Annotated in this window: 54 protein-coding genes and 1 tRNA gene (1 of these 55 running past the window's edge); 11 read left to right on the top strand and 44 right to left on the bottom strand. The window is 33.6% G+C overall.

The genetic code is table 11. From position 1 onward, the window contains the following. The 3 genes from Q1A01_RS17980 to Q1A01_RS17970 all read left to right on the top strand — a co-directional run. Positions 1–920 carry the 3' portion of an MFS transporter gene (locus Q1A01_RS17980; RefSeq protein ID WP_299683682.1) on the top strand. Its footprint begins 376 nt before the window's first position, so only the last 920 of its 1,296 coding nucleotides appear in the window; the start codon falls outside the window, past its left edge; the stop codon is at positions 918–920. 142 nt (positions 921–1,062) lie between these two features. Beyond that, the gene (locus Q1A01_RS17975) at positions 1,063–2,130 is read left to right on the top strand and encodes a hypothetical protein (protein WP_299683681.1); all 1,068 of its coding nucleotides are present in this window, start codon (positions 1,063–1,065) and stop codon (positions 2,128–2,130) included. A 65-nt stretch (positions 2,131–2,195) separates the two neighbouring features. Then, on the top strand, positions 2,196–2,948 hold the full coding sequence (locus Q1A01_RS17970; RefSeq protein WP_299683680.1) for a metallophosphoesterase: 753 nt from the start codon (positions 2,196–2,198) through the stop codon (positions 2,946–2,948). A gap of 55 nt (positions 2,949–3,003) precedes the next feature. On the opposite strand, the gene Q1A01_RS17965 is transcribed toward Q1A01_RS17970, so the two are convergent. The 4 genes from Q1A01_RS17965 to Q1A01_RS17950 are packed head-to-tail and all read right to left on the bottom strand — an operon-like array spanning position 3,004 to position 5,949. Beyond that, positions 3,004–3,723 carry a head GIN domain-containing protein gene (locus Q1A01_RS17965; protein WP_299683679.1) on the bottom strand — a complete coding sequence of 240 codons (720 nt, stop codon included), beginning with the start codon at positions 3,721–3,723 and terminating at the stop codon, positions 3,004–3,006. A gap of 21 nt (positions 3,724–3,744) precedes the next feature. Further along, positions 3,745–4,830 carry a hypothetical protein gene (locus Q1A01_RS17960; RefSeq protein ID WP_299683678.1) on the bottom strand — a complete coding sequence of 362 codons (1,086 nt, stop codon included), beginning with the start codon at positions 4,828–4,830 and terminating at the stop codon, positions 3,745–3,747. Positions 4,831–4,853: 23 nt separating this feature from the next. Next, positions 4,854–5,405, bottom strand: coding sequence for a hypothetical protein (locus Q1A01_RS17955; RefSeq protein WP_299683677.1), 552 nt, complete (start codon positions 5,403–5,405; stop codon positions 4,854–4,856). Then, positions 5,371–5,949, bottom strand: coding sequence for an RNA polymerase sigma factor (locus Q1A01_RS17950; RefSeq protein ID WP_299683676.1), 579 nt, complete (start codon positions 5,947–5,949; stop codon positions 5,371–5,373). Before Q1A01_RS17950 ends, Q1A01_RS17955 begins: the two co-directional genes overlap by 35 nt. A gap of 423 nt (positions 5,950–6,372) precedes the next feature. Here Q1A01_RS17950 and lon point away from each other — a divergent pair, with 423 nt between their 5' ends. From lon to cmk, 3 genes are all read left to right on the top strand, one after another. Continuing rightward, positions 6,373–8,823 carry an endopeptidase La gene (gene lon, locus Q1A01_RS17945; RefSeq protein ID WP_299683675.1) on the top strand — a complete coding sequence of 817 codons (2,451 nt, stop codon included), beginning with the start codon at positions 6,373–6,375 and terminating at the stop codon, positions 8,821–8,823. A 312-nt stretch (positions 8,824–9,135) separates the two neighbouring features. Next, complete coding sequence (gene porQ / locus Q1A01_RS17940) at positions 9,136–10,152, top strand: type IX secretion system protein PorQ (protein WP_299683674.1); 1,017 nt, start codon at positions 9,136–9,138, stop codon at positions 10,150–10,152. A gap of 105 nt (positions 10,153–10,257) precedes the next feature. Next, entirely contained in the window at positions 10,258–10,950 is a 693-nt protein-coding gene (gene cmk, locus Q1A01_RS17935; RefSeq protein WP_299683673.1) for a (d)CMP kinase, read from the top strand. Between the two features lie 248 nt (positions 10,951–11,198). Here cmk and Q1A01_RS17930 read toward each other — a convergent pair whose 3' ends face one another. Genes Q1A01_RS17930 through Q1A01_RS17915 form a run of 4 tightly spaced genes read right to left on the bottom strand, consistent with a single transcriptional unit; the run spans position 11,199 to position 16,339 of the window. Beyond that, positions 11,199–12,659, bottom strand: a complete 1,461-nt coding sequence (locus Q1A01_RS17930) for a TolC family protein (protein ID WP_299683672.1) — start codon at positions 12,657–12,659, stop codon at positions 11,199–11,201. Next, positions 12,656–14,008, bottom strand: a complete 1,353-nt coding sequence (locus Q1A01_RS17925; RefSeq protein ID WP_299683671.1) for an HlyD family efflux transporter periplasmic adaptor subunit — start codon at positions 14,006–14,008, stop codon at positions 12,656–12,658. The genes Q1A01_RS17930 and Q1A01_RS17925 overlap by 4 nt, the downstream gene beginning before the upstream one ends. 5 nt (positions 14,009–14,013) lie before the next feature. Further along, positions 14,014–15,660 carry an ATP-binding cassette domain-containing protein gene (locus Q1A01_RS17920; protein WP_299683670.1) on the bottom strand — a complete coding sequence of 549 codons (1,647 nt, stop codon included), beginning with the start codon at positions 15,658–15,660 and terminating at the stop codon, positions 14,014–14,016. A 1-nt stretch (position 15,661) separates the two neighbouring features. Then, positions 15,662–16,339 carry a TetR/AcrR family transcriptional regulator gene (locus Q1A01_RS17915; RefSeq protein WP_299683669.1) on the bottom strand — a complete coding sequence of 226 codons (678 nt, stop codon included), beginning with the start codon at positions 16,337–16,339 and terminating at the stop codon, positions 15,662–15,664. A gap of 127 nt (positions 16,340–16,466) precedes the next feature. Between Q1A01_RS17915 and Q1A01_RS17910 the strand changes: the two genes are divergently transcribed. Then, positions 16,467–16,781, top strand: coding sequence for a hypothetical protein (locus tag Q1A01_RS17910; RefSeq protein ID WP_299683668.1), 315 nt, complete (start codon positions 16,467–16,469; stop codon positions 16,779–16,781). A 7-nt stretch (positions 16,782–16,788) separates the two neighbouring features. Here the strand turns inward: Q1A01_RS17910 and Q1A01_RS17905 are convergent, their stop codons facing one another. The 9 genes from Q1A01_RS17905 to Q1A01_RS17865 form a co-directional block, all read right to left on the bottom strand. After that, positions 16,789–17,682 carry an alpha/beta fold hydrolase gene (locus tag Q1A01_RS17905; RefSeq protein WP_299683667.1) on the bottom strand — a complete coding sequence of 298 codons (894 nt, stop codon included), beginning with the start codon at positions 17,680–17,682 and terminating at the stop codon, positions 16,789–16,791. A gap of 118 nt (positions 17,683–17,800) precedes the next feature. Next, the gene (locus tag Q1A01_RS17900; protein ID WP_299683666.1) at positions 17,801–19,399 is read right to left on the bottom strand and encodes a choice-of-anchor L domain-containing protein; all 1,599 of its coding nucleotides are present in this window, start codon (positions 19,397–19,399) and stop codon (positions 17,801–17,803) included. Between the two features lie 112 nt (positions 19,400–19,511). After that, the gene (locus tag Q1A01_RS17895; RefSeq protein WP_299683665.1) at positions 19,512–20,111 is read right to left on the bottom strand and encodes a hypothetical protein; all 600 of its coding nucleotides are present in this window, start codon (positions 20,109–20,111) and stop codon (positions 19,512–19,514) included. A 302-nt stretch (positions 20,112–20,413) separates the two neighbouring features. Continuing rightward, the gene (locus Q1A01_RS17890) at positions 20,414–20,581 is read right to left on the bottom strand and encodes a hypothetical protein (protein ID WP_299683664.1); all 168 of its coding nucleotides are present in this window, start codon (positions 20,579–20,581) and stop codon (positions 20,414–20,416) included. A 206-nt stretch (positions 20,582–20,787) separates the two neighbouring features. Further along, on the bottom strand, positions 20,788–21,510 hold the full coding sequence (locus tag Q1A01_RS17885) for a YebC/PmpR family DNA-binding transcriptional regulator (protein ID WP_299683663.1): 723 nt from the start codon (positions 21,508–21,510) through the stop codon (positions 20,788–20,790). Positions 21,511–21,566: 56 nt separating this feature from the next. Next, positions 21,567–21,848 carry a 4a-hydroxytetrahydrobiopterin dehydratase gene (locus Q1A01_RS17880; RefSeq protein ID WP_089371487.1) on the bottom strand — a complete coding sequence of 94 codons (282 nt, stop codon included), beginning with the start codon at positions 21,846–21,848 and terminating at the stop codon, positions 21,567–21,569. A gap of 146 nt (positions 21,849–21,994) precedes the next feature. Next, a complete protein-coding gene (locus tag Q1A01_RS17875) occupies positions 21,995–22,705 on the bottom strand; it encodes a membrane or secreted protein (protein ID WP_299683662.1) in 711 nt (236 codons plus the stop codon). Between the two features lie 224 nt (positions 22,706–22,929). After that, positions 22,930–24,771, bottom strand: a complete 1,842-nt coding sequence (locus Q1A01_RS17870) for a PLP-dependent transferase (protein ID WP_299683661.1) — start codon at positions 24,769–24,771, stop codon at positions 22,930–22,932. A gap of 313 nt (positions 24,772–25,084) precedes the next feature. Continuing rightward, positions 25,085–25,435, bottom strand: a complete 351-nt coding sequence (locus tag Q1A01_RS17865) for an EthD family reductase (protein WP_299683660.1) — start codon at positions 25,433–25,435, stop codon at positions 25,085–25,087. 385 nt (positions 25,436–25,820) lie between these two features. Between Q1A01_RS17865 and Q1A01_RS17860 the strand changes: the two genes are divergently transcribed. After that, positions 25,821–27,794, top strand: a complete 1,974-nt coding sequence (locus Q1A01_RS17860; protein ID WP_299683659.1) for a hypothetical protein — start codon at positions 25,821–25,823, stop codon at positions 27,792–27,794. A 623-nt stretch (positions 27,795–28,417) separates the two neighbouring features. On the opposite strand, the gene Q1A01_RS17855 is transcribed toward Q1A01_RS17860, so the two are convergent. The 5 genes from Q1A01_RS17855 to Q1A01_RS17835 all read right to left on the bottom strand — a co-directional run bounded on the left by Q1A01_RS17855 (position 28,418) and on the right by Q1A01_RS17835 (position 33,808). After that, entirely contained in the window at positions 28,418–30,262 is a 1,845-nt protein-coding gene (locus Q1A01_RS17855) for a M1 family metallopeptidase (RefSeq protein ID WP_299683658.1), read from the bottom strand. A 270-nt stretch (positions 30,263–30,532) separates the two neighbouring features. Then, on the bottom strand, positions 30,533–31,387 hold the full coding sequence (locus tag Q1A01_RS17850; RefSeq protein WP_299683657.1) for a sugar nucleotide-binding protein: 855 nt from the start codon (positions 31,385–31,387) through the stop codon (positions 30,533–30,535). Positions 31,388–31,456: 69 nt separating this feature from the next. Next, entirely contained in the window at positions 31,457–32,542 is a 1,086-nt protein-coding gene (gene gcvT, locus Q1A01_RS17845; protein WP_299683656.1) for a glycine cleavage system aminomethyltransferase GcvT, read from the bottom strand. A gap of 76 nt (positions 32,543–32,618) precedes the next feature. Next, on the bottom strand, positions 32,619–33,029 hold the full coding sequence (locus Q1A01_RS17840; RefSeq protein ID WP_299683655.1) for a hypothetical protein: 411 nt from the start codon (positions 33,027–33,029) through the stop codon (positions 32,619–32,621). After that, positions 33,029–33,808, bottom strand: coding sequence for a prolyl oligopeptidase family serine peptidase (locus Q1A01_RS17835; protein ID WP_299683654.1), 780 nt, complete (start codon positions 33,806–33,808; stop codon positions 33,029–33,031). Before Q1A01_RS17835 ends, Q1A01_RS17840 begins: the two co-directional genes overlap by 1 nt. 294 nt (positions 33,809–34,102) lie before the next feature. Between Q1A01_RS17835 and Q1A01_RS17830 the strand changes: the two genes are divergently transcribed. Together Q1A01_RS17830 and Q1A01_RS17825 are read left to right on the top strand one after the other, a co-directional pair. Next, positions 34,103–34,342, top strand: coding sequence for a GIY-YIG nuclease family protein (locus Q1A01_RS17830; RefSeq protein ID WP_299683653.1), 240 nt, complete (start codon positions 34,103–34,105; stop codon positions 34,340–34,342). Continuing rightward, positions 34,333–34,407: transfer RNA gene (locus Q1A01_RS17825), tRNA-Pro, on the top strand. The genes Q1A01_RS17830 and Q1A01_RS17825 overlap by 10 nt, the downstream gene beginning before the upstream one ends. A 60-nt stretch (positions 34,408–34,467) precedes the next feature. Here Q1A01_RS17825 and Q1A01_RS17820 read toward each other — a convergent pair. The 4 genes from Q1A01_RS17820 to Q1A01_RS17805 form a co-directional block, all read right to left on the bottom strand. Beyond that, entirely contained in the window at positions 34,468–34,914 is a 447-nt protein-coding gene (locus Q1A01_RS17820) for a hypothetical protein (RefSeq protein WP_299683652.1), read from the bottom strand. Between the two features lie 394 nt (positions 34,915–35,308). Continuing rightward, positions 35,309–35,734 carry a hypothetical protein gene (locus tag Q1A01_RS17815; RefSeq protein WP_299683651.1) on the bottom strand — a complete coding sequence of 142 codons (426 nt, stop codon included), beginning with the start codon at positions 35,732–35,734 and terminating at the stop codon, positions 35,309–35,311. Between the two features lie 37 nt (positions 35,735–35,771). Further along, on the bottom strand, positions 35,772–36,893 hold the full coding sequence (locus tag Q1A01_RS17810; protein WP_299683650.1) for a tryptophan 7-halogenase: 1,122 nt from the start codon (positions 36,891–36,893) through the stop codon (positions 35,772–35,774). A gap of 3 nt (positions 36,894–36,896) precedes the next feature. Further along, complete coding sequence (locus Q1A01_RS17805) at positions 36,897–40,118, bottom strand: LodA/GoxA family CTQ-dependent oxidase (protein ID WP_299683649.1); 3,222 nt, start codon at positions 40,116–40,118, stop codon at positions 36,897–36,899. Between the two features lie 262 nt (positions 40,119–40,380). On the opposite strand from Q1A01_RS17805, the gene argS reads away from it, so the two are divergent. After that, positions 40,381–42,159, top strand: coding sequence for an arginine--tRNA ligase (argS, locus tag Q1A01_RS17800; RefSeq protein ID WP_299683648.1), 1,779 nt, complete (start codon positions 40,381–40,383; stop codon positions 42,157–42,159). Positions 42,160–42,318: 159 nt separating this feature from the next. Here argS and Q1A01_RS17795 read toward each other — a convergent pair whose 3' ends face one another. The 18 genes from Q1A01_RS17795 to Q1A01_RS17710 all read right to left on the bottom strand — a co-directional run bounded on the left by Q1A01_RS17795 (position 42,319) and on the right by Q1A01_RS17710 (position 57,568). Continuing rightward, positions 42,319–42,750, bottom strand: a complete 432-nt coding sequence (locus Q1A01_RS17795) for a nuclear transport factor 2 family protein (RefSeq protein WP_299683647.1) — start codon at positions 42,748–42,750, stop codon at positions 42,319–42,321. Between the two features lie 57 nt (positions 42,751–42,807). Beyond that, complete coding sequence (locus tag Q1A01_RS17790; RefSeq protein ID WP_299683646.1) at positions 42,808–43,233, bottom strand: MarR family transcriptional regulator; 426 nt, start codon at positions 43,231–43,233, stop codon at positions 42,808–42,810. A 219-nt stretch (positions 43,234–43,452) separates the two neighbouring features. Continuing rightward, positions 43,453–44,070 carry a hypothetical protein gene (locus Q1A01_RS17785; RefSeq protein WP_299683645.1) on the bottom strand — a complete coding sequence of 206 codons (618 nt, stop codon included), beginning with the start codon at positions 44,068–44,070 and terminating at the stop codon, positions 43,453–43,455. Between the two features lie 97 nt (positions 44,071–44,167). Further along, positions 44,168–44,428, bottom strand: coding sequence for a hypothetical protein (locus tag Q1A01_RS17780; protein WP_299683644.1), 261 nt, complete (start codon positions 44,426–44,428; stop codon positions 44,168–44,170). Positions 44,429–44,721: 293 nt separating this feature from the next. Beyond that, complete coding sequence (locus Q1A01_RS17775; RefSeq protein WP_299683643.1) at positions 44,722–46,104, bottom strand: S41 family peptidase; 1,383 nt, start codon at positions 46,102–46,104, stop codon at positions 44,722–44,724. A gap of 52 nt (positions 46,105–46,156) precedes the next feature. Continuing rightward, a complete protein-coding gene (locus tag Q1A01_RS17770) occupies positions 46,157–46,699 on the bottom strand; it encodes a porin family protein (protein WP_299683642.1) in 543 nt (180 codons plus the stop codon). 102 nt (positions 46,700–46,801) lie between these two features. Beyond that, positions 46,802–47,893, bottom strand: coding sequence for a helix-turn-helix domain-containing protein (locus tag Q1A01_RS17765; RefSeq protein WP_299683641.1), 1,092 nt, complete (start codon positions 47,891–47,893; stop codon positions 46,802–46,804). A gap of 308 nt (positions 47,894–48,201) precedes the next feature. Then, positions 48,202–49,071 carry a hypothetical protein gene (locus Q1A01_RS17760; protein WP_299683640.1) on the bottom strand — a complete coding sequence of 290 codons (870 nt, stop codon included), beginning with the start codon at positions 49,069–49,071 and terminating at the stop codon, positions 48,202–48,204. Positions 49,072–49,198: 127 nt separating this feature from the next. After that, entirely contained in the window at positions 49,199–50,245 is a 1,047-nt protein-coding gene (locus Q1A01_RS17755) for a M14 family metallopeptidase (protein ID WP_299683639.1), read from the bottom strand. A gap of 277 nt (positions 50,246–50,522) precedes the next feature. Then, complete coding sequence (locus Q1A01_RS17750) at positions 50,523–50,816, bottom strand: hypothetical protein (protein WP_299683638.1); 294 nt, start codon at positions 50,814–50,816, stop codon at positions 50,523–50,525. A 175-nt stretch (positions 50,817–50,991) separates the two neighbouring features. Continuing rightward, positions 50,992–52,515 (bottom strand): hypothetical protein, encoded by a 1,524-nt coding sequence (locus Q1A01_RS17745; protein WP_299683637.1) that lies wholly within the window; start codon positions 52,513–52,515, stop codon positions 50,992–50,994. A gap of 6 nt (positions 52,516–52,521) precedes the next feature. Then, positions 52,522–53,094: a hypothetical protein gene (locus Q1A01_RS17740; protein ID WP_299683636.1), complete on the bottom strand. Its 573-nt coding sequence runs from the start codon at positions 53,092–53,094 to the stop codon at positions 52,522–52,524. Between the two features lie 657 nt (positions 53,095–53,751). Continuing rightward, positions 53,752–54,063, bottom strand: coding sequence for a hypothetical protein (locus Q1A01_RS17735; protein ID WP_299683635.1), 312 nt, complete (start codon positions 54,061–54,063; stop codon positions 53,752–53,754). Positions 54,064–54,154: 91 nt separating this feature from the next. Continuing rightward, complete coding sequence (locus tag Q1A01_RS17730; RefSeq protein WP_299683634.1) at positions 54,155–54,682, bottom strand: hypothetical protein; 528 nt, start codon at positions 54,680–54,682, stop codon at positions 54,155–54,157. Between the two features lie 221 nt (positions 54,683–54,903). Beyond that, entirely contained in the window at positions 54,904–55,512 is a 609-nt protein-coding gene (locus Q1A01_RS17725; protein ID WP_299683633.1) for a hypothetical protein, read from the bottom strand. 575 nt (positions 55,513–56,087) lie between these two features. Next, positions 56,088–56,528: a hypothetical protein gene (locus Q1A01_RS17720; RefSeq protein WP_299683632.1), complete on the bottom strand. Its 441-nt coding sequence runs from the start codon at positions 56,526–56,528 to the stop codon at positions 56,088–56,090. A gap of 11 nt (positions 56,529–56,539) precedes the next feature. Continuing rightward, positions 56,540–56,836, bottom strand: a complete 297-nt coding sequence (locus tag Q1A01_RS17715) for a hypothetical protein (protein ID WP_299683631.1) — start codon at positions 56,834–56,836, stop codon at positions 56,540–56,542. Positions 56,837–57,328: 492 nt separating this feature from the next. Continuing rightward, positions 57,329–57,568 (bottom strand): hypothetical protein, encoded by a 240-nt coding sequence (locus Q1A01_RS17710; protein WP_299683630.1) that lies wholly within the window; start codon positions 57,566–57,568, stop codon positions 57,329–57,331. Positions 57,569–57,671: the final 103 nt, after the last annotated feature.

The raw sequence follows: 57,671 nt of genomic DNA, 5'->3' as shown, positions 1-57,671 counted from the left end.
TATTGGCTCTTATAGGTTTCTGGGGAAGTTTGGTGTTCTATAATTCATACTTGCCAGATATCGCCCATGTAGATCAGCACGATAGTATCAGTGCAAAAGGCTTTTCTATGGGATATATCGGTAGCGTGATACTTCTAGGAATTTGTTTGTTTATGGTAATGAGTCAATCAGAAACTAAAGATCAAATCCATATGATGCGTGTTTCATTTGGACTTACGGGTGTTTGGTGGATCGCCTTTAGTCAGTATACCTATCTCTATTTGCCTAAAGGAAATAAAAGTGATGGTAAACTATCTAAAGATGTCTTCTATCAGGGATTTAGAGAACTCAAAGCCATATGGGCAGAAATGCAACACAAACCTCGTTTAAAATCATATCTCATTGCCTTTTTTGTATATAGTATGGGTGTTCAGACGGTTATGCTTGCAGCTTCCTATTTTGGAGCAGAAGAATTAGATTGGGGAACAACCGATAAAACATTTGGACTCATTATAAGTATTTTATTGATACAATTGGTGGCTGTATTAGGCGCATTTTTAACTTCAAAATTATCGGCACGTATTGGAAATGTCAAAGCATTAATTGTGATTAATGTGATTTGGATTGCTATTTGTGCATGGGCATTTTTTGTCTATACCCCTGTACAGTTTTATATAACCGCTGGTGTTGTTGGATTAGTGATGGGAGGCGTACAATCCCTTTCTCGATCTACGTATGCAAAGTTTCTTCCAGAAACAGACGATACGACATCTTATTTTAGTTTTTATGACGTATCAGAAAAAATAGGGATTGTCTTTGGAATGCTTATGTTTTTAGCTATGCAAGAGCTTACAGGAAGTATGCGCTATTCGATTATCTTTTTAATTGTGTTTTTTGGCGTTGGGGTATTCTTATTAAGAAAAGTACCTAAAAATGATTAGAAAATGTAGTGTTTTAATGCTTGGTACGCTTTCGCGAAAGCGTATATAAGAAGCTTTACATTCTACGATTGAGACATTTTAATAAAAGAGAGTAGAATATTTTACTTATGTTTGCGTTTGAAGTTTACAAATCTATATTAGAATGAAAAAAATATCCTACTATCTACCCTTTCTTTTATTATGTTTTGCTATTACATTTACTTCATGTGATGATGAACAATTAGAAGGAGAATTCTTTACTACACCTGACGGACAAGAAATTACTATAGACGACTCACCAGAGTGTCAAACAGCTTTAACTGCTTTTCAGCAAGCTGCTTTAGAACTACAAAATGCAGATCCAGCTAACTCAGCAGCTGCTTGTGCAGCATTATCTACCGCTTTAGATAATTTTGTGTTTACTTGCGGAGTTGATACTACAGATGCTTCTGTAGTGGCAGCACTAGCACTTCTTAATGGATGTGCCGATATGACTAATAATTGTACAACAGCAACGACAAATGCAGCTGCAGCGCAAACCGCATTTGAAAATGCAGATCCATCAAACCAAGAAGCATTATGTAATGCGTATACTTTAGCGTTAGAAGCTCAAATAGCTGCTTGCGGTGATGCCGATGGAAGTTTGCAAGCCATTATTGATGGATTAGATTGTATAGATCAAGTATGTGCAGACGCTATTGCAGCTACCAATGCTGCGTTTGAAATATTTGATATGGCAGATGTAACAGATGAAGATGCATATGTAGCAGCATGTCAAGATTATGCATTAGCATTACAAGCACAAATCGTAGCATGTGGCGATCCAGATGGAAGTTTAGAAGTAACATTAGATAATTTAGGAGATTGTTCTATTCCTGAAGACGATGGGCCTGTACGTATGAATGTAGATGAGGTGTTTAAAAACTTTAATATAGCAGATGCACCTATAGATGGATCTACTTTTGAAGTAACAGCCACTGATATTGATGTGAATGATACATTTGAGTTTACACTTGTATTACAACAAACAGGAGAAAATGTACTTCAAAATATTGTATTAACAATAGATGGAGTTGTTTTTGAGCCTGTATTGAGTGGAGCCCCTCAGTTTGTAAATGAAATTACTCAAAATGATGGAACAGTAATTATAGGAACATTTAGTGGTCCTATGATGAATGCTGATGGTGATGTAATTACTATTACGGGTGGAATTATAGATATAGAAATATAAACTGCGTTATATATTAAAAAGATAAAGAGGCGGTTTTACCGCCTCTTTTTTTATACAAGATTCAGATGTTTATACAAATTTGTTCCGATTTACATTTAGAGTTTATACAAAACCGAACGTGGATAAAAGATCACCCCTTAGTACCTAAAGGAGACATACTCGTTATTGCAGGAGATACATTTTATATAGATGAAAAACTTGGAGCGTTAGACTTTATAAAAAAAGTATCTGACGATTTTGAAGCAGTGTATATTGTGCCTGGAAATCATGAGTATTATGGAGGATATAATATTGCAACAGCATTGCAAACTACACATGAATCTATTAGTAAGAATGTCTTTCTCGTAAATAACTATTCTGAAACAATAAACGGAGTTCACTTTGTCTTTTCAACATTATGGTCGCGTATTCAAAAAAATATACTAGCCATTATGAGAGGTATGACTGATTTTAGAAAAATACAGTTTAATAAAGAAAAATTTACAATAAATCATTTTAATGAGATTCATGATGCCTGTTTTGAATTTATAAAGCGGGAAGTAAAAAAAGAAGGAAAGAAAATAGTGGTCACACATCATTTACCTAGTAACTTATGTAATGTCAATGAATTTAAAGATAGTGTATTAAATGATGCATTTTGTGTAGATAAAACAAACTTCATTTTAAATAGTACAATTGATTATTGGGTGTATGGACACAGTCATAGAAATCTAAAAGATTTTAAAATTGGAAATACACAAATGATCACCAATCAATTAGGGTATATTGGTAAAATGGAGCATAGTCGTTTTAACTTAGAAAAAGTAATAGAACTATAGTCAATAAAAAAAGCGCTCATCACGAGCGCTTTTTTATGTTAGAGAAAGAAGTTGCTTACTGCATTTTAATGTTTCCAGAACCAGAAACTTTCGTATCCTGCTTATCTGGATTTCCATAACAGTCTATATCTCCAGAACCACTTACACGAGCTTTAATACTTTTACTACAGTATACAGCTACATCTCCTGAACCTGCCACACTTACATATGCATTAGCTGCTTTTAAGTCTCTTGCGTGTACTTCTCCAGATCCAGCTACACTTGCTTCTATATCTCTACTATTTCCTTTTAATGTAAGATCTCCAGATCCAGCGACACTTGCATCCACGGTATCTACATCCAATTGTAATGTAAGATCTCCAGATCCAGCTACAGATGTTTTAAAATTTGTTGCTTTAATAGTTTCCTTATTCCATACTTCTCCAGAACCTGCTAGTGTTACTTCATTTAAATCTTGAAAAGGAACGGTGATTTTAATCTTTTTTGTAGAGCGTATGTTTTTGTTATTTTCTACTTTAATCTTTAATGCATTTCCTCTTACTTCTGTTACAATGTATTCTAATAGATTGCTTTCTCCTTCAATAGTAATAGTTCCTTCGGTACCTGCGACAAGTTCTACATCAAAAGACCCTCCTACATTTACTTCATCATACGTTCCTACCGAACGTGTGATCGTGGTTACATTTCCATTTCCTTTAACGCCTTTGCCCCACCATTGTGCTTGTACTTGTAAAGCAGATACTAGAATAAGACAGATTGTGATTACTTTTTTCATACTATTGATTTTTAGATTGATTTATATTTTAGTGAATGTTACCCCTCCGTATTCAGAGTTGATATTTATATTATTTTTACTAGTTGCATCTCCATGATATCCTTCATAATACTTATCTGAAGATTCAATACGTTGTTTTGTGATTTCTAAGTCATCTTTACCTCCAAGACCCGCATATTCAAGGGAGATATTAAAAGTAAATGTATACTGACTATTATATCCTAATTTAATACCTGTATAATCACTTTGGATACTCACATCTCCTGCTAAAGCTCCCAATTCATTAATACGTACAGAACCATAGTTTGTATTTAAATTTACATCGCCTTGTACGGTTTCAAGTGTGGTCGTTAAATGATCTCCTCTTCCTGTAAGTGATGTAACAGTATCAGCTTTTAGTTTTCCATAATCACATACATAATTCAAGTTTTCTATTTCTCCAAACTCACTATTTGTATGGTCTGCATTTAATTCGATAGTACCTGCTTTTTCTAATGTAAAACTAGAGTGGTGGGTAGTAATGCGACCACTTTTCATATACTCAATCGTTGAATTATTGGTATAATCAAAATTTAAACGATTAGTATCTCCTAATAACTTACCTAAGTTGAGTTTTCCATAATCACAACTTATTTTTACATTTCCTTTGGTCTCATTGATATAGATATCCCCATAATCATTACTAATATCAAGATCATTGGTTACAGGAACCTTTACTTCATAGCGCACTTCCATGTTTACATTACTGTTTTTCCAGCTTTTCCACCAGGAGCGTCCTCCGCCATCATTAAACTTTGTGACAGCACTTACCAGACCAGCACTTCCATCAAAATCAACGTTGATTTCATCTAGTTTTTCCTGAACTCTTTCTTCGTTATTACCGTTGGTTTTAATAAACACCTCAATAACAGTTCTGTTTTCATCCCAAGAGACAATATTTACATTTCCATAGCTGTTCTCTATTTTAAGTCTGGCGTCAGGATTTACAGTAAATTCTTTTTTAACTTTCTTCTCTTTGGTATAGCGTCCTTTAAAACCATTGTAGGCAAAGGCAACCGTTGGTATAGAGATTAAGATAAATAATAGCGTATAAATTTTTGTTTTCATAATATGGATATCATCAAGGCTTCTTAAATTGTTGAGGCTTTTAATTCATTTAGGTTTTTAATAGCATCTATGTGTTCTAGTACTTGTTCTAAGAGGTCAATTCTATTTTGGAAATTATTGATCATTGCATAGATGACTCTTTTATCTTGTCCACTTTCGGCAAGATCACTTTTTAAGTTGTCATAATCAGCTTCAAGTATAGCAAGTCTTTTCTTGGCATCGTCTACAACAGCTTGTGTTTCTGGTGTAGCTTGCTCATTAATTTCAAATAACTCTTTTTCTATCGTCTGTGTGAAAAATTGCTGTGTTTGTTCCATTTCTGGAGATACATCGGCAAGTTCTCTTACATCAGTATCTACATTTCGCGAAAGCGTAATCATAAATACCAGAGCGATACTTGCCGCAACTGCTAGTGGTTTCCACCAGTTGAGTTTACGTACAGGTTTTTCTTCTATAGCCTGTGTGCTCTTTAATTTTTCTAAAAACCGAGCTTGGTGATCTGAGCTTGGTTCTTTTGTACTAAGCTGACCTTCTAACCGATCAAATAGTTGTTCTATATCGTCCTTCTTCATCATTTTTTAATAATTTTCGTAAACTATCTTTTGCTCTAGAAACTACCGTTCTACAATTGGCATAGCTTACATTTAATATACTACTCATCTCTTCATAATCATACCCTTCGATGAGGTGTAGGGACAATGCTTGTCTATAATTATCTTTAAGATTGTCCATTGCTTTTAATACTTGTTGTGCTTTCACTTGACTTAAGTCAGCTTCGGCAATACCGTCTGCATCATCTTCAATACGGTATAAGTGATCTTCTAATGGTGTCTCGTCTAGTCGTTTTGAACGTTGGTAACTATTTAAGCTCTTATTTACGACAATACGTTTTAACCAACTTCCAAAAGTAGCGTCTCCTTTAAAGCTATCTAATTTTGTAAACGCGTTGAGGAAAGCTTCTTGCATGACATCTTCTGCTTCGGCGGTATCTTTTACAATGTGTAAGGCAGTATTGTACATCGCTTTGTAGTAGCGGTTGTACACTTCTAGCTGTGCACTTTGTTCTCCACGTTTACACATGGGAAGAAGATCAGTAATATCGCGATTGGTTAGTGTCACTTTATGGTTTTGATTAATTCTGTTATAAAGATGCGCGCTTTTTTGGTTTGTTACACTTTCGTGAAAAAATATTTCGATTTTATTAAACCTGTCTATTCTTAAAGATAGTGAAGCTATAGGTTTTATTGGGGTTGTCGCATTTTTTTTTCTTTTTATATTTTGTAAATTATAAAAATGTTTTTATTAATAATATACTATAAATGGATGCTGAATTGCTTTTCGCGAAAGCGTAAAAAAGAATACTGTAAACAATAAAACATCTTTTAGTGTATCGTTAAACTGGCATAAGAATTGTCTAAGTATAGATGGAAACAGCGTATAATAGGTTGTTATATATAGATAGTACTATCATACGTTGCTAATTAATTAAAAAAACAAAACGTCTACTGTCTCAGAAATGTGACATTATGACGTATATACAATATGGCAAAATCAAAATTTACAACACTTGACAGATTGTCACTGCAAGATATAGATGGAGATGCAGAGTTAATTCCATTAATGACTCCAGAAGATGAAGAAGCAATTAATAAGGAAGAACTTCCTGTAAGTATTCCTATTTTACCATTGCGTAATATGGTGCTTTTTCCAGGGGTAGTGATTCCTATTTCTGCTGGAAGAGACACTTCTATTAAGCTGATAGATGAAGCAAATAAAGGGAGTAAGATTGTAGGTGTCGTTGCACAAAAAGATGAAGAGGTAGAAAACCCAACTGCAGATGATATTCATAAAGTAGGGGTGGTAGCACGTATTTTACGTGTACTTAAAATGCCAGATGGAAATGTGACGGTGATTATTCAAGGAAAAAAGCGTTTTGAAATTACAGAGGTAACTTCAGAAAAGCCATACATGATGGCACGTATTGCTGAGTATCCAGAAAAACGTCCTGCTAAGAATAATAAAGAGTTTAAAGCAGCAATAGATTCGATACGTGATTTATCATTACAGATTATTCAGGATTCTCCTAATATTCCTTCGGAAGCATCTTTTGCTATTAAGAATATTGAGAGTAATTCTTTCTTGATCAACTTTGTGAGTTCTAATATGAACTTAACGGTGACTGAAAAGCAAAAGCTTCTAGAAGTAAATGACCTACACAAACGTGCATTAGAAACACTTACGTTTATGGATTTAGAGCGCCAGAAATTGGAGCTTAAAAATGATATCCAAAGTAAGGTGCAAAGTGATATGAGTCAGCAACAGCGTGAGTATTTCTTACATCAACAAATGAAAACCATTCAAGAAGAGCTTGGAGGCGTTTCTTCTGAGGATGAGATTGAAGAAATGCGTCTACGTTCTAAAGACAAAAAGTGGGATGAAAAAGTAGCAAAGCATTTTAAGAAAGAACTTGCGAAGATGCAGCGTATGAATCCGCAAGTTGCTGAGTATAGTATACAACGTAATTACTTAGACTTATTTCTAGACTTACCTTGGAATGAGTTTAGTACTGATAAGTTTGATTTAAAACGCGCAAAGAAAATATTAGATCGTGATCACTATGGGCTTGACGATGTAAAGCGTCGTATCATAGAATACTTAGCTGTTTTAAAGCTTCGTAATGATATGAAATCACCTATTTTATGTTTGTATGGTCCTCCAGGTGTTGGTAAAACTTCATTAGGAAAATCTATTGCAGAGGCATTAGGAAGAGAATATGTACGTATGAGTTTAGGTGGTTTACGTGATGAAGCAGAAATACGCGGTCATCGTAAAACGTATATTGGTGCAATGCCAGGTCGTATCATTCAAAGCCTAAAAAAAGCAGGTACAAGTAATCCTGTTTTTGTACTTGATGAAATAGATAAGTTGAGTGCAGGAAATCAAGGAGATCCTTCTTCGGCGTTATTAGAAGTATTAGATCCAGAGCAGAATAGTGAGTTTTATGATAACTTCTTAGAAATGGGATTTGACCTTTCTAAGGTGATGTTTATTGCAACATCTAATAGTCTGAATACCATTCAACCTGCATTACGTGATCGTATGGAGATCATTAATGTAACTGGATATACGATAGAAGAAAAAGTAGAAATAGGAAAACGTCATTTATTACCAAAGCAATTAGAAGAGCATGGGATGAATGATACCCAACTTAAAATAGCAAAACCACAACTTGAGAAAATCGTAGAGGGCTATACACGTGAGTCAGGTGTACGTGGTCTTGAAAAGCAAATTGCAAAAATGGTACGTTATGGCGCTAAAAATATTGCCATGGAAGAAGCATATAATGTCAAAGTAGCAAACGATGATATTATAGAAGTGTTGGGAGCACCTCGTTTAGAACGTGGTAAGTATGAAAATAATGATGTAGCTGGTGTTGTGACAGGTCTTGCTTGGACACGTGTAGGTGGTGATATCTTATTTATAGAATCGGCTTTATCTAAAGGGAAGGGGCTATTATCTATTACAGGTAATCTTGGAAAGGTAATGAAAGAGAGTGCTACCATTGCGATGGAGTATATCAAAGCGAATGCAGAAATGTTAGGATTAAAACCTGAAATATTAGATGCCTATAATGTGCATATTCACGTTCCAGAAGGAGCGACACCTAAAGATGGTCCTAGTGCTGGTATTACCATGTTAACGTCATTAGTGTCTTTATATACGCAACGTAAAGTAAAAAAGAGTATTGCGATGACAGGAGAGATTACGTTACGAGGAAAAGTATTACCTGTAGGAGGAATTAAAGAGAAAATTCTAGCTGCAAAACGTGCAAAAATTAAAGAAATCTTATTGTGCGAGCAAAACCGAAGAGACATTGAAGAGATTAAAGAAGAGTATCTCAAAGGGCTTACCTTTCATTATGTAAAAGATATGAGCGAGGTTCTAGAATTAGCACTTACAAAGCAAAAAGTAAAGAATGCTAAAAAACTATAAGTTATAGTATAAAATGTTTGTAAGGACGAGAATATATTCTCGTCCTTTGTATTTAAGTTCATTACTTTTTTTACCTATTAGATTTCACATTTTGCGCCTTTAATTTGTCATTTTGTAACACCGTAGCGATACTATGTAATTACAAAATGTCTTCATTATGACACAAAAGCTGAAACCTCCGGTTACAAACAAAAAAATTAAATAACTTCATTTTACGCTCCTGTCAAAATATATTATACTTGTATGCGTTTTGAAATAGTACATTTCGTATCCTAAAAAAAAGATATAGTCTATAGAGGCTAGATAAATTGCATGCAGAAATATTTATTTTTCTTACTATTTTTAATCTCTACCCTTTGTCATGCACAGTTAGGAGGTCGTGCGACTTATCAATTTCTAAACTTAGCTACTTCACCAAGGCAAGCAGCATTAGGAGGGAAGATTATCACCAACTATGACTATGATCCTGACTCTGCATTGTATAATCCAGCTTCCATCAATTACAGAATGGATAATCAGTTGTCAGTAAACTATGTCAACTTCTTAGCTGATATCAATTATGGTACAGCGAGTTATGCATATTTATGGGATAGGCGTACACAAGTAATACATGCAGGGATTACCTATATTAACTACGGTACTTTTGATGGGAGAGATGAAAACGGAAATCCAACAGGAGATTTTGGTGGAGGAGAAGCAGCGTTATCCTTTGGATATGCTGTTAATATTCCACGTACAGATTTTCATGTAGGCGCCAATGTAAAATTTATTACTTCCAAATTAGAACAATTTACCTCTGTAGGTGTCGCTACAGATCTTGGATTTATTTATAATTATGAAAAATGGGATCTAAATATTGCAGCGGTTGTTCGTAATCTAGGAACGCAAATTACTCCCTATGTAGATACTTTTGAAAAATTACCATTAGAAATTGATGCTGGAATTTCTCAGATTGTACCTAATGTTCCTATTCGATGGCATTTGACGTTTGAGAATCTTCAATTATGGAATATTGCTTTTGAAAACGAAGCAAGAGGTATTACAGATTTGGATGGAAATACAACGGGAGAAGAAATAGGTATCCTAGACAATGTGATTCGTCATACCATTGTAGGAGTTGAATTGTTTCCACGCAGTGGTTTCAATATTCGATTGGGATATAACTTTAGGCGAAGTGAAGAACTACGTATTATCGACCAGCGAAGCTTTGCAGGAATTAGTGCGGGTATAGGGATTAAGATCAATAAAATACGCTTTAACTATGCGTATGCACGTTTTAATAGTGCCGCTTCTAGTAGTTTGTTTGGATTGAATATTGATTTGCGGTAATATATAAAGGCACCATTTCATGCTTTCCAGATATTTAATAAAAACACCATAATATTTTATCCCTCCATTTCTAATTTTTACTTTCGCAGTCTTAATTGCACTTTCGTGAAAATTACTATAGCCATAGACGGATATTCATCCACAGGAAAAAGTACGGTTGCCAAACAACTAGCCGATTGGCTTGAGTATATCTATGTAGATACGGGTGCAATGTATCGTGCGGTGACTTTATTTGCTATGCGTAAAGGATTGATAAGTGATGGTTTTTTTGATAAAGAACAGCTGATAAAAAAACTAGATGCTATTACTATCACTTTCGTAAAAAACGTTTCAACCGGAAAAGCAGAGGTATGTCTGAATGGTGAGAACGTAGAAAGTCTCATCAGAACACTGGAAGTTTCTTCTTTTGTAAGCCCTGTGGCAACGGTCTCTGAAGTACGCGCAAAATTAGTGGAACAACAACAACGTATGGGAGAGGAAAAGGGAATTGTTATGGATGGACGTGACATAGGTACTGTTGTTTTTCCTAATGCCGAACTTAAAATATTTATGACGGCTAGTGCTGAAGAGCGCGCCAAAAGACGTTATAACGAACTCCTAGAACGTGGCGATACAATTACTTATGAATCTGTATTAAGTAATGTTGTAGAACGCGATACGATAGATACCACTCGTAAAGATTCTCCATTGGTGAAAGCAGCAGATGCTATAGAAATCGATAATACAGAAACCAATATCGAAGATCAGTTTCACACGATTTTACAACTCGCAAAAGATCGTATTGCAAAACGTGTATAAGTTAGGTGGTAGTCTTCAATTAGTAATTGATACTTTTTAAGGTGTACTTTTATACTAATTAACATTGAAAAATTCTTTTCTATAATAACGATAAATAAGCATCGGAATACGGCATAATAATTAATTGTAAGTTGTCCTAACTCCTGATTCTTGTAACGAAGCGATCATGATTTATTTTCGCGAAAGCGAAAATTACAAACAGTTAACTATTTATAGGCATGTGTTAGGTTCTAAGTTTTACAAAATGATTACAGTACTGGACGCACTCCTATACTTTTAAAGAGTTTTGCTTTTGCTTTTAAGAAACCGTTTTGTGTTTTATTTCTTTTCAAATACGCATCAATCAAGCTTCGTTCACGAGAATTCACTAAGAAAATAGAGCTCTCTCCTAATTCAAATTTACGTTCCTCTCCAGTTAGTAATACTTGGTAGTTGGTAACAATATCTGCAATGAGTGTATTTTGTCTTGTGTATGAATCTAGCTCTTGATAGATCGCTTTTACACTATTCTGTATATTTGTTTCGGTAGCAATAAGGTCTAACTCTGCATCTCGTATTTTAAGCTTTGAAAGTTTTAAATCTCCACGTTCTTTTCTTAAAAATAAAGGAAAACTAAAGTTAACTCCTCCTTTATACTGACTTGCCAAGAAACTATTTCCTATGTCAGGAGTTTCGGTAAGGAAGTTATATTCTAGTTTTAATTTAGGTAATAATTTGTTTGCTTTTAGCGTACGATCTACCTGCAATCCTTCTAATTTTAAGTTAAGAGATTGTAGTTTTGGGTGATTTGCAACTGTAAATGTTTCTAGCGATTGTCCAGCAATTTGTAATGAAATATCTATTTCATTTGTGATCTCCAAATTAGGAATCACATTATCTTCTAGTTCTAATGGGGTATTACTATTTAACCATAAGAAATTAGACAGACGCATGCCAGCGTTAAATAAAGTGACTTGTGCCTGTTCTAAACTCAACTGTCTGTTTTGTAATGATATTAATGCTTCGGTAGCATCTATAGCTGCATTTTCTCCTACTTCTACTCCTTTCTGTATGCCTTCATATCGTAATTGCGCATTACTGACAAATTGTTCAAAAGTAATAGCGTCTTGATAAGCTTGTAGCCAATTAAAATAGGCTAAAGAGGCATCATAAATAATTTGATTCACCAATATATCACGATCTGCTTGTGTTTGTTGTCTAAAGAATTTGGCTTTACGTAAAGTTGCCATACGTTCATTAATCCATAATCCTTGTGCGATATCTATAGAGATTCCTGCAGCAAAAAGTCCTTCTTCTGGAACGTTTCGTTCAGGATTTAGAAAAACCCCTTCATTACGTTCAAATCCAGCTTTTAACTCAATACCATACCAGGTAGGTATTTTAAGTTTTGCGTCCAGAATATCATAATATTCAAGATCTTTAAAATCCTTACGGCTATAATCTGCTTCCAACTTTGGATCAAAACCACCACGTGCTTTCAAGACTTTTGCTTGTCCTTCGGTTAGGACTAATTCTGCTTGTTTTACGATAGGATGAAACTGCTTCACATATCCTATATACTCTTCAAAGCTTAATATTTTTTTAACCTTTTGGAGTGGGGGTGTTTGCGCTCCTGCCTGTCGTGCTATATTTTGAGCACTAGCGGCAGACAGGTTTGCGAAAGCGGACCCTAAAAGAAACACGAATGTATACAACACTGTTTTCATCATTTTGATGCGGTCTTTTTAGTTGCTGAATCTGCTTGATAATAATTAGGTGGGAATCCATTAAGCTGTCTCCAAAGTTCAAACCAGATAGGAACATCCTCTAGTAAAGCAATAGAACGCGCTCCAGAACCTGCGCGTAATGCACTAGGCCATGGTTCTTCATTTGGATCTGGGGCAATGAGTAATCTGTATTTTCCATTGTCGCTAATGAATGTTTCTACAGCTACAATTTTACCTGCGTATGTCCCCGTAGATACATTAGGCCATCCACTAAAGATAATAGCTGGCCATCCATCAAACTGAATACGTACATTGCTTCCTTTGTGAGCTAATGGTAAATCTATCGGATTGATAAACATTTCTACAGCAAGATCTGCATTATCAGGCATGATGTTAATAAGCTTGTCACCTTCTTTAAATGTTTCGCCAACCCCAGCTTTAATGGCTTTATTTATAAAACCACTTTGTGGCGCACGTACATAGTATAAACTATTTCGAATTTGATAGTTTGATAAGGAATTCTCAAGTTTAGTTACCTGTGCTTCTGCATCAAATCCACTAGATGAGGCTGTAAATTTATCACTCTGTGCTTTAGAAATTTTATCCGTATATGCAGCTTGAACACGCGTGATTTCTACTTGAGCATTGATCACATTGTTTTTACTTGTAAGCAATTTGTTTTTCTGAGAGATTAATTTTGCTTGCGTCTCTTGTAATTTTAGGCGTTTGTCTTCTACATCTTTTGTAGCTTTAAGACCTTCAACTTGCAATTGCTCTGTACGCTCATACTGACGTTCTGCTATCGTTAGATTTGTTTTTGCAGCTTCCAGATCTATACTGTCACTTTGTACTTTAAGATTTGCTTGTAATAATTTATTACGTGCCTGTTCTAGTTTGAGTACACGCTCATTTTGTAATGCCGCTATCTGATTATCGAGTGCATTTACTTTACCTTGATACGCTGAAACAGAATTTGTTTTTGCATTAATTTGCTGTTCTGTTCTAGTAATTAAATTAGGATCGAAATACTCATTTTTTATTTCAGAGATGTGCATAATCGTATCTCCTTTCTTTACATAATCTCCTTCTTGGACATACCATTTTTCAATACGACCGGGAATAGGTGATTGTACTGTGGTAGCTCGTTGTTCAGGACGTAAAGTGGTGAGGTATCCTTTTCCTGTAATATTCTGAGTCCAGGGAAGGAATAATATAATAAAACCTATGATAGAAAAGGTAAGTAAAAATCTATTGAAATGCTTAAAATGTTTTTTATGCATCACCTTAGATATAGCCTTATATTCGTTAAGGTCTACTGTCTTATTTAATTTGTTTTCTGCAATATTAAGCATGGTTCTTATTTTTTGATGATAGATCCTTTTTCTACAATAATGTGATTGTGACAAAATTGTTTCCATTTAGGATTTTGACTTACAACTAAAAGTGTCCAAGGGTGTTCTTTTCCTGCTAAGAATTGAATTAATTTTTCAGCTTCAGTTTCGCTAAAATGATCTAAAGGGTCTTTTAAAATGAGTAGTTTAGGCTTGCGAATAATACTACGGGCTAATACGATTTTCTTTGCAATGGTATATGGAATTTGTCTTCCTTCTGGATAGATAATGGTTTGTAATCCATTATCTAAACTTTTTACAAAATTCATGAGTCCTGTTTTTTCTAATGCCCATTGAATTTGCTTTTCTGAAATCGAGTAGTCTCCAAAAGTGATATTTTCCCTTAGTGTTCCTTCAAAAGGAGATTCTTCATTTAAGGACTGTCCGATATACGATCTATAATGATTAAGGTGAATACTTTTTAAGGATCTATCATTTATAAATATATCACCAGTACTAGGCTCAAAAATACCTGCAATAAGTCGTAATAAGGTTGTCTTTCCGGAACCTTGGGGACCTTGTACTATGTAGCTTTGTCCAGGTTGAAGTGTTAGAGAAACATCTTTTAAAATATGTTTATAGCTCACATCTTTCAGCTCAACAATAAGCTCAGTATCTTCATCTAAAGGAAGATCTCCTTCTTGAGGTTCTAGCTCTTTATCTACGACTTGTCCTATTTTTTCAAGTGAAGTCAATACATCATATACAGACTCTAAACCTGTAATCAATTTTTCGACAGAGCTAATCACTAAAAGAATAATAATTTCGGCAGCTACAAACTGACCAATATTCATCTGTTGGTTCAGTACTAGAATTCCTCCTATAAGTAAGAGCCCAGCAGTAACGAGGACTTTAAAACCAATCATTTGCATGAATTGAAGTACTAAAATTTTAAAGTGACCTTCACGTGCTCTTAAATATTCTAAAACAAGTTTGTCATTTTTTTCAAGAGCTAAAGAGGTCTGGCCAGAGAGTTTAAAACTTGTAATAGTTCTAGCTACTTCTTGAATCCAATGGGCTACTTTATACTTTTGTTTTGACTCATCAAGACTTGTATCTAATCCTTTTTGAGCAGTGAATTTAAAAACTAGATAGACTAAAAAGATAAGTAACACTCCATAAATAATAAAGAATGGGTGATAAAAGGATAATAATAATAGTCCAAATGTGATTTGTAAAATTGCTGCTGGAAAATCAATTAAGATTTTTGGTAAACTTTTTTGTATGGTTAATGTATCAAAAAAACGATTTGCTAATTCTGGAGGATAAAAGTCACTCAATTCACTCATCTTAATTTTTGGAAATCTATAGGCAAACTCAAATGAGGAACGTGCAAATAGTTTTTGTTGTACATTTTCAAGTATACGCATTTGCATAAGTTGTAAAGCACCTACAAATATGGTTCCTACGGTTACTAGGATAACCAATATGACCCAAGAAGTACTGAGTTGAGCTCCTTGAAGTAAATTAATAATGGCTTGTATTCCTAGGGGAAGAGATAAACTCACTAGTCCTGCAAAAATGGCATAAAAAATAATTTGTTTAATGTCTTTTCTATCTAATTGTAATAAACCTGTAAGACGTTGGGTAGCTGTAAGAACAGTTTTAGCCATGTTATTTTAAATTTAATGTATTGTGTACTAAATGTGTAAAATAATCTGTTGGAGATATGGTATCACCACAATCTGTGATCGAGGTAAAGTGCTCCTTTAAAAAGTGTTGATGTAGTGTGCCTTCTAAGACCGTACTTGCCAAACTAGCAGGGTATGGGTACGAAGGGTTGACATCATGAATGATTTCGCGTAAGCGTGTCACCAAACGCTTATAGATTAAAAAATACCCCTCTTTATTTTCGGCATCTACTTCTTTCGTAAGGTATGATTTTGAGTATTCGCTAATGATAATCTTACTAAGAACTACTTCGTTAATATGAGAAAAATTAGAATCTTCTTGAATTACTTGCGTTACAACTTCTAATGCTCTCTGTAATTTTTGTTGAGGATCATTGAGTGCTGCTGTAGAGAATACTAAGCGATATTCCATCCATCCCCAATACCAACTTGTTAAGTATAGTAATAGTTTATGTTTGTTTTCAAAATAGCGATAGATAGAGCTCTCATTAGACCCAATATGAATACCTAATTTTTTAAAGGTAAATTCTTCAAAACCTAATTGTTCTATAAGGATAATACTATTTTCAACAATGCGTTTTCCTAAATCTGAAGATTCAGGATCTTTTACGTATAACTTTTCGTGTACGCTAATTTTTAGATTTTGAAGTAATCGATGCATGGTTTAATATAATTGATTTCAAAAGTAATAGTATTACTATCAATAATAAATAGTTTAACTCGCTTTTAACGTGTGTAACTACCTTTTGTATTTAATTTTGATACCAATTCATTAAAGAGGATGTGTTATGATGTTATTAAATGTAGTGTCTCATAGTGCTGAGCAAGCAAGAGAAATTGCTATTTATTTACTTGATAGAAAGCTTATTGCGCAAGCGACTATAGGAGAGAAGAAATTATATGAACTCAATGAACAGCATGAGTTAGAAGGCTCAAAGAAATTTGTGATTAAGGGGATATCTAAAGCATTACTTTTTGATACTATAAATAAAAAAATAAGAAAAAAGTACCCAGAACTGATGCCTACAGTGTTTGCAGAACCACTTATTTATATAGATTCAGAACAAAATGAAACATTTTTAGAGCGTATTGTAAAAGTATAATAGGTTGCTATTGGCGTTCTATAAACGTCATAATAGCATTTGTGTATGCATCACCACCTACATCAAATAAATTGTAGTGATTAGCACCTTCTACTGGATAAAAGGTTTTGTCTTTAGATTGTAGATTTTCAAAAAGTGCTTGCCCATATTTAAAATTAATGTTTGGGTCACTAGTTCCATGTGCTAAGAAGATAGATTGCTTGATATTTTTTACAGCATCTATGGGACGTACTTGTAAAGGGTCAAATTTGCCTATTTCTCCAGCACGTTGTAGTGCATGTTCACAAATAGGTTTTAGGCCAATGCCAAATGAATAGCGCTTTTGATAGTCGTATACGATCGTATTTAAATCTGTAAAGGTACTTTCTATCACTCCAAAATCTAATTTTGGTTCTATGGAGAGTGCTTGTAGTGCGACTGCTCCTCCCATGGAGTTTCCCCAAATTCCAATAGGGATATTTGGGTAGCGTTTTTTTACTTCATTAACAATAATAGAGACATCTTGTTTTTCATGAAATCCGTAGGATATATATTGACCATCGCTTTCTCCATGACCTCGCGCATCATACACTACAGAAGCAACTTGTTGATTTGCTAATGATTTTGCTAATTCATAGAAATGTTCTTTCCCACCTCCAATACCATGTAGTAATAGCATAATACTTTTGGGTTCTCCTTTTTCAGGAGTGATCCAATACCCTTTTAAATGCAAGCTATTATTTATCTTAAAAGAAACTTCTTCTGCATGTAGTCCTATCTCTGAAGGAAGCGTTGTTAATGGTTGTTTATGACGAGATATGATGGCGTAAGGTAATACGTTATGTGTTATATATAGTACGGAGATACTAATTAATACTAAACATATCCCTGCTATTTTACGTTTCCTGTATTTCTTTGCCATATTGATTTTCACGCTTTACTATATCATTAGACTATTTTTTATTTATAAGGTTACAAAAAAGGAATAGCATCTTAAAAAGATGCTATTCCTAGTGGTAATTATTAATATTTAGAATAATTTATTTTTTAATAAGTCTTACAGTCGTTATGCTTGTTGAGGTGCGTGCTTGCATAAAATATACCCCTTTTGATAACTCTTGTAGATTGATGTTTTGTGATGCTTGTATCGTTTCTTCTCGTAGTATTTTTCCTTGAATATCTATAATAGCAATTGTAACGAGTTCATTAGGATATCTTAAGTTAATTGTTACAATATCTGATGTAGGGTTTGGATATATTGAAAATAATGAACTATCTGGTGAATCTAGAGAGAGCGCATCTGTTTCAATGATAAAGTTTGAAATAGCTCTACAACCCGTTGTGGAGTTCATAGTTCTTACATATATTGTTTGTGGATTAGCTATATTTTGATAAGCATTAGGCATAGCAATAGCATTCACTTGTGCTTCGGCATCTTGTTGGGTTTCATAATAGCTAATTGTAAAATCTGTAGGATCTTCCCCATTTAGAATCATAGGGATATTTACAGTAAGATCAAAAATAGCAAGTCCATCTTGATCTCCCTCATCGATAAAAAGATCTTCGGGAGTTCCTAGACCAAAATCTCCTTCAAACTCTACAGTGACTTCATCCATAAGTACATTATTATTTGCAGCAGTGACTTCTAGTCTATAGTCACCAGATGTAGTCACATCAAGTAAACTATTAGTCTCTCCACTTATTGGATCATATGTACTGGTAGTAGTATTAAATTCAAACCATTGGTAGCTTGCAGTATCATCTTCTGGAATTCCTAAAGTCTCTATGCTATTTCCACAAGGTGCATTTCCATTACTTACCATTCTATCCATTCCTAAGTCTAACTGAAAACCAAAGGATTCACTAGCTAAGAAGATAGCACTGTCAAAAATAGTATCTGCATTATCGGCAATCACTAATTTAATTGTGTATTCATGTCCAACAATGAGTTCTGTAGCGACCATAATTTCTACAGTTTGCCCATTAAAGTTTGTAGCCGCAGTATTTTGATCATTAAAGGGGCTAAAATTATAACGATCAAAAAATGTTTCATTGACTGCGGGGCATAGTCCAGGGACTTCTGGGTGAATATTTATGACAGAAATAGGTGTTTCTGTACCTGGAATGAGCGCGATATTTTCAGCAATTCCAGTATTAAGATCTGTAAGTATAAATGCAAAGGAATCTGCAAATGTACATTCAAAATTTTGATCATATTCTTCTGAAGCTAATACGAAGTTTAAATTTAATTGATTGACATATGGAGTAAAATCAAATTGTAAGAAAGAAGCATCATTAGAATTTGAAGTATCTGTAAATATTTCAAGATCAATATCTCCTGACCAACCTCCATTAGATTGTATGTTTAGATTTGGTCCTGGTGCTTGATTGATATTACCTGTGGTAAGAACAACTCCAGAAAAGGGAAAATCTGAGTTTGCATTAGAAAATGATCCAATACTAGTTGTATTTCCAAAATCACTTCCAGATTGTGATTGTATATTTGTTACTTCCACTACCGAACCATCTAAAAAGATTGCTTCTATAAGTTGTTGTGGTGTCATGCTATCGTCAACAGTTATCTGCGAAAAAGAAGTTGCTGTTGTACATATTAAAATAAAGAGTAGTAGTTTTTTCATAGTTGTTTTAGTGTTTATTTATAAGACTGATAAAGTTATAAATGGTTGCTTATCAAGTTGTAAATTATTTTCATTACTTATTAGTTTAGAAATATCTTACCCTCTTTTTTACTTAAAATTCAAGCTCTTTAATTTTTGTGTTTCCATAATAGAGTGTGCCATTGCTTATATTTTCAGGAAGTATAAAGTACATTCTAATTCCTCTAGATCTTAGTTTTTTAGGTACAAAGTATAATATATGTTCTTCAGGTTTTTTTCGCGTACCTAGATTTATTGGGAGTTCGAAATTTTTGATACCTTCTTTATTATAATCTAGGTATGTGTCCTTGATATCTGGATTGTATTTATGATAACTTTTTTTATCACTAGGTTTTGTTTTTGAAACTTTTGAAAAGTGCCACCAATCCGTAAAGTTCTTAAATAAAATATCTACAGGTCTAAGCCTTACTTTTTCATTTTCAATAATTAACGAAAATTTATTAGGATCAAACAGCTCTTTCTTATTATTAAGGTTTTTCATTTTAACCCTAGTTACGATTGTTTTTGCATCTTTTGATCTTGTATATACATTTGAAGGATTAAATAGACTTGCTTCTCTTCCTTTTACATATTCGATACTTACTTGATCTTCTTCTATATTAATCTTTTGAGAAAAGATGTTTTGATTTAAAAATAGGCTTAAAAAAATGATGAATACTACAGATTTTCTCATAAAGTAAATAGGTGTTTTAAATATCTAATGTATATGTTATAATTATTTAATCTATAGAACATTTGTAATTTAACAAGTATCTGTGATAAATGATGTTTTTTTGCTATAGATAAAGCGTATATGGTCATGTCAAAACTAGCTGTTCATCTTTTTTATAACAAATAGTACTGTATAAGATTCACGAATTTTAGCAACTTCAAACAATGAATATAATACAGATGGAAGAATGATATTTTAAAAAATTAAAGGTTGCCTATACTTTCTAGGCAACCTTTTATCTTTTAAAATTCTATGTTATTATTTTAACATAATACTTCAGCGCACACTTCAATAAGAAATTCATTTTCATTTTCCAGAGCTGTAGCGACACAGTTATTAAAATGCTCTAGATGCTCGCAAGTAGCACCATTAACTTCTTTAGCTTTTTCTGTTGAAATTTCAAATGATTTTAAATTTTTTAAACTTTTCATAATTAAAATAATTTTAAGATTAATAAATAATTTACTTAAAACTAGGTGGTTATGTGTTTTTGTGCAAATAGTAATACACTATATTCATGAATTTCGGCAACTATAAAGAATCGCCGAATATCTCTTACCAATCAAAGAAAAATAAATTCAAAAAAAGAGCTATCAAAATTGATAGCTCTTTCATATTCATTTGTAAAAAGGATGTTCTATTCTTCTTCAGAAGGTTCCATAGTATGGAAGACATTCTGTACATCATCATCTTCTTCTATTTTATCTAATAACTTATTGACGTCTGCTTCCTGTTCTGGTGTTAGTTTTTTGGTTACTTGCGGGATACGATCAAATCCAGAAGAAATAATCTCTATGTTGCGTTCTTCTAAAGCTCCTTGAATAGCTCCAAAACTTTCAAAAGTGGCATAAATATGAATTCCATCTTCATCTTGAAAAACTTCATCGGCACCATAATCTATAAACTCTAGTTCAATTTCTTCTACATCTTGACCTTCTGCATTGATACAGAAGTTACACGTATGATCAAACATAAAGACAACAGAACCCGAGGTGCCTAAACTTCCATCACATTTATTAAAATAGGAACGCACATTGGCAACGGTACGCGTATTATTGTCGGTAGCTGTTTCTACAAGAATAGCGATACCATGTGGAGCATATCCTTCAAAAACCACTTCTTTATAATCGCCTTGACTTTTATCTGAGGCACGTTTAATAGCACGCTCTACATTGTCTTTAGGCATATTTACAGCCTTGGCATTCTGAATAACGGCACGTAATCTAGAGTTACTATCAGGATCTGGTCCACCTTCTTTTACAGCAATTACAATATCTTTTCCAATACGTGTAAACGCTTTAGACATAGCGCTCCAGCGCTTCATTTTACGTGCTTTTCTAAATTCAAATGCTCTTCCCATATATAAACTTTAGTTAGGGCTGTAAAAATAATAAAAAGTAAGACTTTTCAAAACACCTATGCATTGAGAATATCTTCAATAGCAGCAGCTAGTTCAAAATCATTTTCAGTCACGCCGCCATGATCATGCGTAGTTAATGTGATAGATAACTCATTATATACATTACTCCAATCTGGATGATGCTGTAAACGCTCTGCTTCAAACGCAATACGAGTCATCGTAGAGAAGACTTCTCTAAAATTTTCAAACTCTAAACTGGTATGAATTGCATTGTCTTCATATTCCCAATCTGGAAAATCTTCTAAACGGTCTTTTATTTGTGCTTCTGTAAGTTTCATTGCTATTTGTTTTAAAATTTACTGTTTTTAGAATATCTATTCATCATACATACTCATGTCTCTAATGTACATAATTCCGCTTTCGCGAAAGCGTACTTAGCAAAAAAATAACATACCATTATCATAGATTTAAAAATGAAGCGATACTATTCCCGCACACTCCAAATCTCGTATATGGGATTTCCTTTACTGGAAATTCCTGAGTGATGCCAAGCACCATCAATAAGTTCATAGGTAAATGCTAGACTACGATTCACTTTAGAATCGTCTTTTGAGAAAAATTCGATATTTTCTGTGTAGGTGCCACCTATAGTAGTGTAGGTGCCACCACCTGTTCCTTTAAATTCTTTGGTTGCGGTATTATATGCAATCCATTGAAATCTAGTTCCGGAGAGTATCTTCATGGTTTTTCTAGGTCTGCTTGTATCTCGTGTTTGGGTTTTACCATCACGAACTCTTCCAGACATTAACCAAGCCCCTTGAAGCTTACCAGGTGTTCCATTGTCTATTCTTGTCAACTTCGTAGGGTTACCTACTATTTGCAGGGTGCTATCTGTGATGGCTACTTTAAATTGCACTTTAGATCCTACTCTTTCTGGATAGTCTGTATGAAACTCTACCATTTCGGTCATGGTATCTCCTACTAATGACCAAGTACCTCCATTGGAACTTATAAATGCTCCTGTGGTAGCATTGTAGGTGGTGATGACTTGATATCCATCGGCAAAGATGACAACACTGTGTAGCTTTTCATCACTATCTGTAGTGGTATAAACTTCCCAAGCTCCCCTAATATTTTGTGCATGCATTCCTATCGCTAAGAACATACACATGAATAGCATACTTATTTTTTTCATGATGCGGTATATTATTATCACTTATAAAAATACAACATCTCTAGCTGTTGTGCATTTTGAATAGATTTCTTGATTTTTTTCCCTACCTGAAGGGTGAATTGAAGAAACCTTCATTACTTCCTTTAGGATTTGAAGAAAATAATGAAGATTGATAGGATACTATGACGGTTGTTTGGTCAAAATGCACAACAGGTTACCTCTATTTATACATAGCGCGTTCAATATTACATACCTTTAACAAAATCGGAGAACACTTTTTTGTGAAGTGCCAGATCCATATTTCCTGAAAGCGCTACACGAGCAATATAATCTTTATCTCCTTCTTTGGTCGTTCCTTGTGTAGAAGTTGCAGGAATGGTCCAATAACATCCTTTTAACTGTCCATAACTCACACAGTATTTGCTCTCATTTGGAATTTCTGTGATCATTAAGTTAATGAGTGTATGATTTAAGGCTCTTTTATAGGCTTCTCTTTCTTCTTCTGTAGTTCCTTTGGTAGGAAGATCTAATGAAAATACAGAAGGCGTAAATCCTTGTGCGGCTAATGCCTCAGAAACAAAATTAATTTTTGCTTCAGGAAGTACCTCTTGAATAAAAGTGACAAATTCGCGTGTATTTTTATATGCCTCTTGAATTCGTTGATTCATAGAAGGTAATTGCTCAGCAAGGAGTTCATATTGCAATGCTGTAGCCTCGTTATCACATACTATTAGATGTGTTTCTATCTTATTCATTAATGTTGCGGCTTTTTTATTACCTACACAATATCCAGCAGTACATTTTCCGCCACTAGGAAATTTAGATCCGCTTGCATATGATATAGCTCTTACAGTCGAAAGTATTTCTCCTTCTCCTAAGAAAAGCACATTAGGACAGAATGTTTGATCTAAAATAAAAACAGGATCAACCGCTATTTCGCCAGTCGCTGTTTTTCGCTTTTTTTGTAATGCTTCTTTTAATTTTATTAAATCAGGAACTTCTACTCTTGGGTTTGTAGGGATTTCAGCAATGATATACGGTATTGCATCTTCGTGTGCGATTTTATCTAAAACGGTATGAATGCTTTGTACCATATCATTATCGCCATCTACTGGTAAGTCTACAACTTCAACAGTATCAATACAAGCGGCAACACGTCTTGCTTGGTCATTGGTACCTCCATAGCAATTAGGTGGCACTACAAATTTGATCGCCTTTCCCTTGTGATTATCAAGAGCATCATGCACTAATCCCATCATAATCGCATATTGAATGGATAATCCGCTAGAACCAACAAGTGCTTTTGTTGCTGCGCCTGTGATAGTAGCAATAGTGTCTATTACCTTGGCTTTATCTGTTGCAATGGTATTTTTGGGAGTATCAGTTGGTAGATTTGCAAGCGATTGTAATGCAACAAGACAATTAGCTGGTGTCATGGCAATCGTTTCTCTTCTTCGTACATGCTGAATTTCTGAAATATAAGACTCGTTTTGTGCGCCATTTACTAATAACACACTTCCTAACGGGTCATTTAGATGCACATAAAAATCAATATTTGAAATGCGTCCAATATCAAAAATTGCTTCCTGTTCTGATATAAAAACGGTACTACCATTATAAGCAGGAATTTCTTCTAGGTTATCTACTTTTAAAGTATCAAATGTATAACCATATACACGTGATAATAGGTCACCATCAAAAATAGCAGGTAAGGTACCTGTATGCACAATCTGAGTATTCTTATGATCTAATAAATTCTTTCTAAGAACCGCTAGTATAGGAGTTGTATTTGAAGAAAAACTAATCACATGTTCTGGATGTATGTCATTCATTTTTGCAAGTGCCCATTCTAAGACACATGATAATGGATGTCCTAATCTGATATAGTCAAATGCTGTTGGCAATTCACTAAGGGCAGTTATCTCTGAATTATTAGTAGTGTATAAGGTTTCAAATTGATCTAAGAACTCTGTTTTTGCCAATGCTTCGTTATAAATATCAAGTCGATGGGTTGTTAGGTTTAACCAATCTGTAGGCATATTGTCTAATACATTTTTGATGTATTGTATGATGTTTGTATTTTTCATAAGCTTTGCCTTCATAGGGCAGATACTATGTATTATTTAATTTGTTTTATGGAGTATTTGGACGTTTTATGATAACGAGCATAGCATTATCATATACAGTTGTCTAAATTACTACAAAAAAGTATAATTTGCTTCTTTGTCGTAATTTTTGCGAAAAGTTTATAGCTGTTTTTTTATCAGTTTTGGAATCCGAATTTTAAAGAGGTTTTGACATTAGAAACGCTATCCCATATCGCTTAGATTGTAAAGAAGTTTTCTATTTTTTTTAATATTCCATTAACCCATTAACCCATTAACCCATTAACCCATTACATCATTGTACAATCTCACTAATTTGAATGATAGGTCGGGTATTAGTATAGTTTGGGATATCAGTTACGATTTTTTCGGCTACTGGCGCAAATGCTTCTTGGTAAGCTTCTAGAGAATCAAAATATAAATATCCAATAGCGAGATAGGGGATAGGGTCATCCGGTGTACGTCCAGAAATACCTGTATCTATACGTAATCCTTTAAGTGCTTCCCCCATAAGATCAGCAACCATAGGCATGTGTTTGTTTGAGTAATAATCCATGTCAAAAGTTGTTCCGTCGCTATTAGGATATAGAATCGTCACTTTGACTCTTCCTTTTTTGTCAAGAGATGTTTCTTTTTGGCAGCTCATAACAAATGTACTTATAACAAAAAGTAGAAGAATGAAGTTCGTTTTCATGTAGCTATGATGTATTGATTGGGTATGAAGGTAAGAAATTTATGGAGTTGTTCTTCATCGTGTTTAGATGGATAATTTCCTTTATATACTTTATCGCTTCGCTCTCCTTTTGGTCGTGAACCTGCCGGCAGGTCTCGCAAGTTCGATTTACCATTTCATTCTCCCTCTGGTCGTGAACCTGCCTGCCGGCAGGCAGGTCTCACAAGTTCGCTTTCGCGAAAGCGTATAAAACAATCTTATAATTTTCTTAATTAATCATATATTTTTCATAAATAACGTAAGGAGAGATACTATGCTTTTTATAGTTTTATATATTTAGTTCATAAAACTAACTATCATGTATATCAAAAGGTTCATCACCATTCTCTTCACAATTTTACTTAGTATCTCTGTAAATAGTCAAAATGTAAAAGAAGTTTCTAGATACTGGACATCATTTTCGCAAACAGTAGAAGTTCAAACAGACTCGATAAAGAAATTTAAAGTGGTCGCATATGCAAAAACCGACACCAATGATGAAAAGGCTTGGTCTGGAATTTGGGCGAGAGTAGATAATAAACCCGAACAAGGGAGAGGTTTTTTTGACAATATGAGAGATAGGCCTATCAAAACAAATTTGTGGACTGAGTATACCGTCGAAGGGACGATAAATGCAGCTTCAGAAAAGATTGTTTTTGGAGGTATTTGTATGTATAATGGGAAGTTCTTTTTTGATAAGATAGAACTTTTTATAGAAGATGATGCAGGGGAGTATCAACCTGTAGAAATTAAGAATGCTAGTTTTGAAAATAAGGTAGCAGATCGCATTATTCCAGATTGGAGTCCAGGTATTTCTTCAGGTGAAATTTCTTTGGTAAGAGAATTTACCTCGAGTTCTAGTGATGATCGTGTAGATGGGAATTATTCGATTTTAATAGAAGGAAAAGATATCACAGATGATACCGGAAATCCAGAAGCAAGCCTTCCTAATATTGGTATTTTTATTACACTATTGTATCTGTTATTAATTGTACTTTCTTTGATGACGTATACATCCTCAACCGATGAAAATAAGTGGTCTAGCGTTGGAAAAATAGGGTTCCGTTTTTCATTTATCTATTTCCTATTAATTATTCTTTTTCAAAACAATGGTGCCTATCCTTATTTTGAATATATATCAGAGAAGCCTATCGAGCTCATGCAAAGTTTTGCTACTTGGTTTGGTAAAGCTGTTGTTGGGATTCCATATGATGTAAATACAGGGCCTAATGGTAGTGGAGATACCACCTATGATTATTTGGTTGTTTTTATTGTTTTTCTAACGGCTGTCATCGGAACTTTGATTTGGTCTCTGTTAGATAGAAAACGTACTAATTATAAAAAATTATATTACTGGTTAACGACAGGAATGCGTTATTATGTGGGATTAATGCTTATTGGTTATGGCTTAGTAAAGGTGATTCAGTTACAGTTTCAACCTCCTAGTTTTTATAGATTGATGGAGACCTATGGCGAATCTTCTCCTATGGGATTAGCGTGGACTTTTTTAGGATTCTCTGAAGGCTATAATATGTTTATGGGAATTGCTGAAGTACTAGCAGGGTTATTATTATTTAGACGTACGCTTACTTTTGGCGCTGTGATTACCTTAATGACTACGATGAATGTGATGGCGGTTAATTACTTCTTTGATGTCCCTGTGAAGATCTTATCTACACATTTGGTATTGATGACCGTATTTCTTTTATCACGTGATATTAGGAAAGTAATGCAGTTTTTAGTCACTAATAAAGCCGTAGAAAAATTAACAACGATTCCACGACCTCCATTGAAAAAGTGGCTAAGGATTAGTTTAGGTGTCTTAAAAGGATTGATCGTTGCGTATGCCTTAGGGTATGGTCTTTATAATGCCATAGATTCTAAAGAAGTATATGGTTTAAATGAGCCTAACCCACCACTATACGGGATTTATGAAGTAACCAATTATGTGGTAAATGGCGATACGCTTGTAGATTACAATAGTGATGTGCGTTGGAAAGAATTACGCTTTGAAAGAGCGGGTAGGGTACAAGTACAAAAAATGAATAAGAAAAGGGTGAATTATAACATTGTGATTGATTCTACGGGACAACAAAAGATTACATTTTCACCTTCTGATGATGCTACTAGCTCTTTTGATTTTGAGTATACGAAAACAGAAAACACCTTAGATTTTCACTACATCTTTAAAAATGATACTATCTCTGGGAAAACCCGAAAATTAGGAGAGGAGGACTTTTTATTGATTAATAGAGGTTTCCATTGGATCAGTGAATATCCTTATAATAGATAATAGATAATAGATAAGAGAATTGTGAGGCGTGTCAGGATGCTGTTTTATTGATGTAAACCATCGTGACACGTTTTACAGATAGAGACAAGCCATTTGATAGGTTCTTTGCCAATGTTCTTTTTTGCATATCGTTTGTGATGGACCTTATACCATTTACTAATTGAATTTACCGTAATAAAACGTCCTTTTTTCCTTTCTATTTCAGAATAAAAAGAAGCCGTAGCGAAGGCTATGCCTTATTTCTCTTCTTCATATAAAGAAAAAAATAATCATTTTCTTTTCTAGTAAATTCAATTAACAACTGGTATGGGTTGCTCGCTTTCCACAATACAGACAGGTCCAGTTATCTCGTTTTAAAACGACATAGCGTTTGCGTTTCCAGGCGTCTGATTTTAGATAGACGTTCCGGTAGTAGTCGCGTCGTTTTTTACGTTTTCTGTTGAATAACCACTTATCAAACCACCATTTTCCTATCACGAGGCATAGTAGGAAGATGAGTATGGTGAGTTCTTTCATGATGGGTTATTCAAGGAGTATTTGAAAGTACTTGTTATAGATGAGTGCTAGCGGGGTCGAAATGACGGAGTCCTACGTCTTACAGCAAAGTGGTCTTATGTCACTAATTATTCTTTCTCTTTTGTCCATATATTATTTGAATATAGAGCGTCAGTATAATTACCTGCCTTAAGTTCTATTGATTCTAACAGATTTAGATCTAGTATTTCTTTAGTAAATACATCACTATTTTTCCAGCATTCTGGACTAATTATCTCGGTCTTTTTTGTACCATCATAATAGCTATAAATTAATTCAAAAGCTAAAGGAAGTCCTCCTTCATTTATAATCGTTAATTTATTGTCTTTTATCCCATCATTTTTAAGATCAGGATAACCAAAATTAAAATACCATCTATTCCAAAACCAATTTAAATCTTTACCAGATACATCATTAAAAGTGAAAAAGAAATCATAAGGGGTAGGATGTTTTCCCTTCCATCTTTCAATAAATGCTTTAAAACACTTATTAAAAGTTTCTTCTCCAAGTAAATAGTAGAGTGAGTAGTAAGAGAATGAACTTATTGTATATGAATTAATCCCTGAATATTTTGGTCTAGTATATGTTGGAACCATCATTGGTACTACCCAATGTTTGGTAATATATTGGTTATCATATTTATATTTTAAAAGTTCAGGACTAAAATATTCAGCAAACTCTGCCCAACCTTCATCCATCCACCCATACCTTTTTTCATTAATACCCATCAGAAATGGGTAGTACATATGAAACATTTCATGAAGAGTTAAACCAAAATTTGCTTGATAGTCAGAGATCTCATAACCTAAGGATTCTGAAAACTCTTTACCATTCCATACATCATCGTTAGCCATTCCAGGAAATTCCATGCCTCCAGCATAATTACCATTGAAAATTGTGAAATTATTATATGGAAATGGATATTTTGGAAATTTATTATGAAATAACTTAAGTGATTCTTGTTGAGCTTTAAGAACTGTTGAAAAACCACTATTTTCTATATCATAAACAATATTTAAAAAGTATTCACCCATTTCGTCCTTGTAGGAAGTAGCTTCCCAAATAAAATGATCACTTAATGCAAAAGAAAAATCTGGTATTTTATTTACTTCATATTTCCAGAGATTATTATTAACCTCTAATCCAATATCAGATTTACCAATAATAGTAATTGATTTGAATGAATTTTTAGCTTTATTTAATCGATTTAGAATTTTTTTAGGAAATATTTCAGATGGATTTTTTAGTTCTGTACTTGACCAAACCATGTAGTTTTTAGGTACTTCAATTTCAACTTTAAAATTTGCTACATCATGATAAAATTCTGAAGTGGCATCATATGTAATATTATCCCAACCATGAATATCATCAAATACAGCAACCTCAGGATACCAATAAGCTATAAACATTGAAGTACTATCTATTGCGCCAGACCTTCTGAATCTTTTACTTGGTATGGTATAATGCCATTTATATTCAATATTTAATGTATCTCCACTAGATAGAGGTGAAGTTAATTGTAATGAGAACTGTGTGTCGGAAATTTTAAATTGATTTTTATCTTTTAAATTGATTACTAGTTCCTGCAATTTAACTTCATCTATGATCATCCCTTTATTAGCTTCAGAATCTTTAGAGTCAATTTTCTGTTTATAATAATTAGGGTATGCATGTAATAATATGTAATTCAGAGATTCTGGACTATGATTAATATATTGTACTTTACCAGTACCCTGTAATAACTTATTACTTGGATTAATCTTTACTTTTAAGTCATAAGATGTATTATTTTGCCAGTACTTATTACCAGATTCTCCTGTATAACTTCTTGTTTCATTCTCGTATGCTTTTTTAAATTCTAAAGACATAGGAAGTTTTTGTGCATAAGAACATAAACAAACAAGAAAGCTTCCAAAAAATAATATACTTTTCATTTCTTTTATTTTTTACTCAAATGTAGTAGAAAATTTTATTGATTATAATTTTCATGTATAATCTAATTTCTTAATACGCTTTCGCGAAAGCGGAAAAAAAGAAATAATTGGAGATTGTGGATTGCTGATTGTGGGTTTTTGATTAAAAAAGTCTTATGTCCTACGTCCTATAGCAAAGCGGTCTTATGTCATTATTTACGAGTCAGCATTTCGATACAATTTCAGCTATGATAAAATCACTCAGTCGCCTTACTTTTGTTTGTGTTTAGACTACAACTTCTGACTCCCAGCAACCACTTCTTCATTGGTGATTCCTAAATGTTTAGGGAGTTTATTGTCTCTAGGTAGTACGGCTAAGTAACGATCAAAGTTACTGGTATATACATTTTTATAGAGAGGCTTTCGAGGGATATCAAACATCGCGATTAAGTCCTGAATAAATTCTTTATGATGAATCAAATCAGAACTGCCTAGATGGAAAATACCAGCTAATTTTCGATTGATAATATAATGTACTTGCTGACTAAACTTGGAGTCGGTGGTGGTATTGATAATCAAATGCGGAAATACTTCAATAGGTTCTCCGAGCAAGAGGTTGTTTTTGAGTTCGCGTATACGTTCTGACTGCACACCAAAAACCATCGGTAATCGTACAATGGCATATTGTTTTTCAGACAGGTGTCGCATGAGTAAGGTTTCGATACGTATTTTTAGTTTCCCATAAATACTTTCAGATAGTGTCTTGTCATGCTCATAACTAGGGTAGTGGGAGAAGGCGTCAAAGACATTGGCGCTCGATAGAAAAACTACACGACAACCACTCATAGCGGCATATTCCGTAATGAGTTCGTGTGCTTCTAATTGTGCAGGAAACGGACCTCGTAATGCCGATACGATGACAGAGGGGCGTACTTTTTTAAGTAATTCAAACACGTCATCGGCGATGAGGTCGTACCTAAAAAAGTGTTTGTTATCGCTATATATTTTTCCAGAATGATAGGTGCCATAGGTATCGTAATATCTATAGAGCTCCTTATAGAGTGCAGCACCTAGAAAGCCAGAGGCGCCTAGTATCAATACTTTATCTTTTGATTTTTTGTAAGCGATAACAAGGGGGAATTTCAATAAGAAGTTAGCAAATGATTACAAAAGAATCGTTAGCTAACTTCTTAATGTATGATAAAAAATGTTTACTTATCCTTTTTTATAGAAGGGTGGTCTTACAACGGTTGCAGGGACTGCTTTCTTGCGTATCTGTATGTTAATTTTTGAATCTGACTTACTATAGGCAGTGGCTACATAGCCTAGACCAATTCCTTTTTCAACGGAAGGTCCCATGGTACCTGAAGTTACGTGACCAATTTTTGTTCCTTCATCATCTACAATATCATAGCCTTGACGAGGGATTCCACGTTCATCCAAAACAAAACCAACTAATTTTTTAGTAACGCCTGCTTCTTTTTGAGCTTTTAATGCTTCACTATTGACGAAGTCTTTGGTGAATTTTGTCACCCATCCTAAACCAGCTTCTAATGGAGAAGTCGTATCATCTATATCATTACCATATAAACAATATCCCATTTCTAGACGTAAAGTATCACGGGCTGCAAGTCCTATAGGTTTAATCCCCCAATCGGCACCTGCTTCAAAGACTTTATTCCAGATCATGGCTGCATCTTTATTATGGCAGTAAATTTCAAAACCACCACTTCCGGTGTATCCTGTTGCACTAATAATTACATTCTCTGCGCCAGCAAATGGTCCTACTTCAAACGTATAGAATTTGATAGCAGAAAGATCTGTATCTGTAAGCGATTGCATCGCTTCGGCAGCTCTAGGCCCTTGAATAGCCAATAAAGAGAAGTCTTCAGAGATATTTCTAAGATTCACTCCATAAGAATTATGTTTATTAAACCAAGCCCAATCTTTATCAATATTAGAAGCGTTTACAACAGCAAGGTATTCTGTTTCTTTAATGCGGTATACAATCAGATCATCTACGATGCCTCCATCTTCATTGGGTAAACAATTGTATTGTGCACCACCCACACCAATCTTAGAAATATCATTAGAGCAGATACGTTGTAAAAAGTCTAATGCCTTATCTCCATTAATAAGAAATTCTCCCATATGGGATACATCAAAAACGCCTACGCTTTTGCGAACAGTTTCATGTTCGGCGTTAACGCCTTCATAAGATACAGGCATATTATATCCAGCAAAAGGAACCATTTTTGCTCCTAAAGCTTCATGTATTGCGGTTAATGCAGTGTTTTTCATTTGTGTGATTTTTTGCAACACAAATGTACATAAAATGAAGTGCTAAAAATAGCTTTGTGAACCCCAAATTATGGATTTAATTCATGCGATTTTTTCGATCTTCTTTTGTAGGGAAATACAAGTTAGAACTACTATAAGATGTGCCAAAATTCTGAGCACCTGCATATACTTGTTGAATAGCATCTTCTACTTGTCGTGCACTTAATTCTTTTAATGGATGCATAAACACAGACCAAAGTACTCCATCAGAAATAGCATACTTAATATCTAATGCTGTATGAAAGTTGGCTTCCAAACACTTATTAATTTCAGTAGGCGTTAGTTTATCTGTTTCTATGATGGGCGCGATACACCGCATTCTATTATGAAGTTCATCTGTAAGACAAATGATTTGTGTATCACCTACAATAAATTGCCAATGACCGTTGCTTCCTTTTATATCTTCTATAAGAGAGTGAAATATGGTATCTAGTTGTTTATTATCCATTAATCAATTTTTCTTTTTTTACTATAAATCCAGGCAAAAAATTTTTTTTCTGCAAATGCCCGCCCCCAGCTATTATGTCCTACACTTTTATATAATGTAAGTTTAGGTTTTGCCTTTGCTTTTAAAAGTGAGCGATACATAATTTTAGAATAATAGGGAGGAACTACCTTATCTTCTTCTCCATGAAAAATCCAAACAGGAGTTTCTTTAGCCCATTTAGAGACGTTATCAGGGTTTCCACCTCCACATATGGGTGTTGCTGCTGCAAAAAGCGCAGGTCGTCTAGCGAGTAGTTCAAAGGTACCCATACCTCCCATAGAAAGCCCTCCTAAATACACACGACTTTTATCGATATAGTCTTCTTCTAAGTATTGATCTATTAATGCTATCACTGCACTCATCGCCCATGTAGGTTTACTTTGTTTAGGGAACTTAAATACATTGGCGCCTGTTTTTTCGTTTGTACTATAGGTGCGTTGTGCCCAATAGTCATCTGCTGGGCATTGCGGAAAAATAACAATCGCTGGATAATTGGCGTTCTGTTTTATAAATAACTCACTTCCGTGTACGAGTTGTGCTTGATTATCATTTCCTCTTTCGCCAGAACCATGTAAAAAAATATGAAGAGGATAGGTTTTGGATTCATCAAAATCTATAGGTTTTAAAATACGATAAGGAAGTGTTTTATCTTGATGCTCAAAAGCGTCTTTACCAAAAACTTGTTTTTGAGCAATTGCTGTATATCCTATACATAGTACAAAGAGTAAGATACGTTTCATAAAGTAAGTATTATATGGATGTAAGATAACTAAAACTTATAAAATGAATTGGATAGAAATGTTAGTAACATAGTCATGTGTTACATAGGTATACGCTTTCGCGAAAGCGTATAAAGAAAGATAAAATAATTTATGTGAAAAATTTACATAAAGATTGTTTTGTAACTAATAAATAATAGTATATTTGCACCCGCAAAACACCAATTCGGGGTGTAACGTAGCCCAGTTATCGCGCCGCGTTTGGGACGCGGAGGTCGTCACGCTTGAGGCGTGACCACCCAGATAACAAAGAATATGTTCGTATATATATTATATAGCGAAAAACGTTCAAGATATTATGTAGGTCAAGCTACAGATATCGACAAAAGATTGAAAAGACATAACCTTGGTTTAGTACCGTCTACAAAAGGCGAAGGACCTTGGGAATTAGTTTTGCAAATTGAAGTTTTATCTAGATCTGAAGCTATGATTTTAGAGAAAAAGATAAAGAAAAGAGGAGCAAAGCGATATATAGATAACCAATTCGGGGTGTAGCGTAGCCCGGTTATCGCGCCGCGTTTGGGACGCGGAGGTCGCAGGTTCGAATCCTGCCACCCCGACAAAAAAAGCCTAAAATCAATACGATTTTAGGCTTTTTGTTTTTTAGTAGGTAGTTTATTTTATTCTACACGTGTATAACTTTCTCCATGAAAACGATTTCCATCATCATCCAATTGAATCTGTTGATACGCTTTCTTTTCCATAACCAGTTCAAATCGGAATACTTGTGTGGTATCTACCACTCTCATCATTGGGCCAGATGCATATTCTAATCGCTCTTCAAGCATTCCATTTTTAATAGTATAGGTTCCATATCCAAACCATTCATTACTATCCGAAGGATCATTACGCGTCCACATTACTTTTCCTTTACTGTACATTTTGACTTGTCTATATCCGTTTTCATTTTCTACAGTTTCAGAGACTGTACCATCTTCATACATCTGTTGGTTTTGTAATTCCCAAACTCCTTCTAAAGATATTTTTTCATCTATTATATTTCCTCCATCACCCATAACGAGTGTAGCAACCATCAAGTAACAACTAACGAATAGTAACGCTTTCATAATTTTGATTTTTAGTGAAACATCGGTTTGATTCGAATGATATATTGAGAAATTTAGTATCACACATTACTATATACTAGTAACAAGGATGGTTTGTAAAATTTAGCAATAATGCCTGTATATAAAATTCGAATTTTAAATAATTGAGTACTATAAGATACAAAATAATACGCAGAATATGGTGTCTTTTAATTCTTAGGAAGTATTAGCTATTCCTTTTTTAAATAGGATAGGTATGCTTTAACGCTACACTTTTCTTTGAGGCGTGAACCTCACAAGCTCGCTTTACCATTTTCATTCTCTCTCCGATCGTGAACCTGCCTGCTAGCAGGAAAGTCTCGCAAGTTAGATTTCGCGAAAGCGTATATGAAATATGGACAAGAGAACAACAAAATTATAGCTCATCTATAGAGACTGGTGCTTGCTTTTCTTTTTCATTAAGAATACGTTTTATAAACTGATGAACTCTTTTTTCAGTGGCTTCAATCTTTATACAATACGTATCTCTGTATATACTATATTCATTTGCGTCTCCCTTATAGATCGTAAGTTTCCAATACGGAATTACGAATGCATATGATTCTAATAAGGCTCTAAAACCAATAATAATACCATTAGGGCGTAACTCTATGTTGCATTTATTACGGTATTTATCTAGAGCCAGTAAGTTTTGTATTTCGATACTAGACGACGTGATGATAAGATGACCAAGACCAATGCTACCTTGTTTGATTCTTTCAAAAAAGGGAAAAGGTTTTCCTACCTCATTGTCTATTTTTTTACGAATCTCAGGATTATTATAGGAGATATTTAAAAGCATTTTCTTTTTCTTATAAAGATATGAAATGCATTTAGCTTTATAGAGATAGATGTCTTCTTTTCCAAAAAGGATGGTCACTCCATCGCATTTCAGCTTTGTAAAAGATGTTTTTGTGATATACGTATTGTTCCCAGATGGCTTCTATTTGTTGGGTATACATTTTTTGAAATTGCGTTTCTATAATGCTATCAGGATGATTTGCAATGTTAGACATGACTAAAAGCTCTTTTAATTGCATGGCGCTTGCCATAGCATTGAACATCCCTTGAGAAGAGAGTGGATCAAAACTAATCGCAGCATCTCCTATCGCGGCCCATTGTAATCCAGTAACTTTTTCTAATTGTGTAGAATTTGCTGCGACTACTCCATGAAAAGTAATTTCTGCTTTATTCTTTTCTAGAATAGCTGCTATTTGCCTATTACTTCTAGAAAGTTCTAGAAAGGAATTTAGATCTTTAAAGGTACTGCGGTCTATTAAATCTGAGTCTGTTTGAAAAGCAATAACACGTTTGTTATTAGGAATAACAGCACTATACCACCAACCATTTTTTGTAGCTGTGATGGTGCTCATTTTATTTTCTTCTGTATTGGGAAGTGTTACCCAACATGCTATTAATTTATCAATAGGTATGCGTTTGATCCCTTGACTTCTTGCAAAATGAGACTGTCGTCCTGTAGCATCAATAACAAATTTTGCTTGTATATGATGTTCTTCAAGTGTTTCAGAAGAAGTAACAATATTCCACATATTATTTTCTAAAGAACTGCTTTGGAGTTTTGCAGGCCAGATATCCTGTACACCTCTTTCTACAGCCGATTTCCGGAGAAAGATTTCAAATGCTTTTCTATCTAAACTTTTACTCAACCCATCTGGATTGCGTAAATGATCTATAATATGTACTTGCTCACTACCCCAGTAGGATTGCATCCCTAGGTTTTGGATATAGAGTTGCTCTTGATGCGCATGTAGTGACTCTAATAATTGAAGTTCTTTAAGAATACGTTGTGCCGCAGGCGCTAAGGATTCTCCGATACGCTCTTTAGGTACTGCTAGCTTATCAATAAGCGTCACGGTATGTGTATCTATTAATGAGATGGCGGCAATGCAACCTGCAATACCGCCACCTACTATAAGTATATCTGTTTTTATGTTACTCAAAAACTAGTGCTCTTTTGGTATAAAACGTTCAAAACGAACCATTTTTTCAGGAACTCCCACAGATTTTCTAGGTTGTTTCTGATGTTGTGTCGTTTTCACTTGATCTGCCTTATGCGTTTTTGAAGCAAGTACATCTAATAATCGCTGTACACTAGGCGTGATCTTATAATCATCTACAAGTTCATGTTCAATTAATGTGAGTAACTGATCTTTTGCACCTTTCATTAAGAATTGCTCATTCAATAGTTTTTTATGCGACAAGTGCTTGACAGTAGTATCCAATAAATCTTTTTCTTTTCTACCCATACGCTTTTTACTACTCATGACTTTTTTCAAGTCTTTCATAGTATCAGCCAGTAGTTTTGCATGTTGTTCTTCACTAGGAATAATACCTACTTGCATTTCTGGCGGGAAATTAGGGTTATCAGTAACCCCTGGTCGTGGTTGAACAACAGCCAATTTATCAAAATATTTAACCATTTTATTGATTTGATTCGTTTGAGTGGGTGCTTCTCCATCCATAGGTAAATCATCTAACCAGAAATAACGATAGGCAAACGCCTCTCTACGTGTTTCTTCAGATAGTTTAGGATCAATAGCTTCTTTATAACGCTCTTCACTTAAGATATTATTAGGTACTCTGGCTGGCCAGAAAGTTGGTAAATATGGATCATAAGATGTTGTATACCCATCTCTACAACTAGCGGTATCTGTTTGCCATGGAATGGCCATCCAGCGTGTAATTCCTCCTGGTGGTTGTCCTCCTAATAAAGGACCTGCTGACATGGTAATCACATCGCCATTCATTGTAGAGCCATAATAACTGGTATCTGTTTTTGGTGTCTTTGGCGCATGCTTAAGTCTAAATGGCGCTGAGTACATTCCAGATGTTCGCATAGGCCATGTCATTTCACAACCTGGATGAAACGCATCTGCTAGGCAAAAATCCATTGCGGCTTTGGTTAACATATCAGGTTGTTCTGATATTGGGAGTTGATCTATATCTCTAATAACACCAGTGCTTAATTCTTCAAAATCAGCATCAAAGTCACCTTCTACCCATTGATCTAAAAATGATAATTGTAATTTAGATAAAGTCGAATGTTGACGTACAGATCCTTGTGATGGAATTGAAATTGCATCTCCATACATCCAAGGCCATAATTGTGGTGCTTCTGCTCCTGACACATCATAACGACGGAAATTATTTGAAATCGTTCGGCGCATCTCATAATTTGCAGATGATGGATCGCCTAATTTTCGCACCCATTCTTCAGAGGTATAATTAAATTGTCCTCCCCATCCAAAGGCACCGGCAAAACCTGCATTTACCCATTGTAAATTCGTCATACGTTCAAAAATGGGTAGAATATCTTTCATAAACGAAGGTCTCGCAGGACGCTCTAGCATTCCAGCTTGCACAGCTATATCACGCATTAAATCCCACATGGTACGTACCGATTTTTGCATAGGAGCATAATCAGGTGGCGCACAGACTACCCATGCTGGATCAACATTTAGAGGGACTCCTTTGTAAGTCACATCTGCCGTGATAGGACCATCAGAAGTATCATCATACCAACCTTCGTTATTTGCAAAGGTTACGGCAATATCACCTTTAATATTTTCAGACTTCCCGTGACCTCCTAACATAATGAGACGCCCTTTTTTATCGGTATGCATTTCTCCTAAATAGACTTTTTTAGATTGAAATTCTCCTTCAAACGTATGTCCCTTGGTAACATTAGGTTTTGAGATACTTTGTTTTCCTCCATCTATATGTAGGGAGTTTCTATCTTTTACATCGATATTACGTAACAATGATGGCGGTATATCTGGGTCATTTGCATCGGGAATATCTAAGGCAATTTGAAATTGATACCAAGAAGCCTTTTGATTTGCTAGATGGGCATGCCAAGTAATCTGAGTGTCTTTGTCAGGTGTTAATTCTTTAATCGCTTTTCCAGCTGCATTAAATCCATAAATCCTAAATTGAGCTGCTTGACGTTTTAAGGCGCCCGTTTTATCTCTATACGCATATACATCTTCCTTAGCTTCGGGAACATCTACTAGCGGACCTAAAAAATAGTCATTCTCACTATTTCCCACACGTGTGATTCCAATAGGAGGGTAGATACCCGCTCTTACAATGCAATCATCATCTTCATCGGTATTGCCTTGAAAAAAAGGACAACGCTGTTTGGGTTCCTGTAATTGTTGTCCATTGGCTTGGTGTCGTGTTTCTGCACTAGCGGCATACACCGTTTTACGCACTTCTGCAATCGAACCTATAGGTCTGTGTGCCGCAAGAGTTCGCCAGATATTAAATGATAAATTAGAACCGAACTCAGCCTGACCAATAGCCGTAATATCTTGTTGTGGTATGTGTAATTCTGCAATACAGATATATGGACTTTCTTTGGTACTCCAAACCACTTGTGCATCATCTAACGGCATGGTTTTATCATTTGTTCGCACCTGAATTTCAAATCTAAATTTTGCATCTCCATTACGAAGACGTTTTTCTAAATCCAATTTTAAGTAATTAGTATCATCAAAAGGAGCTCCTTTTGGTGTTCCTTCTTCTGGAACTAAACGATATTTTACAATCTGTGATTTTCCTAATTCAAAAGGAAGTATGGCCCAATAGTTAGCACTTAAACAACTTCCTTCTTCTTTTGCCATGGCCGCTAAAATTCTACCAACTTCTGGGTGCTTATCAATATAACTATCGTAATCTTGATCAATCACACCTGCAGTCGTAAAGGCACACATCTGTTGTGCATCTTTAGCGAAGAATCTGTCTATGTTCTGAAAGATAAAATCAGCGGTATCACCTTCACCAAATAAATTTCTTCCTTTCACTCCAAAGAGTTTTAAACCAACCCCTATAGTAGAATGTAAGTCGGCTGAAGTAGGCGAAGTATCACTGGAGAATCGCATGGCACATTCATAAGAATCACCTGCAAAAATGCCTAGCTTATATTTTTTAGGAATGTCTTTTTTGATTACAAAATTACCATAAGCAATACCGTGTTGTTTTCTAAACACAGCACGTTCAGCTGGTTTTTGACCATTTTCGATTCGGGTCTTTTGTCCCATTTCAACAAACATCTCTTTAAGACGTTGTGTTACTATTTTTGTAGTACCATTGCTATCCCAGCATTTTACATTGTTTGCTGTAGGCTTATCTACATTTTCTGGATTTGAGGATTCTTTACTCATGAGTATATTTTTGGTTACCCTTTGGTTTTTAACGGAATAAAAATTACAAAGAATATCAAAAACAGCGATAAATAGAAAAGAGTATTTTCGAAAAACAGGTATAATTACGGGGTTTATGTACGGGATTGATACCACATATTTACTTTTCCATCAATGCATTATTTTCCTCGTATATATAGGAGTAAATTATCTTGTTTTTATAGTATCTTTGCGCTTTGAAATGCCCGTAAAAACGGGCATCTTATGTATTTAAATTTGTATTATGTCCTTACAGCAAACGCTTACAATAGCCGTTAAAGAAGCCATTCAATCCATATATCAAGCAGAGTTAGCTGCGGTAGAGTTTCAAGCGACTCGGAAAGAGTTTGAAGGAGATATTACTGTAGTGGTGTTTCCGATGTTACGCGTGGTGAAAGGAAACCCTGTGCAAATTGGCACTCAAATAGGAGAGTATCTTGTTGAGCAAGTTGCTGAGGTGACTGCATTTAATGTGGTAAAAGGATTTTTAAATCTTGTGATTACTGATCGTTATTACTTAGATTTCTTCCAAGGAATTCAAGCAGATACACAGTTTGGATTTAATGCACCAGAAGGGAAGGCTGTGATGGTAGAATATTCTTCTCCTAATACCAATAAACCTTTACACTTAGGACATATTCGTAATAATTTATTAGGGTACGCTGTCGCGAAAATTATCGAAGCTTCAGGTAAAAATGTGTATAAAACTCAGATTATCAATGATCGTGGTATTCATATTTGTAAATCGATGCTCTCATGGCAACGATTTGGAAATAATGAAACTCCAGAAAGTACAGGTTTAAAAGGAGATAAACTTGTTGGAAATTACTATGTACGATTTGACAAAGAATATAAAGCAGAAGTCAAAGAACTTGTTGCTGCTGGCAAAACAGAAGACGAAGCTAAAAAGGAAGCCCCTATTTTACTTGAGGCACAAGACATGCTCCGTAAATGGGAAGCAGGAGATGAAGAAGTGGTAGCCCTTTGGAAAACTATGAATCAATGGGTATATGACGGTTTTGCAGTGACCTATAAAAATCTAGGTGTTGATTTTGATAGTCTCTATTACGAAAGTAATACGTACTTATTAGGAAAAGACAATATAGAAGAAGGATTAGAAAAAGGCGTGTTCTTTAAGAAAGAAGACGGTTCTGTATGGTGTGATCTTACCGATGAAGGATTAGACGAAAAATTAGTCCTTCGTTCGGATGGTACAGCTGTCTATATGACACAGGATATAGGAACGGCGATTCAACGTATCAAAGACAATCCTGATGTAGGAGGAATGATTTATACTGTAGGAAATGAGCAAGACTATCATTTTAAGGTGTTGTTCTTAATCCTTAAGAAATTAGGATATGACTGGGCAGAAAACTTATATCACTTAAGTTATGGGATGGTAGATCTTCCTTCTGGAAAAATGAAATCCCGTGAAGGAACTGTAGTAGATGCTGATGATTTGATTGTAGAAATGGCAACGACAGCAGAAACACTATCCAAAGAATTAGGAAAACTAGAAGGCTATTCTGAAGAAGAAAAACAAGAACTCTATAAGACGATAGGATTAGGAGCACTGAAGTATTATATATTAAAAGTAGATCCGCAAAAACGTATTTTATTTAATCCTGAAGAATCGGTAGAATTCCAAGGAAATACAGGACCTTTCATCCAATATACCTACGCGCGTATCCAATCAATATTACGTAAAGCAAAAGAGTTAAAGGTTGATACTTCTGTTATTTCGTTAAATGAATTACACGAAAAAGAAAAAGAACTCTTAAAATTATTACAGGAATATCCTACTACTATACAATTGGCAGCAAAAAATCATAGCCCAGCTTTAATTGCAAATTACACCTATGATCTTGCTAAAGGATTTAATTCTTTTTTCCAAAATGTAACCATATTAGGCACTGACAATGAAGCTGAAAAAGCATTCCGTGTGGCTTTAAGTGGAAAAGTAGCGCAAGTGATTAAGAGTGCTTTTGGATTGTTAGGAATTGATGTGCCTGAACGTATGTAATTTTACTAGTGAATCTTATAAGAATAGCTGTAACTAAGAATAGGTTTAGCTCTTGAGTAATAAAATAAATGAATCAATAAAGGTTCGGGAGAAAATCCGAACCTTTATTGATTTTATACTTATTGTATGTTTTTCCAACCTAAAGTATAGATTTCTTTATTATTTTACTAGAGTTACATAATCTTGAATGACTAACCACTCATTCTTCAATTTTACAAGGGAATAAAAATTCTTTAATGTGGGTTTACTAGGACTTGTAAGTGTCACCTTGATAGTAGCCATATGCTCTTCGATAAATTCAATAGCTTCATAGTTAATGTTCCTTTTATAACCTCCAAATTTTTTAGTTTTTATAAAAGATGCATAGGTTGATTTATCCAAAATAGAAGTAGCATCTTTTTTTGTGTCATATAGAACTACTCTAAAGTCATCATGTAAATAGTGCTTTAGTTTTTCTGCGTCATTGATATCTCCAGCGTGTATATAGGACTCTAAAGTTGATTTTACATCTTTCATAGTATTGTTTTGAGCGTTTGATTTACAAGCTATTAATAGCATCACTGTAAGAAGGGATAAAATTTTTGTTTTCATAGTTTTTAAATTAAATAATTACATTTATAGTTAGCTAGACAACTAAATAGGTAAATTTTAAGTGTCTAAATTTTTTTGAATTTTATTTAAAATGGATTTAATATGTTGACTTTCTTTCTCAGATAGTTCTTGTAAACCTTTAAGACGTATTCCTTCAATAATAGGTTGTAAATTATGAATTAGTGTTTTTCCTTTTTTAGAAATAGAAAGCGATACTTGTCTAGAATCTGAAGAAGAAGAAGTTTTTATAATAAACCCTTTTTTACCTAATTGATTTACCATTCTTGAGATAGTAGGTTTATCTTTTACCAGTTTTTCTCCTATAAAAATTTGGTTTGTAGTTTCATTATCATTGATAACATTTAAAACTAACCATTGTTCTATAGTGATATCAATACCATGAGATCTTAGAACGTTTTGCCCATATTGTCTTATTTTTCGAGCAGTAAGTTCGATCTGAAAATAGATGTTGTTATGAATCATATTGCAAATATATAATAAAAATAGTTAGCTAGACAACTAAAAATAATTTTAACGCTTTAATTTTTATTATTGTGTAGTTATATAGCTTCCTATCTACTTTTTAATGGTGGTTGTATACGCTTTCGCGAAAGCGTACTTATATTAATTACTGTAGTATAAACGATTCTTAGTATTTCTTCCTGTATTTAGATTTGACTCACATTGAATTAGGAAAGGAAATTATTTTCTTTTCCATCTAACGCCACTCCAAATAGTCGCTAAACAGATAATTAATAAAACCACTCCTATATAATTAAATTCATTCTTAGTAAGCATTTTGTAGATTACTCCAACTACAACAAGTACAGTAATGATGACTGCATAATAATATCCTAGCTTTGTTTCGAAAAATGATTTTTTTCGAATGATATGATTGTTTTTATGTTTAGATAATTCAGAGTCAATATGTCTACATAACATTATGAATTTTCCTGAATCACAAAAATTTTGATTTGCACTTATTCGTACTGTTTTTCCATTTTTTAACTTAAATGTTATTCCAGCACCTTTCATCCAATGGATTTTATAAGATTTTAAATTGCTAAAATCAATTTGCTTCTGATTCCATGTCAATTTTTTTGGTGTTAGCGTAAAATCAGTAACTTTTATGATATATCTCTTCTTAAGAATTATAAAATAAGCTATTGCAATACCTAGAACTAATAGGAAGTGTAGAAGATGAAAACCTATAGTTTTATTTAATAAAATGAACATGCCAAAAAAGATAGTTATTGTAGATACCCCTAAGAATATTAATTCAAAAGGCTTTGTGTATGCTACGTTTTCAAATTTTGGCATTATTTTGTTTTATCATTTATGAATCACATATACTGCTATGTGTTACGTATAGGCTATGTGTTTTATGTCTAAATTAATGTTGAAATATAAATGATTTTTAGTACTCTATTTTATTTTCAACAGCTTCCGGATCGGTCATTTTTTTTATAGTAATGTTTTCATAACCAACTTCATTTGAAGTAATCCAAACCAATGTATTTGGCATTCTACAATCTATGGGAACTTGGTTGGTATCTACCATTAATAATCCACCTCCATCCATCATTCCAATATTATATCCTACGTGAATATGAATTTTATTAGGATATAAACTTCCAAAAATAACCCCTCTTATTTTATAGGTTTCATTATTTTTCATAATCAATGATCATCATAATGAGATTCATTCAATAGCATATGTACTCATATATGAAGTGTACATATGTCATACGTTTATAAGCACAGAGATCACTATTCTATTTGTAGTCATTGGAGCATATAAGTTACAGATTGTATAGTTAAATGAACTTCTTTTTTCTATAACTATTTTAAAAAAATCTTAAAAATACAAAAGCTATAGATAATAGATCTATAGCTTTTGTAAACCTGTATAAATAGCTAAATCATCGATGTGTCATGATCCTGTCTATACATATAGTAAACATATTTGATTTAGTTCTCTAATACTTCCAATGCACGATCTATCCCGCTGTCAATACCTTGGTTAAAATCTGAAGTAGCAAAGAATGGAATTTGATTTTCTGTATCATTAGGGCCAATGCCTACGATTTCAAAAACAACCCCTTGTGTATCGCTATAGATTTCATTAGATAGTCCTACTTCAGCACCATTTGGTAGCGTATGATTCAGAATCGTAGAAAAAGCACCTGCTGTGTTTTCTCCTACAATCGTCACGTACGGTTGATCTTTTAAGCATAATGTAAAGAGTTCTCCAGCACTTACAGTGATAGGGCTCGTAAGTAATACAATGTTTTCTGTAAATTGAAAATTGCCCTTCGGACCTATAGAGAAGGCAGTAGTTTCTGTGAAACTATCTCCGAGTCTTGCTTTTTTGAAATAGGAGAGTCGTTCTTGATCCATAAAACGTGATGCTATATCTAAAGCTACGGTATCAATACCTCCTTCATTAAAACGGAGGTCAAGCACTAGCTTTGAAACTCCTGCAGCAGCAAGATCCTCCATGATGGTATCTAAAATGTCATTTAAAGAGGATAGCTCATTATTAAAATCAGTGCCATAGCCTTGCATGGTTAGCACATTGATGTATCCTGTTTCATCATCAATTAATCCCCAGAAAATATTATCTCTGTCGTCTACCTCAAATTCACCTCCCAGATATTCTATGATGATGGCCATAAGCTTTTCATTACCAAGATTGTAATAATCTTGGATATCTTCTATAAGTAAATCTCCACTTAAGTTGGCGTTTAATCGTTCTAATAATCTAACATCTCCAGATTCAATTTCAATACCTAATGCATCATCATAAATACTTACATGATCGTCTTCTAACACTAACGCTAGCTCTTCTATAATGTCATATAGATTTTCAGTAGTTACTTGATCTCTTAAACTTTCATATTGTGCCCAGTCTATATTCCGAGCTTCAAAAAAAGCATAATAATCATTAAAAATATTCCAGAAGTGATCAAAATTTACCTGAGGATCATCTGTCATAGCTATCTGTTCAGATAGACAAAATGGATTTTGTTCTGAGAGTCGGTTAAATACGACATCTATGTCTGAAAGATCTGAGGATGCAACAAGTTCATTTTCGCTTATTTGGTTTAACGTAAACCCAAAGAAATCTTCGATTACAAAATCATCATCTTGTATGGCACATCCTGCTGTATTTACATTGTAAAATATATCGTTACTCTCTGTAAATTCGAAAATATACCCCTTTTCTTCAGAGAACCATATATCACTGACTGAATCCCCTGTTGGAGACGTAGGAGGCGTGATATCGTCATCATTATTACAAGAGAAGAGAAAGAATAAAAGGAAACATAAGAGTCCTTTTTTTATAATCATAAGTAGAAGTTGTTTGTTTATTGTTTGAAACATCATAGTTTTTGATTTTTAATTAGAAAAAGAAATAACCAATAGATAATTGAACGAAGCGATTCTCAGTGGTAACCCCTTCTACATTGCTTATGTTAGCAATACCTAGATTGTATCTAGCATTGAAGAAAAGTCCGTTGTTAAGCGTATATCCTACTCCCAAGCCAAGACCAAAATCTACGTTTGTAAATGCATCTTTTATATTGGCATCTGTATCAGTATTTTTTGCAGAAAGTAAAAAACCTATTTGCGGACCCGCTTCCAGACTTAATCCTTTTACCACATAATATTTCCCTATTAAAGGAACATTAAAATAGGTAAGAATAGCAGTAGAAGATCCTTGCCCTGAATACATCAATTCAGGTTGAAAAGAAAATTTTTCTGAAATCGGTATTTCTGCAAGCAATCCAAAAGCAACATCTGAGGTAATGTCAAGTTCATCTTCAGCATCATTAGTAATTGTTGCAAAGTTCAACCCTGCTTTAGCACCAAATTGTATTTCTTGGGCATTCATCCTTGTTAAGCCAATAACTGCAATGACAATTAGTAATACTAGGTTTTTCATTAATTATGTTTTTTGATTTATACTCGTAAAAGTATATCTATCAAAAAAAGAAAGCAGTAAGTTTAGGTCTGGAGATGTACTAAAACAGTAGGATCATACGAATTAGGACGTTTTTTGAAGCTTTCTATACGCCCCTGGAGACATTCCTGAATTTGTTTTGAAAGCACTATAGAAGGCACTCTTTGATTTAAAGCCCGCTTCCATACCTATGGCCTCTACAGAGTATTTATGAAATACAGGATCGTGCAATAATTTTTTGGCAGCTTCAATGCGGTATTCATTTACAAATTGAATCACACTTTTGTTGAGTTCTTGATTGATAACTTGAGAGACATTACCCTCACTAGTTCCTAAGCGAGTAGCCAAATCTAATCTGCTTAAAAGGGGATCTTTATATACTTCTTCCTCTTCCATTAAGGCATACAGTTGGGGAATAATTGCAGAAGTTATTGTTGGTTTGATTTTCTTTTTGGGTGCTATAGTATCTGTTTTTTTTGAAACCAAATAGTCATGGATTTCATCCCTTTGTACTACAATTTGTAGTTTAAATACTCCATAATATAATACCCACCAGGATAAAAAAGAAACGAGTATCCATAGATAATCAACTGTGTATTCAGAATCGAATGCATAAAATTCTATACTTGAGAGAAACCAACATATCATAATGATGATCATAAAGAGGTTGAAGCGTAGTAACCATCGCCTTTTATCTTTTGAAATTGTGTTAGATTTTTTGATTAAATACCGACTCCAAAAGATTAAAAACACATTCAAAAATAAAGCACTAATATCTTTTGCATAAAATACAAAAGCTGCAAAATTTGACTCATATAAATGAAAAATGTTATCCAAGTGAAGAATGGTTTCCACAATCACCGAACATATAAAAGGAAGGTATAACATTTTATACCAAGGTCTTGTAAGATATACATGCTGAATTTGAATGAGGAAATACGTATATATGGTTACTGCAATTAGTAACTCTATCATGATAAAATATAGAAAGCTTAAGAATCCACTTTCAGGATTGATGATATCTAATAATGCCAAACTACTGATCAAGAATAGCGTTAGGGCAAGGTAATTGTTGGCACGACTCTTATAAAATGTAGTAGTCACTAGGGCAATACTAATAAAGTATCCGATGATGATACTCGCAATGATGGCGATGTCTCCTAGTATTGTAATCAATGGTTGTAGGAATTAATTAGTATGCATTTAGATGTTTAGCGATGGGCATAAAGATGGTTCATAAATACCTACTAATATACATGGTATCTTAACTGAAAAATCCAAATTATAGTATAAGGATTCGTTAATTAAATGATAATATGGATGTGTATGTATAGGCTTTCTGGGAATGTAATGACTCAGAAGTTTATGCTGAGTTTTTTCGAAGTACCAAAACGTATATAACAAAAAATAATAACAAGCGATAGAATGTATATAATTAATAAGTTGTCAGCTGTATGTATACAATAGCCAAGATCTAGTTATAATTATATATATACATTATTGGCACGCGTTTGTATTTTTTTACCTTTCATCTTCCAAGCAGATTGTTCTTCTTTACTTTCCAATATTCTATAAATCCTAATTGGTAAAGTATCTCCTTTATTAGGTTTAAATTTTTCTGGTAAATACGTATCAACTCCTGAATTTTTGATAGGTATTGTTGTTTTTAGATATTTTGTAATTGTTGAATCAGGAATAGTTTTATCGGCAAAAACTCTTAAATGAAATCTCCGTTCTAAATACGATTTATGTGTCTTTATTTGATATTCTTCATAAGGTTTGATACTATCTTTAAATTTCTTAATATCAGCTTCTAAATTCGTCAGATTTTTTGATAATGTTGTTCTACCAATAATTTTATTCTTCTTCGATCTTCCCAAAAATACTTTTAGGCCATAAATATTATCAGTATCTATAAGTTCAGCCGAATTATCTTGCGGTATAGAAAAATCGATTCCATATTTTTTGTTTAAATAATCTGTATAGTTGTCTGCTTTTAGTAACGCAAATGAAAACGTTCCATATATATTCTGTAAGGTACCATACATACTGTCCTTTTTCTTAGAAAGTTGATACTTAATAAGAATAGGATCTATAGTATCTTTTAATCTTCCTAGAGAGTCCTCATAAAATATAGGGGCTTTAATACGAATGTTTGATTTTGTGGCTTTCCACTTAACTCTTTCTTTTACATCTCCTTTTACTATAAGGCTATCTGGGAAAAAATTCCAAGTGTAATATTCATTTTCAACTTCATACCAAGTACCGTTTAATTCTTTTTCATATGAATTTTGCCCACAGGAAAGTAATAATAACAATATCAAAAAGCGTAATAGATATATTGTTTTCTTCAAAGAATTAATCTTTAGTGTCTCTAAGCAAGATAGTTATTTAAATGATAATATAGGTATACAACACTCATTGCAGTAAAATGATAATGCAATTATACGCATCAAAGAATAGAAATAACAACCGCTTATTTTAGTTTTCTATATACGAACTGATACACATAACCGTATCATCGATATTGATAGGAGGCGTTGCAAGCATATACAGTACGACCCCATCTGTAGATGCTGTGTATTCTTCTAATGTATTTCCAAACTCATCTGTGGTATACCCAACCATAGCTCCTTTGCTTACGGTATCTCCCGCTTTATGATCACTATAAAAAATTCCTTTGACATTGGAACTAATATATACCTGCGAATTGCGATAAATGATATTTTTATGCGCTCCCGTACCATTTGTATACATATTTAGGGTTTGTAGCATATTATACACCCCTTTTTGTATTAGTTGTACATTTTCTTCTTGGACGTTTCCTAGCTTTCCACACTCAATGCTTAAGGCAGTTTTTCCATCTTGAACAGCTTGTTTAAATGTATATTTTGCAGGATCTTTTGCGGTAATCGTATACGGATAGGAAACCACATACTCAAACCCACTCTGTTCAGAAAGTTTTTTGGCTAGTGCTGTTTGTTCAGGTTTCTTTTGATTGTCGTAATAACAAACAAACGGAATCAAATCCTCACAAGCATCGCCGCCATGTATATCCAAGACAACATCACTTACTGGAATAATATTTTTAGTGATAAAATAAGCAATTTGCTCGGTGATACTTCCATCTTTTTTGCCAGGAAATGCATTGTTTAAATTTTTGTTGTCTTGAGGATTTATAAAAGGCGTACGCGTGTAAAAAGATCCTTTATTGGCAATAGGAATGACAATAAGGGTTCCTGTAAGTTTGTTAGGGTCTATTTCCTTGAGAAGTGCTTGCGTTGCCACAATAGGAGGATATTCGTAACCATGCACTCCTGCAATCATGGTAAACACAGGACCTTCTTCTTGCCCTTTGATAATGGAAATAGGAAGTGCTACCGTATTTCCAGTCGCATCCGAAAGGGGAATACGAATATTTTCTTTGGTGGCTCTTGCGGCGGTACTAAATGCTTTTTGAAAATTATTTTGTGCTAGACTGATTTGAACTATAAAAAAGGTCAATAGAAGTAACAATGTGCTTTTCATGGATGAACAATTTTGCTAGAACAATATACAATATAGATGTCCTAAAACAGATAGCGTTTTTCATAAATTTCAGTTGATTTTTAAGACTTTAGAGATGCTAGCTATCTAGTAATCTTATATTAATTGAAATAGGTGTGGGGCCGCTTTAACGCTACATTCTACCTTTGGTCGTGAACTTGCCTGACGGTAGGCAGGTCTCACAAATTCGCTTTCGCGAAAGCAAAATTAGCAGCCATCATAGTTTTAAATAGTGTATTTATGTTAGTATGGGATACTCTTACTCATTCTTAATCTCCCAATTGAAATTTAAAGATTTGCATTTTGGGCATTCAACATATTCTCCATTTAAGTAATCAGCATTACAGCGATTACACTTCCCGTATATGGTATTGATGTGCATTACTGAGAACTTAGCATCAATGAGTTCTACACTATACAATGTTCTTATTTTATCAATAGCCTCCAGAAATTTATGATCAATTTTTAATGCAGTTAGGAGTTTCTTTTCCTCAATAGTAAATTCAGGAATTTGATAGGCTCTTTTTACACAACGCTTACAAGACTTTATCATAGGTATTAGAAATTCTCAGGGTTGAGTTTGTTTATGAGTGGTGTTTTAAGATAGCTTCTAAAAATACGAAAAGCTATGAATTAAGTTCATAGCTTCTGGTATCATTATTTTTTTGTTTTGATCACTCATAACACCATTATGCTAGAAGTGTAGTCTATATGTTTATATGTTTATATTATAATTTCATATAACCATATTTATATTCAACACCGCTTCTTGCTCTGATCACATATGTATCTTCTTTTACTTGAAGTTGCATATTAGTATTAAGTTCAAAAGGTTCGTCTTTTTTAACGCCAATTCCTGCCGCCAAAATTGCTTCTGCCGAAAGCTGTTCACCATCAGTAGAAAACACACTTTTTATCGGAAACCTTCTTAAAAAAACAACATGTATAATCCCTTTATTTATGTCTCTGGTTTCGTTATATAGTAATGTCAAATTGTTATCCTTAAAAAAGTATAAGTACGAAAGGTAATCGCCATTGTCATTACGAGTATCACGTTCGTTAGTATTAATTTGTTTGCTCCAATTGATAGCGCCATTTTGAACATTGATAGTTCCAATCATAAAACCATTACTTTGAAATGTATAGTCATATGTTGGAGATCCTGTTGAGCCAATCGTTGAGTTATCTGATTTTTTAATCACATGCATTCTATCTAACAACATCCATAAAGTATCATTATTGAATACAAAATCTTTGATACTAAGGTTGGGAATAACGTTAGGGAAATCATTTCTATTTTGATACACTACAGCTCCAGTATTATCAAGCTTCATACTGTAGAGTCCATTTGAGTGAATTCCGCTATGACGGCCAGTGATATCTACTTTCATTCCAAAAAAATTAGACCCTTCATGAGTAAAAAGACTATTGAAATATAGATTGTCATCTGTATCAAAGGTCACATCATATTGATATATTTGATGATTGTCTTCAAGTTTTAATGAAATTTCTTGTACCGCTTCAGCATCTTTTTTCCAAACGTAAAAGTTTTTGAATGGTTTTTGCTTTTTAAGCTTAATATTTTTAATGAAAGAAATAGTTCCATTATTTGAAATAAAAACGTCATGCTCTTTATTTCTTTTATCTAATTGCGCAAACGTATGTGTAATTTCTTTAATTACATTTTTGTCTTTGTCTAAAAGCACCATTGCAATTTTTTCATTTTCTTTTTTGAAAAATGGAAGCTCTTTAAAAGCAACAAAATAAGCTTTGTTTTGCGATTGTTTAATTTTCCAGTTTCCTGAGTTTGAAATGCTTTTACCTTGCATCTTAGTCACAAACTTTTTATCGCTGCGCTCGCCTGTTGTAATATTTACGTTTTGAGCGTATAAATTATTTTCTTTTGTTTTTCTATCTATTTCATAAGAAAAAAATGTAAAATCACCATCTTCATTTTGAAAATGATCAACGTGTGTAAGTGCACTTGCCCCCAAGACAGGTTGTTTGATGGATATATCTTGAGTAGTTGTTTGCTCTAACTCATTTAAGGAAAATTGATCTGTTTGTACTTTATAATTAAAGATACTTAAATCATATTTTGAATATAGACGATGTAACTTGTCATTTACTATATAATGTTCAAGTTTAGCATCAGTTTCATCCGTAATTTGAAATGGAAATCCCCATTGAAAGCTTTGAGCAAAAGTTGTAGAAGAAAATGCTACAAGTAGTAAGGTTATTAGTGTTCTCATAGTAGATTATTTTGATGTACAGGCTTCATTATATTCAGCAATAATGGCTTCTAAACTTAATAATCTGTAGCCTTTCTCTTTATTTTTAACCTTTGCGGCTAACTCCTTATTATCTTTAATAAATGCACTTAATTTTTTAGCAAATCCAAGAGCAAAAGTTTGTGTGCTAATGGCATCGCCATCTAAAGACAATATCATTTCATTTTGCCACTCACCGTCAATAATATCCCTTCTTTTGTAAGTATTGATACACCCTTCTTTTTCTAATAATAAAAAATAGGACTGTTTAAATACTACATCTTTGTATTGTATAGCATGGTACGTTTCTCCTGCAACTTTGTATCCTTTTATATCTTTGACGCTAAAACGCTGTTTTTTCCCTTTTCTTTCTTTTTTAAAAACTACTTTTTTATAGCGTACTGTCTCGTCTTGGTATAAAATATATCCTTTTTCTTTATTACCATCTTTAGTAATGATATACCCTTCATAGAAATTAGATACTCTATATTTTTGTTGTTGAGCAGTGATACTTAGGGTTACAAATACTATAAGTACTAAAGTGAGTAATGATTTTTTCATAATAATGTGTCAAAGATTGGTTGCTAAGGTATTTATAAATTTTAATAATTAAGACCTTACAGACTATAAAAAATGTATCAGGCTCTTATTCATTGCTTTCTTAACTTTGTAGTTTCTTTTATTTATACACGATTCATTATAAATGCATTGTACAAAAACACTAACAAAATAGGCAGCATCTAGATGATAGTGTTTATAATTTTTGTTTTAGTTATAATCACTTATAACATCACTACGTTTGAAGTGTAGCTAGAGTGAGGAGAGTTTATCCACTTTAACGTTACATTCTACATTTGGTCGTGAACTTACCTGACGGTAGGAAGATTTCAAAAGTTCGCTTTCGCGAAAGCAAAATTAGCAGTCATTGTAGTTTTAAATAGTGTGTTTTATGTTAATGAAGCACTCGTCACAGACGAGTCCTGGCAGGAGTTAGGTTAAAATCATTTTAATTTCGTTGAATTTTCTAGCAAGCTGATTATTATTTGTTTGCTTCAATTAAAGAAATTAGGTATTTAGCTGGTAGATTTTCAAAACCTGTTCGTTCAGGCACATTAATCTTTTCGTTGCATATTTTTGCTATTTCAATTAAAAATGAGAGACAATCATTTTTTAGAAGTTCATAATCTTTTGTTCTCCATTCAGATATTTTTGATAAGGCTAAAGTATATTCAGTTTTTGATACTGTGATATGACAAAAGTATAATCCTTTTTAGTTAAGAAGTCATCTCTTATTCCTCCGGGAACTTCTCCAATGATAATACTTTTACCTCCTTCTGTACTATTTGTAGGGTACATTCCCCAAGTTCCATCATGAACTGTCATTTGTTTTTCAGGGTCTTCTTTTCCAAGTGAAACAAATGCATGTCCTACACCTTCATCTTTTGCACAGAAAGCGATATACTTTTTGTCTTGAGAAAAGAGATTAGATGTAAGCATCAATAGGATGAATAGTAAAATTGTTTTTTTCATGATTCTTTGTTTTAAATTATAGCATATCACTTAATACGGAACTCATTATAGATGCGTATTGATAAATGTAATATGTTGTATATGAATATATTTATATTCTATCCGCAAATTCTCTTATAATGTCTTTATTGTAATTAATAGGATATTCTATATCAAGCTTTGAATACTTTTTTGAAATTAATTCTGGAAAATGTAAGTTTCTTTTTCCATATCCAAAGTACCATTCATTCGTTTTGTAAAAGTCATATGTATCGGTATGATAGTTTTTATGTAACTCATCATAGGTGTCTTCTATATTATACCAAGATAATGTCACTTGATCAAAAACGCCAGAAGCATGAAATTGCGCGCTTTTAAAACCAATACTTCGTAACAAATGCTCCATTTTTAAAATAAATATTTTCCATTCTGATTTTTCATAACCAAAATTTTTATAAGTAGCGCCAAAGGTTAAAATGATGTCGTCATAATAATATGGAATTTCAGTTTCACCGAAATTAAACATGTTTGTATTTATAAAAGGATATTTTTTGTCTTTCTTAAGTGACTCTATAATCTCAAATGATTTATTAAAATCTTTGATTAAAATAGCTCCATAAATATAATTCCATTCCCACATATATACCTGATTATAAATAAAGATGAAATATAAGATATCTATTTCACTTCTTTCTACTAGCACCAGTTGCAAAGTGGAGCCAACAGGTATATCGATTTTGAATCATAACTTCTTACTGCATACGGCACTCGTCACAGACGAGCGCTAGCGGGGAGTGTTAGTGTAGCGAGTAAGTTCTCATTACTGCAAAAACTAACAATATACGCTATACACATTGTTAATTACAGACTTCTTTTTTTAAATTCATTCATAAGGTTGAGGAGTTCTTTATTTGCTACAATCTCATCTTGTTTTTTATTTTCAATCATTGCGATTTCGCTATTCAATTTGGAAATAATTTCTAACTCTTTATTTGTCCATATCTCTTGAAACCATTTTTCTTCTAAGGCAACAATTCCTATCCATTTATTTATCCACTTTTCACCAAATCTATTTATTTTGCCTCTTTGGTTTTTAAAAGTCACAATTTCAATCTGCTCTATTTTTGATTGAATTTTTGTTTTGATGATTTTTTGAAATTTCTTTTTCGATTTTCCTTGAAAATATTTTGAAAGAATTTTTAATCCAATTTTCTTAAAAGCTGTTTCCCAATTCAAATTATTCTTTTTTCCGAATTCTATTATTTGTCCATTCCAACCCAGTGCACGTTTTTTTAATTTGAATTCATTTTCAAGTATTTCACTTATTTGATTTGAGAAATCGCATTTCCCATTTCTACCTATTTCGTATCCATGAATAAATGCGATAATGTTTTGCGTTTCATCTCTCATCGTATACATTTCTGTTTTTGTTATAAAATGGAGCAGTATTTCAATATCCCGATTTGTCATTTTTTTCGTTTTGCTTGTGCCTAGCGATCTCGACTATGGTTAGTACGGAATTAAAAGTAGGGAACCTTCGATTGAGCACTTAGTCAAAACTTCTCATCTTTTTTTACCTTAAAAGCCAGATCAAAAGATTTGATCTATATAGTAAACTAAAATAGTCTAAATGAGTTTAACTGCTTCGTAAATAGTGATTTTTTCAAATGAAGACGCTTGTGCTTCATTAGCTGTAATAAGAGCCGTGTATACTCGATTATAGTTTCGTTTACTTTTGTCCTTCTTAAAGTGTACTACTAGAGTAGATATTAACTAGGACCATGTGAGGCACCAGTTACAAACTGTCGCCAGCTGGGGATTATCTACTTTAATGAAATCATCAAATTCTACTGATAGATAAGTGGTTTTTCGATTGAAAGCAACTCTAGGAAGAACGTGCTCAAAAGATAAATCAGTTTCTTTTCCACATAATCGGCAAGTGCCAAATTCCATTTTGTGTCTTCCCATTCTGCTTTTCCAACTTGTAGCTAACGTTTAATATATGTGTCGTAGAAGTGTAAAATGTTACCCAACGTTTTTTATATTTAATTTAATTCCCAATTAACGTCAAATTTTTCTTTTTTACCATTATACCCAGGTGGAATTCCAATTTTACAATGCAACATCGGTTCATTGTTCTTTACAGTTTCATAAAACTCAGATTCAAGTGATGATTTAGGATAGTATTGAATTTCAATTATTGTATTGTTTTTTTCGCTTTTATAGATATACAAGTTTATATCGTACAGATTTTCGTAAATATCTTTTAATTCAGATGATATTTGTTCAAGCGATTTCGATATTTTTTTGTTATTTTCTCTTTTTCTTTCTTTTCTTTTATCAAGGGCATTCAACTCGTCATTTTTGATTTCAGAAATTAGGTAACGTGTATTGTCAGAGATTTTATTCCAGCAAGAATTTTTTGCCATTTCTAATAGAGAAGAAGTGGCTTCTTTTAAATTCTGTTCGAGGTTTTCTCTTTTCATGATTTTAAATCTTAAGCATCAAATTCTACATAGTGAATTAATCTTTCACATTTTTTTTCTACAGTTGGGTATTCCTTATTAGTTATATCCTCCATGAATTCTTTGATAAGAAAGACTTCCATAAAATATACAAATCCGGGGCATTTTTTTTCAGTCACTTCAAAAGTTTTCCACTCCAATTCTTCTTCTGTCAAATGGAGTATTGTAACTTCTGATTCTCTAGAAAATTGATCATCAATCCTTTTTACATAAAGAACTGATTCTTCGTCAATTTTTTCAATATTTTTTAAGAATTCGATTAGTTTCATCTAATATGTGGTAACGGTCTTATGTATGAAACGTAGCGTACAAAAGACACTAACTTTTGGAATTAACACAGAGCCAAATTTACATATTTTGCTTTTACTTTCTCTAAATGCTAAATTGAAAATTTGGCGACATCATAAAGAAACACAAGCTTTTAAATTAAGCCTAAATCGCCCTATGTTTGTTACACGTTGTTGTGTACAGTATTATTTTTTTCAAGTTCAGCATCTTTTTTCCAGATAAATACCAAGCTTGATATGAAATTAAATATAATTAGTAGCCAAGTCCATTCTGTTTTTACTTTTTTCTCAACGTTTTTATAATTCCATAGTCTATATATCAAATATCCGATTTGCATTAAAATCAGTCCGTTCACAATTAGTGCTTGATATTCAAATCCAATTACGTTATTTGTTATCAATTTCAAGAAATCAGTACTTATAAAAGTCAGCATATAAACAATTCCAAGCAATGAAGGAGTCGTCAAAATTATTTTAGTCAGTTTCGTCATTTTTAATAAAGTCTCGAGGAATTTCCTTTTTAAATGTCTGAATATATTCCTCCATTAATTCTAGTGAAATATTTTCTTTAAAAATCGGTATTGTTCTTGTATTGTCTGTGTCGTCCCTGAAAATTTCTGCAACCAATTCATCATTTCGATAGATGCCAACTCCAATTCCGTCACGTTCATTTACGCCACTTGCGATTATAACTCTATCTTTATTTTCTTTCATTTATGTCCAGTTTGGATATTGTATACAACGGTCTCGTATAACCGTCAGTTACGGGTTAATATACACAGACTTTTCGGTTTAGCATAGGCGTTAGCAATTCCGA

The organism is uncultured Dokdonia sp. (assembly GCF_947492815.1).
Classification (GTDB): Bacteria; Bacteroidota; Bacteroidia; order Flavobacteriales; family Flavobacteriaceae; genus Dokdonia.
This window is presented reverse-complemented; position numbering and strand designations above follow the sequence as displayed.

What these genes read in the sequence shown, in the direction of transcription:
- Q1A01_RS17920 (WP_299683670.1), bottom strand. Translation starts at nt 15,660, where the DNA reads ATGGCTAAAACTGTTCTTACAGCTACCCAACGTCTTACAGGTTTATTA.
- Q1A01_RS17815 (WP_299683651.1), bottom strand. Translation starts at nt 35,734, where the DNA reads ATGCTTTTAAATATCTCCTATAATAATCCTGAGATTCGTAAAAAAATA.
- Q1A01_RS17805 (WP_299683649.1), bottom strand. Translation starts at nt 40,118, where the DNA reads ATGAGTAAAGAATCCTCAAATCCAGAAAATGTAGATAAGCCTACAGCA.
- Q1A01_RS17830 (WP_299683653.1), top strand. Translation starts at nt 34,103, where the DNA reads ATGTTCGTATATATATTATATAGCGAAAAACGTTCAAGATATTATGTA.
- Q1A01_RS17930 (WP_299683672.1), bottom strand. Translation starts at nt 12,659, where the DNA reads ATGATGAAAACAGTGTTGTATACATTCGTGTTTCTTTTAGGGTCCGCT.
- Q1A01_RS17895 (WP_299683665.1), bottom strand. Translation starts at nt 20,111, where the DNA reads ATGAGAAAATCTGTAGTATTCATCATTTTTTTAAGCCTATTTTTAAAT.
- Q1A01_RS17865 (WP_299683660.1), bottom strand. Translation starts at nt 25,435, where the DNA reads ATGAGCTGCCAAAAAGAAACATCTCTTGACAAAAAAGGAAGAGTCAAA.
- Q1A01_RS17900 (WP_299683666.1), bottom strand. Translation starts at nt 19,399, where the DNA reads ATGAAAAAACTACTACTCTTTATTTTAATATGTACAACAGCAACTTCT.
- Q1A01_RS17880 (WP_089371487.1), bottom strand. Translation starts at nt 21,848, where the DNA reads ATGAAACTTACAGAAGCACAAATAAAAGACCGTTTAGAAGATTTTCCA.
- porQ (WP_299683674.1), top strand. Translation starts at nt 9,136, where the DNA reads ATGCAGAAATATTTATTTTTCTTACTATTTTTAATCTCTACCCTTTGT.
- Q1A01_RS17775 (WP_299683643.1), bottom strand. Translation starts at nt 46,104, where the DNA reads ATGATTATAAAAAAAGGACTCTTATGTTTCCTTTTATTCTTTCTCTTC.
- Q1A01_RS17715 (WP_299683631.1), bottom strand. Translation starts at nt 56,836, where the DNA reads ATGAAACTAATCGAATTCTTAAAAAATATTGAAAAAATTGACGAAGAA.
- Q1A01_RS17855 (WP_299683658.1), bottom strand. Translation starts at nt 30,262, where the DNA reads ATGAAAAGTATATTATTTTTTGGAAGCTTTCTTGTTTGTTTATGTTCT.
- Q1A01_RS17870 (WP_299683661.1), bottom strand. Translation starts at nt 24,771, where the DNA reads ATGAAAAATACAAACATCATACAATACATCAAAAATGTATTAGACAAT.
- Q1A01_RS17960 (WP_299683678.1), bottom strand. Translation starts at nt 4,830, where the DNA reads ATGAAAACAAAAATTTATACGCTATTATTTATCTTAATCTCTATACCA.
- Q1A01_RS17770 (WP_299683642.1), bottom strand. Translation starts at nt 46,699, where the DNA reads ATGAAAAACCTAGTATTACTAATTGTCATTGCAGTTATTGGCTTAACA.
- Q1A01_RS17780 (WP_299683644.1), bottom strand. Translation starts at nt 44,428, where the DNA reads ATGAAAAATAATGAAACCTATAAAATAAGAGGGGTTATTTTTGGAAGT.
- Q1A01_RS17730 (WP_299683634.1), bottom strand. Translation starts at nt 54,682, where the DNA reads ATGTGGGAATGGAATTATATTTATGGAGCTATTTTAATCAAAGATTTT.
- Q1A01_RS17875 (WP_299683662.1), bottom strand. Translation starts at nt 22,705, where the DNA reads ATGAAAAAAATAAGTATGCTATTCATGTGTATGTTCTTAGCGATAGGA.
- Q1A01_RS17835 (WP_299683654.1), bottom strand. Translation starts at nt 33,808, where the DNA reads ATGAAACGTATCTTACTCTTTGTACTATGTATAGGATATACAGCAATT.
- Q1A01_RS17785 (WP_299683645.1), bottom strand. Translation starts at nt 44,070, where the DNA reads ATGCCAAAATTTGAAAACGTAGCATACACAAAGCCTTTTGAATTAATA.
- Q1A01_RS17840 (WP_299683655.1), bottom strand. Translation starts at nt 33,029, where the DNA reads ATGGATAATAAACAACTAGATACCATATTTCACTCTCTTATAGAAGAT.
- Q1A01_RS17925 (WP_299683671.1), bottom strand. Translation starts at nt 14,008, where the DNA reads ATGCTTAATATTGCAGAAAACAAATTAAATAAGACAGTAGACCTTAAC.
- gcvT (WP_299683656.1), bottom strand. Translation starts at nt 32,542, where the DNA reads ATGAAAAACACTGCATTAACCGCAATACATGAAGCTTTAGGAGCAAAA.
- Q1A01_RS17750 (WP_299683638.1), bottom strand. Translation starts at nt 50,816, where the DNA reads ATGATAAAGTCTTGTAAGCGTTGTGTAAAAAGAGCCTATCAAATTCCT.
- Q1A01_RS17720 (WP_299683632.1), bottom strand. Translation starts at nt 56,528, where the DNA reads ATGAAAAGAGAAAACCTCGAACAGAATTTAAAAGAAGCCACTTCTTCT.
- Q1A01_RS17740 (WP_299683636.1), bottom strand. Translation starts at nt 53,094, where the DNA reads ATGAAAAAATCATTACTCACTTTAGTACTTATAGTATTTGTAACCCTA.
- Q1A01_RS17915 (WP_299683669.1), bottom strand. Translation starts at nt 16,339, where the DNA reads ATGCATCGATTACTTCAAAATCTAAAAATTAGCGTACACGAAAAGTTA.
- Q1A01_RS17905 (WP_299683667.1), bottom strand. Translation starts at nt 17,682, where the DNA reads ATGGCAAAGAAATACAGGAAACGTAAAATAGCAGGGATATGTTTAGTA.
- Q1A01_RS17890 (WP_299683664.1), bottom strand. Translation starts at nt 20,581, where the DNA reads ATGAAAAGTTTAAAAAATTTAAAATCATTTGAAATTTCAACAGAAAAA.
- Q1A01_RS17955 (WP_299683677.1), bottom strand. Translation starts at nt 5,405, where the DNA reads ATGATGAAGAAGGACGATATAGAACAACTATTTGATCGGTTAGAAGGT.
- Q1A01_RS17975 (WP_299683681.1), top strand. Translation starts at nt 1,063, where the DNA reads ATGAAAAAAATATCCTACTATCTACCCTTTCTTTTATTATGTTTTGCT.
- Q1A01_RS17910 (WP_299683668.1), top strand. Translation starts at nt 16,467, where the DNA reads ATGATGTTATTAAATGTAGTGTCTCATAGTGCTGAGCAAGCAAGAGAA.
- Q1A01_RS17860 (WP_299683659.1), top strand. Translation starts at nt 25,821, where the DNA reads ATGTATATCAAAAGGTTCATCACCATTCTCTTCACAATTTTACTTAGT.
- Q1A01_RS17790 (WP_299683646.1), bottom strand. Translation starts at nt 43,233, where the DNA reads ATGATTCATAACAACATCTATTTTCAGATCGAACTTACTGCTCGAAAA.
- Q1A01_RS17970 (WP_299683680.1), top strand. Translation starts at nt 2,196, where the DNA reads ATGTTTATACAAATTTGTTCCGATTTACATTTAGAGTTTATACAAAAC.
- Q1A01_RS17745 (WP_299683637.1), bottom strand. Translation starts at nt 52,515, where the DNA reads ATGAGAACACTAATAACCTTACTACTTGTAGCATTTTCTTCTACAACT.
- argS (WP_299683648.1), top strand. Translation starts at nt 40,381, where the DNA reads ATGTCCTTACAGCAAACGCTTACAATAGCCGTTAAAGAAGCCATTCAA.
- Q1A01_RS17710 (WP_299683630.1), bottom strand. Translation starts at nt 57,568, where the DNA reads ATGAAAGAAAATAAAGATAGAGTTATAATCGCAAGTGGCGTAAATGAA.
- Q1A01_RS17725 (WP_299683633.1), bottom strand. Translation starts at nt 55,512, where the DNA reads ATGACAAATCGGGATATTGAAATACTGCTCCATTTTATAACAAAAACA.
- Q1A01_RS17820 (WP_299683652.1), bottom strand. Translation starts at nt 34,914, where the DNA reads ATGAAAGCGTTACTATTCGTTAGTTGTTACTTGATGGTTGCTACACTC.
- lon (WP_299683675.1), top strand. Translation starts at nt 6,373, where the DNA reads ATGGCAAAATCAAAATTTACAACACTTGACAGATTGTCACTGCAAGAT.
- Q1A01_RS17885 (WP_299683663.1), bottom strand. Translation starts at nt 21,510, where the DNA reads ATGGGAAGAGCATTTGAATTTAGAAAAGCACGTAAAATGAAGCGCTGG.
- Q1A01_RS17755 (WP_299683639.1), bottom strand. Translation starts at nt 50,245, where the DNA reads ATGAAAAGCACATTGTTACTTCTATTGACCTTTTTTATAGTTCAAATC.
- Q1A01_RS17795 (WP_299683647.1), bottom strand. Translation starts at nt 42,750, where the DNA reads ATGAAAACAAAAATTTTATCCCTTCTTACAGTGATGCTATTAATAGCT.
- Q1A01_RS17965 (WP_299683679.1), bottom strand. Translation starts at nt 3,723, where the DNA reads ATGAAAAAAGTAATCACAATCTGTCTTATTCTAGTATCTGCTTTACAA.
- Q1A01_RS17735 (WP_299683635.1), bottom strand. Translation starts at nt 54,063, where the DNA reads ATGAAAAAAACAATTTTACTATTCATCCTATTGATGCTTACATCTAAT.